Annotated in this window: 46 protein-coding genes and 1 pseudogene (1 of these 47 running past the window's edge); 22 read left to right on the top strand and 25 right to left on the bottom strand. The window is 73.7% G+C overall.

The window, feature by feature from the left end:
* Positions 1 to 290 precede the first annotated feature (290 nt).
* Positions 291 to 1,277 carry a tripartite tricarboxylate transporter substrate binding protein gene (locus tag LPC08_RS24055; protein ID WP_230450741.1) on the bottom strand — a complete coding sequence of 329 codons (987 nt, stop codon included), beginning with the start codon at positions 1,275 to 1,277 and terminating at the stop codon, positions 291 to 293.
* Between the two features lie 121 nt (positions 1,278 to 1,398).
* Complete coding sequence (locus LPC08_RS24050) at positions 1,399 to 2,289, bottom strand: LysR substrate-binding domain-containing protein (protein WP_230450740.1); 891 nt, start codon at positions 2,287 to 2,289, stop codon at positions 1,399 to 1,401.
* A gap of 120 nt (positions 2,290 to 2,409) precedes the next feature.
* On the opposite strand from LPC08_RS24050, the gene LPC08_RS24045 reads away from it, so the two are divergent.
* From LPC08_RS24045 to LPC08_RS24020, 6 genes are all read left to right on the top strand, one after another.
* Positions 2,410 to 2,652 carry a DUF1127 domain-containing protein gene (locus LPC08_RS24045; RefSeq protein ID WP_230450739.1) on the top strand — a complete coding sequence of 81 codons (243 nt, stop codon included), beginning with the start codon at positions 2,410 to 2,412 and terminating at the stop codon, positions 2,650 to 2,652.
* Positions 2,653 to 3,063: 411 nt separating this feature from the next.
* Complete coding sequence (locus tag LPC08_RS24040) at positions 3,064 to 3,993, top strand: ring-cleaving dioxygenase (RefSeq protein ID WP_230450738.1); 930 nt, start codon at positions 3,064 to 3,066, stop codon at positions 3,991 to 3,993.
* Between the two features lie 75 nt (positions 3,994 to 4,068).
* Positions 4,069 to 4,743, top strand: a complete 675-nt coding sequence (locus LPC08_RS24035; RefSeq protein ID WP_230450737.1) for an alpha/beta hydrolase — start codon at positions 4,069 to 4,071, stop codon at positions 4,741 to 4,743.
* Between the two features lie 162 nt (positions 4,744 to 4,905).
* The gene (locus LPC08_RS24030; RefSeq protein ID WP_230450736.1) at positions 4,906 to 5,466 is read left to right on the top strand and encodes a nucleoside 2-deoxyribosyltransferase; all 561 of its coding nucleotides are present in this window, start codon (positions 4,906 to 4,908) and stop codon (positions 5,464 to 5,466) included.
* Between the two features lie 61 nt (positions 5,467 to 5,527).
* Positions 5,528 to 6,571, top strand: coding sequence for a Bug family tripartite tricarboxylate transporter substrate binding protein (locus LPC08_RS24025; RefSeq protein ID WP_230450735.1), 1,044 nt, complete (start codon positions 5,528 to 5,530; stop codon positions 6,569 to 6,571).
* Positions 6,572 to 6,652: 81 nt separating this feature from the next.
* Positions 6,653 to 7,636 (top strand): SAM-dependent methyltransferase, encoded by a 984-nt coding sequence (locus LPC08_RS24020; RefSeq protein WP_230450734.1) that lies wholly within the window; start codon positions 6,653 to 6,655, stop codon positions 7,634 to 7,636.
* Positions 7,637 to 7,729: 93 nt separating this feature from the next.
* On the opposite strand, the gene LPC08_RS24015 is transcribed toward LPC08_RS24020, so the two are convergent.
* Entirely contained in the window at positions 7,730 to 10,033 is a 2,304-nt protein-coding gene (locus LPC08_RS24015) for an NADP-dependent malic enzyme (protein WP_230450733.1), read from the bottom strand.
* A gap of 100 nt (positions 10,034 to 10,133) precedes the next feature.
* On the opposite strand from LPC08_RS24015, the gene mutS reads away from it, so the two are divergent.
* From mutS to LPC08_RS24000, 3 genes are all read left to right on the top strand, one after another.
* Positions 10,134 to 12,899 (top strand): DNA mismatch repair protein MutS, encoded by a 2,766-nt coding sequence (gene mutS, locus LPC08_RS24010; RefSeq protein WP_230450732.1) that lies wholly within the window; start codon positions 10,134 to 10,136, stop codon positions 12,897 to 12,899.
* Entirely contained in the window at positions 12,896 to 15,670 is a 2,775-nt protein-coding gene (locus LPC08_RS24005; RefSeq protein WP_370643271.1) for a [protein-PII] uridylyltransferase, read from the top strand. The genes mutS and LPC08_RS24005 overlap by 4 nt, the downstream gene beginning before the upstream one ends.
* Positions 15,671 to 15,740: 70 nt before the next feature.
* Entirely contained in the window at positions 15,741 to 16,031 is a 291-nt protein-coding gene (locus tag LPC08_RS24000; protein ID WP_230450731.1) for a hypothetical protein, read from the top strand.
* A 503-nt stretch (positions 16,032 to 16,534) separates the two neighbouring features.
* Here LPC08_RS24000 and LPC08_RS23995 read toward each other — a convergent pair.
* Genes LPC08_RS23995 through queG form a run of 3 tightly spaced genes read right to left on the bottom strand, consistent with a single transcriptional unit; the run spans position 16,535 to position 18,992 of the window.
* Positions 16,535 to 17,113, bottom strand: a complete 579-nt coding sequence (locus tag LPC08_RS23995; RefSeq protein WP_230450730.1) for a VUT family protein — start codon at positions 17,111 to 17,113, stop codon at positions 16,535 to 16,537.
* On the bottom strand, positions 17,110 to 17,871 hold the full coding sequence (gene queC, locus LPC08_RS23990; RefSeq protein ID WP_230450729.1) for a 7-cyano-7-deazaguanine synthase QueC: 762 nt from the start codon (positions 17,869 to 17,871) through the stop codon (positions 17,110 to 17,112). Before queC ends, LPC08_RS23995 begins: the two co-directional genes overlap by 4 nt.
* On the bottom strand, positions 17,868 to 18,992 hold the full coding sequence (gene queG / locus LPC08_RS23985; RefSeq protein ID WP_230450728.1) for a tRNA epoxyqueuosine(34) reductase QueG: 1,125 nt from the start codon (positions 18,990 to 18,992) through the stop codon (positions 17,868 to 17,870). Before queG ends, queC begins: the two co-directional genes overlap by 4 nt.
* A 255-nt stretch (positions 18,993 to 19,247) precedes the next feature.
* On the opposite strand from queG, the gene LPC08_RS23980 reads away from it, so the two are divergent.
* From LPC08_RS23980 to LPC08_RS23970, 3 genes are all read left to right on the top strand, one after another.
* Positions 19,248 to 19,757, top strand: coding sequence for a hypothetical protein (locus LPC08_RS23980; protein WP_230450727.1), 510 nt, complete (start codon positions 19,248 to 19,250; stop codon positions 19,755 to 19,757).
* A gap of 96 nt (positions 19,758 to 19,853) precedes the next feature.
* Positions 19,854 to 20,618: an SDR family NAD(P)-dependent oxidoreductase gene (locus LPC08_RS23975; RefSeq protein ID WP_230450726.1), complete on the top strand. Its 765-nt coding sequence runs from the start codon at positions 19,854 to 19,856 to the stop codon at positions 20,616 to 20,618.
* 127 nt (positions 20,619 to 20,745) lie between these two features.
* On the top strand, positions 20,746 to 20,964 hold the full coding sequence (locus LPC08_RS23970; RefSeq protein WP_230450725.1) for a DUF3126 family protein: 219 nt from the start codon (positions 20,746 to 20,748) through the stop codon (positions 20,962 to 20,964).
* A 13-nt stretch (positions 20,965 to 20,977) separates the two neighbouring features.
* Here LPC08_RS23970 and LPC08_RS23965 read toward each other — a convergent pair whose 3' ends face one another.
* Positions 20,978 to 21,349 (bottom strand): hypothetical protein, encoded by a 372-nt coding sequence (locus LPC08_RS23965; protein WP_230450724.1) that lies wholly within the window; start codon positions 21,347 to 21,349, stop codon positions 20,978 to 20,980.
* Positions 21,350 to 21,475: 126 nt separating this feature from the next.
* On the opposite strand from LPC08_RS23965, the gene LPC08_RS23960 reads away from it, so the two are divergent.
* On the top strand, positions 21,476 to 22,111 hold the full coding sequence (locus tag LPC08_RS23960) for a TetR/AcrR family transcriptional regulator (RefSeq protein ID WP_230450723.1): 636 nt from the start codon (positions 21,476 to 21,478) through the stop codon (positions 22,109 to 22,111).
* Here LPC08_RS23960 and LPC08_RS23955 read toward each other — a convergent pair.
* Positions 22,105 to 22,530, bottom strand: coding sequence for a VOC family protein (locus LPC08_RS23955; protein ID WP_230450722.1), 426 nt, complete (start codon positions 22,528 to 22,530; stop codon positions 22,105 to 22,107). The genes LPC08_RS23960 and LPC08_RS23955 overlap by 7 nt on opposite strands.
* A gap of 109 nt (positions 22,531 to 22,639) precedes the next feature.
* Between LPC08_RS23955 and LPC08_RS23950 the strand changes: the two genes are divergently transcribed.
* The gene (locus tag LPC08_RS23950) at positions 22,640 to 23,428 is read left to right on the top strand and encodes an aldolase (protein WP_230450721.1); all 789 of its coding nucleotides are present in this window, start codon (positions 22,640 to 22,642) and stop codon (positions 23,426 to 23,428) included.
* Between the two features lie 109 nt (positions 23,429 to 23,537).
* On the opposite strand, the gene LPC08_RS23945 is transcribed toward LPC08_RS23950, so the two are convergent.
* The 7 genes from LPC08_RS23945 to LPC08_RS23915 form a co-directional block, all read right to left on the bottom strand.
* Positions 23,538 to 27,011: a P-loop NTPase fold protein gene (locus LPC08_RS23945; protein ID WP_230453146.1), complete on the bottom strand. Its 3,474-nt coding sequence runs from the start codon at positions 27,009 to 27,011 to the stop codon at positions 23,538 to 23,540.
* A gap of 474 nt (positions 27,012 to 27,485) precedes the next feature.
* Positions 27,486 to 29,339: a phosphoenolpyruvate--protein phosphotransferase gene (gene ptsP / locus LPC08_RS23940; RefSeq protein ID WP_230450720.1), complete on the bottom strand. Its 1,854-nt coding sequence runs from the start codon at positions 29,337 to 29,339 to the stop codon at positions 27,486 to 27,488.
* On the bottom strand, positions 29,329 to 29,616 hold the full coding sequence (locus tag LPC08_RS23935) for an HPr family phosphocarrier protein (protein ID WP_230450719.1): 288 nt from the start codon (positions 29,614 to 29,616) through the stop codon (positions 29,329 to 29,331). The genes ptsP and LPC08_RS23935 overlap by 11 nt, the downstream gene beginning before the upstream one ends.
* A gap of 97 nt (positions 29,617 to 29,713) precedes the next feature.
* Positions 29,714 to 30,160 carry a PTS sugar transporter subunit IIA gene (locus LPC08_RS23930; protein WP_230450718.1) on the bottom strand — a complete coding sequence of 149 codons (447 nt, stop codon included), beginning with the start codon at positions 30,158 to 30,160 and terminating at the stop codon, positions 29,714 to 29,716.
* Positions 30,157 to 31,197: an RNase adapter RapZ gene (rapZ, locus tag LPC08_RS23925; RefSeq protein ID WP_230450717.1), complete on the bottom strand. Its 1,041-nt coding sequence runs from the start codon at positions 31,195 to 31,197 to the stop codon at positions 30,157 to 30,159. The genes LPC08_RS23930 and rapZ overlap by 4 nt, the downstream gene beginning before the upstream one ends.
* Positions 31,194 to 31,667 carry an HPr kinase/phosphorylase gene (locus tag LPC08_RS23920; RefSeq protein WP_230450716.1) on the bottom strand — a complete coding sequence of 158 codons (474 nt, stop codon included), beginning with the start codon at positions 31,665 to 31,667 and terminating at the stop codon, positions 31,194 to 31,196. Before LPC08_RS23920 ends, rapZ begins: the two co-directional genes overlap by 4 nt.
* 88 nt (positions 31,668 to 31,755) lie before the next feature.
* On the bottom strand, positions 31,756 to 32,082 hold the full coding sequence (locus tag LPC08_RS23915; protein WP_230450715.1) for a YnfA family protein: 327 nt from the start codon (positions 32,080 to 32,082) through the stop codon (positions 31,756 to 31,758).
* Between the two features lie 105 nt (positions 32,083 to 32,187).
* Between LPC08_RS23915 and LPC08_RS23910 the strand changes: the two genes are divergently transcribed.
* Both LPC08_RS23910 and LPC08_RS23900 read left to right on the top strand, forming a co-directional pair.
* The gene (locus LPC08_RS23910; RefSeq protein ID WP_230450714.1) at positions 32,188 to 32,832 is read left to right on the top strand and encodes a DedA family protein; all 645 of its coding nucleotides are present in this window, start codon (positions 32,188 to 32,190) and stop codon (positions 32,830 to 32,832) included.
* A 56-nt stretch (positions 32,833 to 32,888) separates the two neighbouring features.
* A pseudogene (locus LPC08_RS23900) lies at positions 32,889 to 33,820 on the top strand (threonine/serine dehydratase).
* Between the two features lie 169 nt (positions 33,821 to 33,989).
* On the opposite strand, the gene LPC08_RS23895 reads toward LPC08_RS23900, so the two are convergent.
* A complete protein-coding gene (locus LPC08_RS23895; RefSeq protein WP_230450712.1) occupies positions 33,990 to 34,913 on the bottom strand; it encodes a hydrogen peroxide-inducible genes activator in 924 nt (307 codons plus the stop codon).
* A gap of 180 nt (positions 34,914 to 35,093) precedes the next feature.
* Here LPC08_RS23895 and LPC08_RS23890 point away from each other — a divergent pair, with 180 nt between their 5' ends.
* From LPC08_RS23890 to LPC08_RS23870, 4 genes are all read left to right on the top strand, one after another.
* Positions 35,094 to 35,648: a peroxiredoxin gene (locus LPC08_RS23890; RefSeq protein WP_230450711.1), complete on the top strand. Its 555-nt coding sequence runs from the start codon at positions 35,094 to 35,096 to the stop codon at positions 35,646 to 35,648.
* A gap of 168 nt (positions 35,649 to 35,816) precedes the next feature.
* Positions 35,817 to 36,371, top strand: coding sequence for an alkylhydroperoxidase, AhpD family (gene ahpD / locus LPC08_RS23885; protein WP_230450710.1), 555 nt, complete (start codon positions 35,817 to 35,819; stop codon positions 36,369 to 36,371).
* A gap of 399 nt (positions 36,372 to 36,770) precedes the next feature.
* Entirely contained in the window at positions 36,771 to 38,273 is a 1,503-nt protein-coding gene (locus LPC08_RS26125; RefSeq protein ID WP_255702291.1) for a hypothetical protein, read from the top strand.
* Positions 38,274 to 38,323: 50 nt separating this feature from the next.
* A complete protein-coding gene (locus LPC08_RS23870; RefSeq protein WP_230450708.1) occupies positions 38,324 to 39,379 on the top strand; it encodes a TAXI family TRAP transporter solute-binding subunit in 1,056 nt (351 codons plus the stop codon).
* 77 nt (positions 39,380 to 39,456) lie between these two features.
* On the opposite strand, the gene LPC08_RS23865 is transcribed toward LPC08_RS23870, so the two are convergent.
* The 6 genes from LPC08_RS23865 to LPC08_RS23840 form a co-directional block, all read right to left on the bottom strand.
* Positions 39,457 to 39,930: a MarR family winged helix-turn-helix transcriptional regulator gene (locus LPC08_RS23865; RefSeq protein ID WP_230450707.1), complete on the bottom strand. Its 474-nt coding sequence runs from the start codon at positions 39,928 to 39,930 to the stop codon at positions 39,457 to 39,459.
* A 65-nt stretch (positions 39,931 to 39,995) separates the two neighbouring features.
* Positions 39,996 to 40,838 carry a carbohydrate ABC transporter permease gene (locus tag LPC08_RS23860; RefSeq protein ID WP_230450706.1) on the bottom strand — a complete coding sequence of 281 codons (843 nt, stop codon included), beginning with the start codon at positions 40,836 to 40,838 and terminating at the stop codon, positions 39,996 to 39,998.
* Position 40,839: 1 nt separating this feature from the next.
* Positions 40,840 to 41,739, bottom strand: coding sequence for a carbohydrate ABC transporter permease (locus tag LPC08_RS23855; RefSeq protein ID WP_230450705.1), 900 nt, complete (start codon positions 41,737 to 41,739; stop codon positions 40,840 to 40,842).
* Positions 41,736 to 43,082: an ABC transporter substrate-binding protein gene (locus LPC08_RS23850; RefSeq protein ID WP_230450704.1), complete on the bottom strand. Its 1,347-nt coding sequence runs from the start codon at positions 43,080 to 43,082 to the stop codon at positions 41,736 to 41,738. The genes LPC08_RS23855 and LPC08_RS23850 overlap by 4 nt, the downstream gene beginning before the upstream one ends.
* Before the next feature lie 12 nt (positions 43,083 to 43,094).
* Positions 43,095 to 44,051 (bottom strand): nucleoside hydrolase, encoded by a 957-nt coding sequence (locus LPC08_RS23845; RefSeq protein WP_230450703.1) that lies wholly within the window; start codon positions 44,049 to 44,051, stop codon positions 43,095 to 43,097.
* Between the two features lie 35 nt (positions 44,052 to 44,086).
* Entirely contained in the window at positions 44,087 to 45,037 is a 951-nt protein-coding gene (locus tag LPC08_RS23840) for a nucleoside hydrolase (protein WP_230450702.1), read from the bottom strand.
* Between the two features lie 267 nt (positions 45,038 to 45,304).
* Between LPC08_RS23840 and truB the strand changes: the two genes are divergently transcribed.
* The gene (gene truB / locus LPC08_RS23835) at positions 45,305 to 46,306 is read left to right on the top strand and encodes a tRNA pseudouridine(55) synthase TruB (protein ID WP_230450701.1); all 1,002 of its coding nucleotides are present in this window, start codon (positions 45,305 to 45,307) and stop codon (positions 46,304 to 46,306) included.
* Between the two features lie 5 nt (positions 46,307 to 46,311).
* Positions 46,312 to 46,581, top strand: a complete 270-nt coding sequence (rpsO, locus tag LPC08_RS23830) for a 30S ribosomal protein S15 (protein WP_230450700.1) — start codon at positions 46,312 to 46,314, stop codon at positions 46,579 to 46,581.
* Between the two features lie 165 nt (positions 46,582 to 46,746).
* Here the strand turns inward: rpsO and LPC08_RS23825 are convergent, their stop codons facing one another.
* The 3 genes in view from LPC08_RS23825 to LPC08_RS23815 are tightly spaced (at most 34 nt apart) and all read right to left on the bottom strand, a layout consistent with a single transcriptional unit that may run on beyond the window.
* Positions 46,747 to 47,712 (bottom strand): LysR family transcriptional regulator, encoded by a 966-nt coding sequence (locus LPC08_RS23825; RefSeq protein WP_230450699.1) that lies wholly within the window; start codon positions 47,710 to 47,712, stop codon positions 46,747 to 46,749.
* Positions 47,709 to 49,427 (bottom strand): glucans biosynthesis glucosyltransferase MdoH, encoded by a 1,719-nt coding sequence (gene mdoH, locus LPC08_RS23820; protein WP_230450698.1) that lies wholly within the window; start codon positions 49,425 to 49,427, stop codon positions 47,709 to 47,711. The genes LPC08_RS23825 and mdoH overlap by 4 nt, the downstream gene beginning before the upstream one ends.
* A gap of 34 nt (positions 49,428 to 49,461) precedes the next feature.
* On the bottom strand, positions 49,462 to 50,472 hold the 3' portion of the coding sequence (locus tag LPC08_RS23815; protein ID WP_230450697.1) for a tripartite tricarboxylate transporter permease. It continues 495 nt past the right edge of the window; 1,011 of the gene's 1,506 nt are visible here — the last part of the coding sequence; its start codon lies off the right edge, out of view; its stop codon occupies positions 49,462 to 49,464.

Genomic DNA, 50,472 nt, shown 5'->3' with positions numbered 1-50,472 from the left:
CTCAATCCCCCAAACAACGCAGGTGCCTCAGCCCGGCCTCGCAACCCTTAAGGCCGCGAACCGATCACCAAGAACAATCCCGCCTTCCCAGGAGATGCCTCCGCCTCCCCAGGCCAGCACCTCAGTGCCAGCCCTCCGCTTCGGTGAGGCCGATATAGGGGCGTTCAGCCCCGCACGTCCAGAGGGAAATCACGGAACTTCATGCATTCGACGCATGGCTGAAACAGGGACTCTCCCTCTTGCCGAGACGGCGGCCCCGGATGCCGGAACCGCCGCCCCGACTCGCCACGTCATCCGTCGGCGCGGATCTCGTTCTCCCGGATCACCTGGCCCCAGCGATCGATCTCCCGGGCCAGGAACGCGCTGCATTCCTCGGGGGAGGAGGCGACCACATCTGCCCCCTGCTCCTCGATCTTCCGCTTCACCTCCTCCTCCGCCAGCACCTTGGCCAGCGCGGCGTGCATCTTCTGGACGATCGGGGCGGGCGTCCCCGCCCGGCCCAGGAAGGCCCACCAGGTCGGCGCCTCGAAATCCTGGAACCCCTGCTCCGCGAAGCTCCGGGTGTTGGGAACGTGGCGGGAGGCGGTCTTGGTGGTGACGCCCAGCGGCCGCAGCGTCCCGTTGTGCATGTACTGATTGATGGCCAGGACATTGCCCATGTAGAGCGGCACATGCCCCGCCACCGCATCCTGGGCGGCCGGCGCCCCACCCTTGTAGGGCACGTGCACCAGCCGGATGCCCGCCCGGCTCGACAGCAGCGTGGTCGAGACATGCGCCAGCCCGCCGACGCCGGAGGTGGCGTAGTTCAGCGTATCCGGCGCCTTCTTCGCCGCCTCGACGAGCTGGGCGAAGGTCTGGAACGGCGTGCTCTTGTGCGCGGTCAGCACCAGCGGCCCCGTGCCGACCAGGCTGACCGGGACCATGGCTTCCAGCGTCTTGTACGGCAGACGCATCACGCTCTGGTTCGTCGCCTCCGTGTCGTAGACCAGCGTCCAGGTGTAGCCGTCGGGCGCGGCGCGCGCCGCCTCGATGGCGCCGATCGAGCCCGAGGCACCGCCGCGGTTCTCGATCACCACCGGCTTGCCCAGCACCTCCTGCAGCCGGGGCTGGAAGATCCGCGCCACCGTGTCGGTGCTGCCGCCGGGGGGCCAGCCGATGATGAGGCGGAGCGGCCGGTCAGGCCAGGTCGCGGCCCCGTCCCCCTGGGCCCGCACGATGGCAGGCGCGGCCAGGCCCAGGGCCGTGGTCACAAGCAGCTTGCGGCGCAACAGGATCATGTGCGCGTTCCTTTCCCGGATGTCTCCCGGGCAGGAGCCTCCCACGCCAGGGAGGCGGACCTCAAGCGCCCGTCGCCGCATCGGGCCGGGCTGCGCCGGCTCGTGATCGGCCCCGCCGGCGTCAGGCCACCGCGGCGGTGGTCTCCATCTCCGCCCGGAAGCCCTCGGTGATGTGCCGCCCCAGGCGCGCGGCCAGCGGCACGTTGGGCCGCACCCGCAGCGCGATCTGGAAGTCCGGCAGGCGCGGCAGCCCGTCCTCCTCCCCCAGCACGCGCAGCCCGGGCGGCAGGCTGCCGGACAGGCCCATCGTCACCGCCAGCCCCGCCAGCGCGATGGCATGTGTCCCCGTCTGCGAGGCGGAGCTGTAGGCGACCCGCCAGGGCAGGCCGGAGCGGACCAGCGCCTCCTCCGCCGCCCGGCTCCAGGGGCAGGGGCCGCTGCACAGCGCCACCGGCAGCGGCCGGCGCAGGTGGACCGGGTGCTCGACCGCCCCGATCCAGCGCAGCGGCCCGCGCCACAACCGCTCCGCCTGCGTCCCCGGCCGCTCGTTGCCCAGGGAGAAGATGGTGATGTCCAGCTCGCCCTCGTCATAGGCGTGCAACAGGGCGGTGCTGGGCAGGCAGACGACCTCGATCTCCACCGCCGGATGTGCCTGGGCGAAGCGCGCCAGGATCTCCGGCAGCCAGATCAACGCGTAATCGTCCGGCGAACCCAGCCGCACCCGCCCCACCAGCTCCGGCGTGCGGAAGCCCGAGATGATCTCGTCGTTCATCTCCAGCATCCGCCGGGCCCGGTCGAGCAGCCACTCGCCATGCGTCGTCGGGCTCAGCCCGCGCGCCCCGCGGACAAGCAGCGGCTGGCCCAGCACCTCCTCCAGCCGGCGCATCTGCATGGAGACGGCCGATTGCGTCCGGCCCACCGACTGCGCCGCGCGGGTGACGCTGCCGCCCTCGGCCACCAGCACGAAGGAGCGCAGCAGGTCGGGGTCGAGACCCGGGGGAAGGGCTTGCATGGTCATCAATTTGGCTGATGCCCAAGCTCAAAACAACTCGTTTCCCTCATGAAGCCGGCTCCGCCATATGCAGGACCCGACGGCGGAACGACCCGCCGGCGAAGCGCAAGGAACGAACCGATGTCCGCCCACACCTCCCCTGTCGCCCTCGTCTACGGTGCCGGCGCGCCGGCGAGCCGCGGCCAGCGGGCGATGGGCTGGATGCACGCCGTCTTCCGTGTCTTCCAGGCCATCGAAAGCCGCCGCCTCCTCGCCGAGATGGACGACCGCATGCTGTCCGATATCGGCATCAGCCGGAGCGAGGCCGATCACGAGGCCAACCGCGCCCCCTGGGACCTCGCCGCGCCCAGCCGGCGCGGCTGAACGGCACCGGCCAGGGCTGCCCCCTTCCGGCGGGCCGCCCCTCGCCCGGCTCGCGGTGACCGACGCCGGCCTATGGGGCTCCGTGCTGGCGGCATGTCCTGGCCGCCTGTTCCGCCAGACCGGTTCCCCCGGGCGGCCGGGGATATCCTGGCCGCCTGGAGCACGAATGGCGCCCGGCCACGCTCCCCTGGCCTGGGCGGGCGGGATGCGACCAGGATGACGGACCCGGCGATGCGGCACGCCACCCGGCCGACCCCGCAGGCGTCACCGCAAAGTCAATTCCATTCCTGCACGATAGTGATTGCGTGCATGCAATCCACTTCCGCTGCCATCCGGGCATCGGGAGGCCTATCTGGGGTGCCACCGCAGGGCAGGCGCTCTGACCCAACCGATAGGCAGGAGGCTCCCTCCATGGCCCGCAACGGCATCCACCACGTCACCGCCATCGCCGGAAACGCGAAGCGCAACCTGGATTTCTACACTCGCGCCCTCGGGCTGCGGCTGGTGAAGAAGACGGTGAACTTCGATGATCCCGGCGCCTACCACCTCTACTACGGCGACGCGGCCGGCAGCCCCGGGACGATCCTCACCTTCTTCCCCTGGGAGCACGCCGCCCCCGGCCGCCTCGGCATCGGCGAGACGCAGGAGACGGCGTTCCGCATCCCGCAGGCCGCCACCGGCTACTGGCTGCACCGCCTGATGGAGAAGGGCGTGGAGGTCGAGCGCGCCACCCGCTTCGGCGAGACCGTGCTGGCCTTCCGCGACCCGGACGGCCTGCGCCTCGCCCTCGTCGCCCTGCCGGGCCTCGAGGCGGAGGCCGGGTGGGACAACAGGGACATCCCGGCGGAGCACGCGATCCGGGGCTTCCACGGCGTCACGCTGATGCTGGAGGACGGCGCGCGGACCGGCGCCATCCTGACGGACGTCTTCGGCTTCGCCGAGCTGGCGCGGGAGGGCGACACGGCGCGCTACGCGGCCGAGGGCACGGCCATCGGCGGGATCGTGGACCTGCGCTCGGTGGGCGGCTTCCTGCCCGGCCGGATGGGCCGCGGCAGCGTGCACCACGTCGCCTTCCGCGCCGCCGACGACGCGGCGGAGATGGAGATGGCACGCCGGCTGGGCGCGAACCATGGCCTGCGGCCCACGGAGCAGAGGGACCGGCACTACTTCCGCTCCGTCTACTTCCGCGAGCCGGGCGGCGTGCTGTTCGAGATCGCCACCGACATCCCCGGCTTCGCCGTGGACGAGGCGGAGGCGTCGCTCGGCACGGCGCTGAAGCTGCCGGACTTCCTCGAGCCGCACCGCCGCACCATCGAGGCGGCACTGCCCGAGCTGGCCTGAACCCGCGATGCCGCGCGCCCCGGAACGGGCGCGCGGCCCCCCCTGCCGGCCCACCCCTCCGGGGAGAACCATCCCATGCGCGCCGCCACCGAACTGAGCTTCCTGCACCGCTTCGAGCCCGCCACCGCGCCGGACCTGCCGCCGCTCCTCCTCCTGCATGGCACGGGCGGCAACGAGGACGACCTGCTGCCGCTGGGCCGCCTGGTCGCGCCCGGGGCGGCGCTGCTCTCGCCGCGCGGCAAGGTGTCGGAGAACGGCATGCCCCGCTTCTTCCGCCGCCTGGCCGAGGGCGTGTTCGACGAGGCCGACCTGCGCCGCCGCACGGACGAGCTGGCCGAGTTCGTCCGCGACGCCCGCGCCGCCTACGGCATCGGCGCCCCGGTCGCGCTGGGCTTCTCCAACGGCGCCAACATCGCGGCCGCGATGCTGCTGCAGCGCCCCGGCCTGCTGCGCGGCGCCGCGCTCCTGCGCGCCATGCCGCCCTTCCGCCAGCCGCCCGAGGCCGATCTGGGCGGCACGCCCGTGCTGCTGCTCTCAGGCACGGCTGATCCGATCGTGCCCGCCGCCAGCAGCGCCGCCCTCGCCGCGCTGCTGGACCGCGACGGCGCGGCGGTGACGCATCATGCCCTGCCGGTGGGCCATGGCCTGTCGCAGATGGACGTGTCGCTGACCAGGGACTGGCTGCGGAGCTTGGCCGGACAGGAACGCCTCGGCGCACCCGGAGGCCCCGCCGGGCGGCGCGCCCCCTGACCTCGCGGCGCGGCCGGCGGCGATCCCGCCGGCCGGGTCCGGCAAGCCCGCCCGTCATCCTCCGGTGCGGCGGTCCTGGCACGCCGGGCGCGTTAACCTTTTGCTTTCCTTCTCCACCGCAGATTGGTGGCCTGGAAGGGCTTGGCGCGCTAAGAGAACAGAATGAGAATCTACCTCGCTGGACCGGAAGTCTTCCTCCCGGATGCCGAGGCGCTGGCCACGGCGAAGAAGGCCATCTGCGCCCGGCACGGGGCGGAAGGGGTGTTCCCGCTGGACCCGGTGGACTGCCCACGGGCCGACGCGGCCGGCGAGCGCTACCTGGAGATCTACCTCCGCAACGAGGCGCATATCCGCGGCTGCGACGCGCTGATTGCCAACCTCACCCCCTTCCGCGGCCCCTCCGCCGATGCCGGCACCATCTATGAGCTGGGCTTCATGCGCGCCCTGGGCCGGCCGGTGGCGGGCTATGCCAATGCCGACGGCGTCTTCCGCGACCGCACCCTGGCCTTCCTGGATGGCCGCGCCCGCCGCCGCGCGGATGGCTCCTGGGAGGATGAGGAAGGGCTGCACCTCGAGGATTTCGGGCTGCACGACAACCTGATGATCGATGGCGGCATCCGTGCCGCAGAGGGCCCGCTGGTGATCCGCGCCATCCCGCCCGAGGCGCGCTGGCACGACCTCTCCGGCTTCGAGGCGGCGCTGCAGGCCCTGGTGGGGCGCTGACCGGAGGCCCGTCCCCGCCCCGCTGTCCGCTCTGGCCCGGTCCGTGCAGGATGGGCGCGGGATGCAGCCGACGAACGGAGAGACGGACATGCTGGGACGACGCGAGCTCGGGCGGATGGCCGCCGGCACGCTGGGTCTGGCCGCCACCCTGCAGGCCGCCCGGCCTGCCGCCCTCAGGGCCCAGGGAGCGGGGGCCGGGACGGGCGCCTTCCCCACCCATCCGCTGCGCTGGGTGGTGGGCTACCCGCCCGGTGGCGCCTCGGACGTCTTCGCCCGGCTGATCGGGGCGCAGATGTCGGGCGTGCTGGGCCAGAACGTGGTGGTGGAGAACCGCCCCGGCGGCGGCGCCGTGCTGGCCAGCGAGACGGTCGCCCGCGCGGCGCCCGACGGCTACACCCTGCTGCACGTCGACAACGGTATCCTGGTCTACAACCCGGCCCTCTACAGCCGGCTGCCGCTCGATCCCGACAAGGACCTCGCGGGCGTCGGCTTCATCGGGCGCTTCCCGCTGTTCCTGGTGGTGCGCCCGGACGACCCGGCCAGGACCTTCGCCGACTACGTCGCCGCGACGCGGCAGCGGGTGCCCACCTATGGCAGCCCGGCCGTCGCCTCTCCCCACCATCTGGCGATGGAACTGCTGAAGCGCCGCGCCGGCGGCTTCGAGGCCACCCACGTGCCCTATCGCGGCGCCCCGGCGGCGATGCAGGACCTGCTGGCCGGCGCGGTGGACAGCGTGATGGTGGACTGCGCCACGGGCATCCCCTTCCTGCGCGACGGCAAGGCGCGCGCCCTGCTGGTGATGAGCGAGGCGCGCAGCGCCTCCGCCCGCGACGTGCCGACCGCGCTGGAGCTGGGCCATGCCGGCGCCGTGGCCTATGGCTGGCAGGGCATGTCCGTCCCGGCCGGGGTGCCGGCACCGGTGGTGCAGCAGTTGAACACGGCGCTCAACCGGGCCACCGCCTCCGGCGAGCTGCAGGCGCGGATGCAGACCCTGGGCATCGAGCCCGCGCCATGGACGCCCGCCGAGTTCTCCGCCTTCGTGGAGAAGGAGATCGCGCTGTGGCGCCCGCTGATCCGGGAGCTGGGCATCCGGCTCGACAGTTGAGCCCGCCCGCGCCCCCCGGGGGCTTCCCGCCGCGGCCGGGGGCGGGCAGACAGGGCCGGGCATGGCAAGGGGCATGGCAGCTTGTGGCGTTGGCTGACGGCGGGACGGGCGAAGGCACGCCAGGCGGAGTTCGCGGCCTGGAACACCAAGGTGCTGGGCTCGGTCCTGGCGCGCCAGGCCTATGAGCAGGGCTTCGCCGCGCAGGGCTCCCGCGGCCCCGCCGCCCCCGTCCCGCTCGGCCTGACGGGCCGGCTCTGCCGCCAGGCCGACCTGGAAGCCCCCTGGCTGCACCACTGGTGCGACCGCCAGGCCATCCTGCCCCTCTACCACCGCAAGGTGTGGGAGGACTGCTTCGTCCTGCAAGCCTTGTGGGAGGCGGGGATGCTCGCCCCCGGCCGCCGCGGCCTGGGCTTCGCGGTCGGGGCGGAGCCCCTGCCCGCGGTGATGGCGGCCGCGGGGGTGGAGGTGCTGGCCACCGACCTCTCCCCCCGCGACCCGCGCGCCCGCGCCTGGATCCGGGCGGAGCAGCACGGCAGCAGCCTGGACACGCTCTACCGCCCGCACCTCGTGGACCGGGCGACCTTCGATGCCCGGGTCCGGCATCGCGACCTGGACATGCGCCACGTCCCGGCCGAGCTGGACGGGCAGTTCGACTTCGTCTGGTCCGTCTGCTCCTTCGAGCACCTGGGCAGCATCGAGGCCGGGCTGGAGTTCGTGCGCCGTGCCATGCGCTGCCTGCGCCCCGGTGGCGTCGCCGTGCACACCACCGAATTCAACCTGGACGATTCCGGCCCGGGGCTGGAACGCGGCCCCACCGTGCTGTTCCGCCGCCGCCACCTGGAGAGCCTGTTCGACCGCCTCGCCCGGGACGGCCACGACCCCCTGCCGATGGACTGGGAGGCCGGCGACGGGGTGCTGGACCGCTTCGTCGACCTGCCGCCCTACCCGCTCCAGAAGGGCTGGCCCCTGGCCATCGCCCCCGACGCGCCGCACCTGAAGCTGGCCGTCCACGGCTGCGTGGCCACCTCGGCCGGGCTGATCCTGCGCGCCGGGACGGAGAGGTAGCGGCGCGCCCACCCCGCCGCATCCCGGCAGGCCCGGCGGCAGCGCCGGGCCCGGACGGGCGGGAGGTGCCGGGGGGCCGAGCCCTCCCGCCCGTCAGCGCGTGATCGCGGCGTGGGCGGCGAGGCAGGCCATGTCGAGGATCTGGTTCACCCCCGCCGCCGTCGGCACCACCTGGGCCGGCTTCGCCAGCCCCTGCAGCACCGGGCCGACGGTGGCGGCGCTGGTCAGGCGGGGCACCGCCTTAGCCAGGATGTGCGCGGCGTGCAGGCCGGGCATCACCAGCACGTTGGCGGGGCCGGTCAGGCGGCAGAAGGGGTAGAGGGTGCGCATCGCCGGGTCGAGCGCGACATCGGCCGTCATCTCGCCGTCGTACTCGAAGTCGACCTCCGTCTCGTCCAGCAGCTTCACCGCCTCGCGGATCGAGCCGGGGATGGTGCCGCGCGGATCGCCGAAATTGGAGAAGGAGAGGAAGGCCACCCGCGGCTCCAGCCCCAGGCGCCGCGCCTGGGCGGCGGACTGGCGCGCGATGGCGGCCAGCGTCGGGGCGTCCGGCCGCTCGTGAATCGCGGTGTCGGCCAGCAGCACGCTGCCCGCGCGCCGGGTGAGCAGCAGCGTCAGGCCGAACATCACGTGCTCCTCGCCCGTGCTGTCCTGGCCCTTGTCGATGCCGAGCAGGATGCCCTTCAGCGAGGCGGAGTAGCTGCGCGTCGTGCCCGTCACCATCGCGTCCGCGTCGCCCAGCGCCACCATGCAGGCGGCGAAGGCGTTGCGGTCCTGGTTCACCGCGCGCTGGCAGTCGCGGAACAGGAAGCCCTCGCGCTGCTTGCGGGAGTAGATGTACTCCGCGTAGCGCAGGTTGCTGTCCGACAGGGCGGCGTTGTGGATCTCGATGCCGTCCGGCAGCGGGATGCCCAGCGCCGCGACGGTCGCGGTGATGCGCTCCTCGCGCCCCACCAGCACGGGCGTGCCATAGCCGGCATTGGCGAAGGCGATGGCCGCACGGATCACCTTCTCCTCCTCGCCCTCGGCGAAGACGACCCGCTTGGGATTGGCCTTCACCCGCTCGGTGATCATCTCCAGCGCGCCGGCGGCGGCGTCCAGCCGCCCGGCCAGCTCGCGGGTGTAGCGGGCGAGGTCCATCAGCGGCTTGCGCGCCACGCCCGAATCCATCGCCGCCTTGGCGACGGCGGGCGAGACGCGCGAGATCAGCCGCGGGTCGAAGGCGTTGGGGATGATGTATTCGGGGCCGTAGCGCAGCGGGTTGCCGCCGGCCACCTCCTCCGGCACGTCCTCGCGCGCGAGCGCGGCCAGCGCCTCGGCCGCCGCGACCTTCATGCTGTCGTTGATCGTGCTGGCGCGCACGTCCAGCGCGCCGCGGAAGATGAAGGGGAAGCCCAGGACGTTGTTCACCTGGTTCGGGTAGTCGGAACGGCCGGTGGCGATGATGACGTCCGGCCGCGCCGCCTTGGCCTCGTCCGGGGTGATCTCCGGATCGGGGTTGGCCATGGCGAAGATGATCGGCTTGTCCGCCATGGCGCGGACCATGTCCTGCGTCACCGCGCCCTTCACGGACAGGCCGAAGAAGGCGTCCGCCCCCTCCATCGCCTGGGACAGGGTGCGGCGGTCGGTCGTCACCGCATAGGCCGACTTCCACTGGTTCATGCCCTCGGTGCGGCCGCGGTAGAGCACGCCCTTGGTGTCGCACATCAGGATGTTCTCGGGCCGCATGCCCATCGCCTTGACCAGCTCGGCGCAGGCGATGGCGGCGGAGCCCGCGCCGTTGATCACGAGCTTCGTGGTCTTCAGCTCGCGCCCCGTCAGGTGGCAGGCGTTGATCAGCCCGGCGGCGGCGACGATGGCGGTGCCGTGCTGGTCGTCGTGGAAGACGGGGATGTCCATCAGCTCGCGCAGGCGCTGTTCGATGACGAAGCACTCCGGCGCCTTGATGTCCTCGAGGTTGATGCCGCCGAAGGACGGGCCGAGGTAGCGGACGCAGTTGACGAACTCGTCCACGTCCTCCGTGTTGAGGCACAGGTCGATGGAGTCGACGTCGGCGAAGCGCTTGAACAGCGCCGCCTTGCCCTCCATCACCGGCTTGCCGGCCAGCGCGCCGAGGTTGCCCAGCCCCAGCACGGCGGTGCCGTTGGAGATGACCGCGACCATGTTGCCCTTGGCCGTGTAGTCGTAGGCGAGCGACGGGTCGCGGTGGATGTGCAGGCAGGGCTCGGCCACGCCGGGCGAATAGGCCAGCGACAGGTCGCGCGCGGTGATCAGCGGCTTGGTGATGCGGATCTCGATCTTGCCCGGCCGCCCCTCGGCATGGAGCGCCAGCGCCTCCTCCGCGGTCACCCGCGCCGTGCGCGTGTCCTGGCTCTTGCTGCGCGAAACGTCGTCCATGGCCGTGTCTCCACCCTGGCCACGGGTATATGGCTCGGGGCGCGATCGGGAAAGTCGCCTCCTTCGCGGTTGCGGCAGAGACCGCTAGGCTGGGCCCCAGATGCCCGACCTGCCGACCGATCCGCTCTCCCCGCCCGCCGCCCCCCGCCTCGACCCGCGCGGCGCCACCCCGGCCATGGCCCAGTGGTTCGCCGCCAAGGCCGCGCATCCGGACGCGCTGGTCTTCTTCCGGCTGGGCGACTTCTTCGAGATGTTCTTCGACGACGCCCTGCTGGTGGGGGAGGTGCTGGACCTCGCCACCTCCCACCGCGGCGAGCACAACGGCCAGCCGGTCCCGATGGCCGGGGTGCCGGCGTATGCGCATGAGTCCTACCTCGCCCGGCTGCTGCGGCGCGGCTACCGGGTGGCCGTCTGCGACCAGATGGAGACGCCGGAGGAAGCCAAGGCCCGCAAGGCGCCCACCATCCGGCGGGAGGTGGTGCGCGTCGTCTCGCCCGGCACGGTTACCGAGGAATCCCTGCTGGAAGGGGGGCGCCCCTCCTGGCTGCTGGCCCTGGCCGAAGCGGGCGAGGCCCTGGGCGCCGCCTGGCTGGACATCTCCACCGGCGCCGTCTGCACGGAGGTCCTGGCCCCGGCCGAGGCGGCCGCGCTGCTCGCGCGCCTCGACCCGGCCGAGGTGCTGGCCCCGCCCGGCCTGGTCGCCAGTGGCGCGCTCGCCCCTCTCGGTGCCCGGCTGCGCGAGGCCGTTCCGCCGCGCGACCCGGGCCGCCGCGCCGCCGAGGCCTGGGGGGTGGCGAGCCTGGAGGGGTTCGGCAGCTTCTCGCCCGCCGAGGTCGCGGCGCTGGCCATGGCGCTGGACTATGTCCGCGACGCCCAGGGCGGCACCCTGCCGCGCCTCTCGCCCCCCGAATGCTGCGGCGATTCCCGCACGCTGCGGATGGACGGCGCCACCCGCCGCAGCCTGGAGATCCTGCGCGCCGAGCGCGGGGGGGCGGAGGACTGCCTCTTCGCCGCGGTGGACCGCACCCTGACCGGGGCGGGCGGGCGGGAGCTGGCCGCGCGGCTCGGCGCGCCGCTGGCCGATCCCGGCCCGATCGGCGAACGCCACGCGGCGGTGGCCGCCCTGCTCGACGCGCCGCGGTTGCGCGCGGCCCTGCGCCAAGCGCTGCGCGGGGCGCCGGACATGGCGCGCGCCCTGGCCCGGCTCTCCGTCGGGCGCTTCAACCCGCGCGACCTCGCCGCGCTGCGCGACGGGCTGGGGCGGGCGGCGGCGATGCAGGCGGCGTTGCGCGCGGAGGAGCTGCCCCTCCTCCTGCTCCGCGCCGCCCGCGCCCTGGTCCCGGACGCCTCGCCCCAGGCGGAGCTGGCCCGCGCCCTGGCCGAGACCCTGCCCGCCCGGCTGGAGGATGGGGGGGTGATCGGCGCCGGCTATGACGGGCAGCTCGACGCGCTGCGCCGGCTGCGCGACGGGGCGCGCGAGGCGATCCTGGAGATGCAGCGCGAGCTGGCCCGCGCCTGGGGCGTCGCCAGCCTGAAGATCCGCCACCACCAGCAGTTCGGCCACCTGGCGGAGGTGCCGTCCTCGGCCGGCGAGACCCTGTTGCGGGCCCAGAAATCGGGAAAGGGGGCACAGGAGGGGCCGCTCGCGCCGATCCACCGCCAGACCATGGCGAACACCCACCGCTTCACCTGCGCGGCGCTCGCCGAGCTGGACCGCAAGCTGGCCTCGGCGCGTGACGAGGCGGGGCGGCGGGAGGCACGGGTGGTGGCGCACCTGCGCCAGCTCTGCCTCGACGCGGCGACCGGCATCGACGCCGCCGCCCGCGCGGTGGCCGAGATCGACGTCCAGGCGGCGGCGGCCGAGCTGGCGGCGGGCGGCGGCTGGTGCCGACCGGAGATCACGGACGGGACGGAATTCCGCATCCGCCAGGGCCGCCACCCGGTGGTGGACGCAGCACTCCGCCGGGCGAAGGGCCCCGCCTTCGTGCCGAACGACGCCGACCTCTCGGCCGGGCGGCGGCTCTGCCTGCTGACGGGGCCGAACATGGCGGGCAAGTCCACCTTCCTGCGGCAGAACGCGCTGCTGGTGGTGCTCGCCCAGGCGGGGCTCTTCGTGCCGGCGGAGGGCGCGCGGCTGGGGCTGGTGGACCGGCTCTTCTCCCGCGTCGGCGCCGCGGACGACCTCGCCGGCGGTCGCTCCACCTTCATGGTGGAGATGAGCGAGACGGCGGTGATCCTGAACCAGGCGGGGCCGCGCTCGCTGGTCATCCTGGACGAGGTCGGGCGCGGCACCGCCACCTGGGACGGGCTCGCCATCGCCTGGGCGGTGCTGGAGGCGCTGCACGACCGCCTCCGCTGCCGCGCGATCTTCGCGACCCATTTCCACGAGCTGACGGCGCTCGCCGGCAAGCTCCCGGAGCTGGCCCCGGCCACCCTGCAGGTGCGCGAGCACCGGGGGCGCGTGGTCTTCCTGCACAGCGTCGCGCCCGGCGTCTCCGAACGCTCCTGGGGGCTGCACGTGGCGCGGCTGGCCGGCGTGCCGCGCGGGGTGGTCGCGCGGGCGGAGCAGGTGCTGGCGGCGCTGGAGGCGCGGGCGAAGGGCCTCGACCCGCTCTCCGAGGAGCTGCCGCTCTTCGGGGCCGCCGCGCCCGTGGCGCCGGACCCTTCCGAAGCCGACCGGAACGTTCTGTCCGACGAACCCGCGGCGCCGGCCTCCGGCCTCGTGCTGGAGGCACTGGCCGCCATCGACCCGGACGCCCTCACGCCGCGCGAGGCGCTGGAGGCGCTGTACCGGCTGAAATCCCTGGCCCCGACCCTGCACGACGCTGTTACCGCGCCCCGCGCCGGCTTATCCTCCATCGCATGAAGCTCTTTGGGGCCGGTGCCGACACCGCCATCCACGTTCCCGACGACGACGCCCGCGCCCTGACGGAGGCGTTGCTCCCCCCTGCCGGCCCCCTATCGCGCGACATGGCGATCGCCCTGCTGCGCCGGCGCCTAGCCAAGGTGCAGTCCAGCGTCCAGCAGGAGTTCGAGACGGGCGAGATGCCCGGCCTGATCGCCGGGCGCCGGCTGGGCGCGCTGATGGACGGGGTGATCACCGCCATCCACGCCTACAGCCTCGCCGTCGTCGGGCGGGAGGAGGCGTCGCGCCCGCCCTTCGCCCTGGCCGCGACCGGCGGCTACGGCCGCGGCGTGGTCGCGCCCTTCAGCGACACGGACCTGCTCTTCGTCTCGGAGCAGCCGCTGGGCCAGGCCGGGCGGCGCATGGTGGAGTTCATGCTCTACGTGCTGTGGGACCTGGGGCTGAAGGTCGGCCACGCCACCCGCACCATCGCGGAGTGCCTGGAGGACGCCAAGGGCGATCCCACGGTGCAGACGGCGCTGCTGGACGCCCGCTTCCTCACCGGCCACCGCCCCGTCTTCGACGCCTTCGCCGCCGCCTTTGCCGCCGCGCGCAAGGACTGGGGGATCGGCCAGTTCCTCGCCGCCAAGCGGCAGGAGCGCCAGGCCCGCCACGCCCGCTACGGCGAGAGCCCCTACCTGGTCGAGCCGCACCTGAAGGAGGGGCGCGGCGGGTTGCGCGACCTCCAGACCATGTACTGGATCGCCCGCTACGCCTTCGGCACGCAGAAGATGGGCGAGCTGGTCGGCCCCGAGAGCCCGGGCGGCGGGCTGCTGACGGCGCAGGAGGCCCGCGCCTTCCGCCGCGCCTGGAACTTCATCTGGACCGTGCGCTTCCACCTGCACTACGTCACCGGCCGCGCCGAGGAACGGCTGACCTTCGACCTGCAGCCCGTGGTGGGCGCCCGCATGGGCTACACCCGCCATGGCAAGCAGGACGGGGTGGAGCGCTTCATGAAGCATCTCTTCCTCACCGCCCGCGACGTGGTCCGCCTCTCCCGCCTGCTGGAGCCGGCGATCGAGCGCAGCGTGCTGGGGATGCCCGCGCTGCAGCCCGCCCCCAGCCCCGCCCTGGCCGCGGCGGGGATCGCGCTGGCGGACGGCAAGGCCCTGATCTCGCCCAGCCTCGACGTGACGGCCGACCCGGCGGCGATGCTGCGGCTGATGCTGGCGGTGCGCGACCTGGGGCTGGAGCTGCACCCCCTCGCCAACCGCAGCCTGATCCGCAACGCGCGCTACGCCTCCCGCCTGCGCAGCGACAAGGCGGCGGGGGCGATGTTCCTCGACCTGCTGACCGGCCCGCATTCGGCGCGCTGCATGCGGGTGCTGAACGAGGTCGGCTTCCTGTCGCGCTACATCCCCGACTGGGCGCGCATCGTCGGGCTGATGCAGTTCGACACCTACCACGTCTACACCGTCGAGGAGCACACGATCGAGGCGATCCGGGTGCTCAACGGGCTCGACGAGGGCGACCTGGAGAACATCGCCCCCGTCGCCTCCGAGCTGATCGGGCAGTTGCAGTCGCGACGCGCCCTCTACGTCGCGATGCTGCTGCACGACATCGCCAAGGGCCGCGGCGGCGACCATTCGGAGCTGGGCGCGCGCATCGCCCAGGAGGTCTGTCCGCGCATCGGCCTGACGCCGGAGGAGACGGAGACCGTCTCCTGGCTGGTGCTGAACCACCTGCTGATCAGCCAGACCGCCTTCAAGCGCGACATCGACGACCCCAAGACCATCCTCGACCTGGCGGAGATCGTGCAGTCGCCGGAGCGGCTGCGCCTGCTGCTGGTCCTCACCGTCGCCGACATGCGCGCGGTCGGGCCCAAGGTCTGGAACGGCTGGAAGGCCACGCTGCTGCGCGAGCTGTACTGGCGCGTGGCGGAGGTCCTGGCCGGCGGCCTGTCCGTGCCCGAGCGCGACGTGCGCGTGGCCCGCGCCAAGCAGGCGGTCACCCCCCTGCTGCAGGGCTGGCCGCAGGAGGATGTGGAACGCTTCCTGTCCGTGGGCTACCCCGGCTACTGGCTCTCCTTCGACGCGCAGACCCATGCTCGCCACGCCGCCATGATGCGCGAGGCGGAGTCGACCGGCGCGCCGCTGACCGTCCGCACCCGCGTGCTGGAGGCGCGGGCGGTCACCGAGGTCACCGTCTACGCCGCCGACCATCCCGGGCTGTTCAGCCGCATCGCGGGCGCGCTGGCCGTCGGCGGGGCCAGCATCGTGGATGCGCGCATCCACACCATGACCAACGGCATGGCGCTGGACACGTTCTGGGTGCAGGACGCGGTGGGCGGCATGCTGGACGCGCCGCACCGCCTCGCCCGCCTGTCCGTGCTGATCGAGCAGGCGCTGTCGGGCCGCATCCGCCTGCCCACGGAGATCCGCAAGGTGCGGCGCGAACCCTCCCGCCTGCGGGCGGTGACCGTGCCGCCGCGGGTGGTGATCGACAACCACGCCAGCTCCTCGCACACGGTGGTGGAGGTGAACGCGCGCGACCGGCCCGGCCTGCTGCACGACGTGACGGCGGCGATCAGCGAGCAGGGGCTGCAGATCGCCTCCGCCCATGTCACCACCTATGGCGTGCGGGCGGTGGACGTCTTCTACGTGAAGGACGTGTTCGGCCTGAAGGTGGAGAACGAGCGCAAGCTCGCCAGCCTGCGCCAGGCCCTGCTCAAGGCCCTGATGCCGGCCGGCGAGGGCGGCGCGGCCGAGGTCCCGCTCGCCAGCGCCGTCTGATACGGCCGGACGAGGACAAACCGCCCCCCGCTCCATGCGTTCTCCCGGGAGGAACCAGGAGGACCCGGCCATGGCCGAGGAGACGCTGCGCGAGGAGTTCAGCAACTGGGGCGGTGGCACGAAGTCGGCCCGCCCGACCAGCGTGGGACCGCACGACGTGAAGGCGGACCAGGAAGACCCGTCCAACCCCGGCCTCGATCCGGGCAAAGACTACAAGCCATCGCCGCAGGACAGCGCCGCCACGGCCGCTCCGGACCAGCCGGAGAAGGAATTTGCCAACATCCCCGTGAAACCCGGCGAAACGCAGAAGCAGGGAGCGCCGCGCGATGCGCCGCCGCTCACAAGCCTGGCCGAGGAATGATCCACGTGGCGTGATGCCTTGACGTCTGCCGGCGTGGTACCCGTTCCCCGGGGGCAAGGCTCTGCCTCGCCCCCGTACCCCCACTCCGCCAGGACCCTGCGGGCCCTGGACCCGATCGGCGCTGCCGCGCGGATGAGTGCGACGGGGTCGAGGCGCCGAGGAGCCATGCTCCTCGGCGGGTACGGCCGCAGCATTCGCTGACGCCTTCAAACCTATTCTGGAGTCCCGCCTGTCCGCGTTCCGTCAGGGTTCAGTCCGGAGACTGACGGCAGTCGCACAGCACCAGACTCCCAGCGGGGACCGGGGCCCGCTTGTGGCCCCGGCAGGGGAGGGTCTGGGAGGGGACGGCGTCCCCTCCCAGTCCGACATTGGAACACCAGAGCACGACGGATGAAGTTATCCCGCCGTGCGTATGAGGCGGCCTGGTCCCCATGTGTTTCGACAATCAGAACCAGGGGGAGACAGCGCCTGTCTCCCTGACGGCAGGCCCACGGTCACCCCGGTCAGGGCGGGGTGATCAGGTCGGCCGGAACCAGCCCGCGCCGTGCATCGGCCCGGCGCAGCCATGCGACCAGCGGCAGGGCGGCCAGCACCATCCAGGCCTTGCCCAGGATCTGCCCGGCCAGGAAGTCCAGGCTGCCGAAGGCGACCCAGAGGAAGACGAGGCTGTCCACGACCAGCCCGGCCGCGCCCGAGGCCGCTACTGCCAGCACCAGCCCGCGCCGCTGCAACGGGGTATAGACGACGAGGTCGGCCAGTTCGCTGAGCAGGAAGGCCAGGGCCGAGGCGAAGACCAGCGCGGCCGGGGCCAACAGGGCGGAGAGCACCGCCCCCGCTATGATGGCGGCCAACGCCCAGGCGAAGCCCAGCCGGCGCTGTACCAGGTCGCGCAGCACCAGCCCCAGCCCCACCATCAGCACGCCGGACGGGGCCAGCAGCCCGAAGCCCACGGGGATGACGCAGGGGCCATCGGGGATGCAGGCGGTGCCGGCATGGCCGATCAGCCAGTTGGCGGCGGGGATGGTCAGCGCGAAGGCGGCGAGGAACAGCAGCCCCTCCCGCAGGCGGATGTGGCCGTTCATGCTACCGTCTCCGCCACGAAACGTTCCCAGCCCTTGCGGCGCAGGTCGCAGGCGGGGCAATGGCCGCAGCCATAGCCCCAGGGATGGCGCTGCTGCCGGTCACCCAGGTAGCAGGTGTGGGTGTCCTCCAGCAGCAGCTCCACCAGCGGCTCGCCGCCCAGCCGCCGCGCCAGCCGCCAGGTCTCGGCCTTGTCGCGCCACATCAGCGGCGTGTGCAGCACGAAGCGCCGGTCCATGCCGAGGTTGATCGCCACCTGCAGCGCCTTGAGCGTGTCGTCGCGGCAGTCCGGATAGCCGGAATAGTCCGTCTCGCACATGCCGCCGATCAGGTGGCGCAGCCCGCGGCGATAGGCGAGCGCGGCGGCGAGGGTGACAAAGAGCAGGTTGCGCCCGGGCACGAAGGTGTTGGGCAGCCCGTCGGCGCGCATCGCGATCTCGCTGCGCGCGGTCAGCGCCGTGTCCGACACCTCCGCCAGCGCGGCGAGCGGCAGGGTATGGTCCGGCCCCAGCCGCCCCGCCCAGCGCGGGAAGGCGGCGAGGCCGAAGCGGAAGGCGCGGCGGCAGTCCAGCTCCACCCGGTGCCGCTGGCCGTAGTCGAAGCCCAGCGTCTCCACATGCGCGAAGTTCTCCAGCGCCCAGGCCAGGCAGGTGGCGCTGTCCTGCCCGCCGCTGAACAGCACCAGCGCGCCGTCGTCCCGCAGCGTTCCGGTCTCCGCCGTGCCGGCTTCCGGCACGGCGGCCGCCCCCTTCTGCGTCATGCCGCCCCCCCGAGCCGCGCGGCCGCCCAGGTGGCGGCCTCCGCGACCACCGGGTCGGGATCCCGGCACAGCGCCACGGCTGCCGGCAGCAGGCCGGGATCGCCGGAATTGCCGATCGCGTTCAGCACGTTGCGCACGAAGCGGTCGCGGCCGATGCGCTTGATCGGCGAGCCGGAGAAGCGGGCGCGGAAGGCAGCGTCGTCGAGCATGGCCAGCTCGGCCAGCGAGGGCGCCATCAGGTCGGTGCGCGGGATCAGGGCGGGCTCCTCGGTGGGATGGGCGAACTTGTTCCAGGGGCAGGCGGCGAGGCAGTCGTCGCAGCCGTAGATGCGGTTGCCCATCCGGGAACGGAGTTCGTGCGGAATGGGACCGCGGTGCTCGATGGTCAGGTAGGAGATGCAGCGCCGCGCGTCGAGCCGGTAGGGGCCGAGGAAGGCATCGGTCGGGCAGGCGGCCAGGCAGCGGGTGCAGGCGCCGCAATGGTCCGTCTCCGCCGCGTCGGGCGCGAGGTCGAGCGTGGTGTAGACCTCGCCCAGGAACAGCCAGGAGCCGTGCGCGCGGGAGACGAGGTTGCTGTGCTTGCCCTGCCAGCCCAGCCCCGCCTGCTGCGCCAGCGGCTTCTCGGCCACCGGGGCGGTATCGACGAAGACCTTCAGCTCCGTTCCCGCGAAGCGGTCCACCATCCAGCGGGCCAGTGCCTTGAGGCGCTTCTTCACCACGTCATGGTAGTCGCGGTGGCGGGCATAGACGCTGACCGTGCCGCAGTCGGGCAGGGCGAGACTCGCCAGAGGATCGTCCTCAGGGCCGTAGTTCATGCCCAGCGCGACCACCGAGACGGCCTCGGGCCAGAGCGCGCGCGGGTGGCTGCGCTGCTCGCTGCGCTCGGCCAGCCAGCCCATCTCGCCATGCATCCCGGCGGCGAGGAACGCCGCCAGCCGCTCGCGCACCTCGGGGCCCAGATGGGCGCGGGCGAAGCCGACCGCGTCGAAGCCCAGGCGCAGCGCCTCGGCCCGGATCGCCTCGCGCGCCGGGCCGGCCGCCGGCGCGGGTGGGGCCGCGGGGCGGGGCAGGGCGCCTGGCGACGGGACGGTCGCGGGCAAGGCCGGGGCGTTGGCGGGCATGGGCCAGTCAGCTTGGCGTGTAGGGCGTGGAGGAGGACCGTTCTCCCGCGCCATGGCCGGGGCCGCAAGCGCCGGTTGCGGGGCCCGCCCATGCCGCAGGCCGGGCCAAGGAGCAGGATATTCGTTTTCTGAAACGATTCGTCCGACCGCCCCCCGTTTGGAGGGAGTGGACCGCCGGGCCTCCGCGTAGGGAAGCCGCCCGGGCCGGAGCCCGGACCCGCGCCCCTCCCGTTCCAGGACCTGCCAGGCCAGACCATGACCCGCTTCGCCCCTGCCCTCCTCGCCCTCACTCTCGCCCTGGGCGGCGGTGTCCCGCCCGCCGCAGCGCAGCAGTACTGGATCCGTCCCGGCCTGGATGGCGGCAACAACCCCTACAATCCGAACCGCACCCTGACCGATACGATGAACGAGCACATGCTGCAGAACCACGCGACCATGCAGCGCCTGCAACGGCAGCGGGGCGGCGGTGCCGCCTCCGCCCCCCAGAGCGCCGCGGCGCCGGGCCGGGCGACGCAGGACCCGTCCTTCCGCATCGCCAACGGGCGCGGCGTCGCGATCCAGGAGATCTACGTCTCCAGCGCGCAGGACCAGAGCTGGGGCCCGGACCGGCTGGGGCAGAACGTCCTGCCGGGCGGCCAGCGCCTCGTCATCCGGCTGCCCTCCGGCCAGTGCGTGAACGACATCCGGGTGGTCTTCGCCGACGGGCAGGCCAGCGAGCGCCGGGCGGTGGATACCTGCGCCCTGACGGACATGAGCTTCCCCTGATCCGGCACCGCGCCCAGGCCGCTTCCGGCGCCACCCCCGCTTGCCGCCCCGCCGCGCCGCGCGGAAGCTGGGCCGGCACAGCCGAGGGCGGAGAGCATGGAATTCGCGGGACGACGGGTGGTGGTGATGGGCGGCAGCCGCGGCATCGGCCGCTCCATCGCGCTGGGCTTCGCCCGGGCCGGGGCGGCCGTGGCCCTCTGCGCCCGCGGTGCCGAGGGGGTGAAGCGGGCCCGGGCGGAGCTGGCCGAGGCCGGCAACCCCGTCTTCGCCGGCACGGCCGACCTGTCGCAGGCCGAGGATATCGCCCGCTTCATCCCCGAGGCCGCCGCGGCGCTCGGCGGGATCGACATCCTGGTGAACAACGCCTCCGGCTTCGGCGCCACGGATGACGAGGCCGGCTGGGCCGCCTCCTTCGCCGTGGACATGATGGCCATCGTCCGCGCCAGCCAGGCGGCGCTGCCCTGGCTGGCCCAGGCGGCACCGGCCCTGCCCGGCGGCGCGTCGATCGTGAACCTCTCCTCGATCTCCGCCCTGCGCGCCTCCGCGCGCTCCGCGCCCTACGGGGCGATCAAGGCGGCGGTGATGCACTACACCGCCAGCCAGGCGAAGATGTACGCCCGCCAGGGCATCCGGGTGAACGCGGTCGCCCCCGGTTCCATCGAATTCCCCGGCGGCATGTGGGAGCAGCGCCGTCTGGCCGGGCAGCCGCTCTACGCCGATACCCTGGCCAGCATCCCCTTCGGCCGGCTCGGTCGCCCGGAGGAGGTGGCCGAGGTCGCCCTGTTCCTCGCCTCGCCGCGCGCAAGCTGGGTGACGGGGCAATCCATCGTCGTGGATGGCGGACAGCTGATCGGCCCCTGATCCCGGCCTCGGCCGGGCCCGCCGCGTCCCGGCCGGCACGAAGACGTTGACAAGCGGGGCGCGCTCCCGTCCATGCGCCCCCTCTGCGGCGACGTGCCGCCCGGAAGCGTTGAAAGTCGATGACCCGATGACCCCAGCCGAGATAACCGCGGTGCAGGCCCACCTACGCAAGCAGTTCAGCAACAACCGCATCGTCGTGGCCGCACCCAAGCAGCGCGGCGGCAGCATCGAGGTCCGCGTCGGCGACGAGTTCATCGGCACCGTCCACCGCGATGCCGAGGATGGCGAGGTGTCCTACGCGATCCAGCTCGTCATCCTGGCCGAGGACCTGAACCAGCTCGACTGAGCGCGGCTGGCCTTCAGGACCCTGCTGCTCCGCGACGGGGCAGCAGGGCCTGGGCCATGGCCGCGCCGGCGGCGAGCTGGCCCAGCAGGACGGCCGGCCAGATCAGGCCGATGCCGGGGTCCAGCCATTTCTGCGGCCCGAAAGATACCAGCGCGAGCCCTGCCGCCAGGACGGTGAGAACCGCCCCCGCGCGCGTCGTCGCCGCGCCAAGGGTGAGGGCCGCCACGGCCACGGCAAGCGCCGCGCCCAGGAAGGGACCCAGGGCGAAGAGCGGGACGCTTTCCGGGGGATAGGGCGGCGTGCGGCTGTAGAGCGCCGCCAGCATCACGGCCTGCAGCACGATCAGCGCCGCCAGGGCTGCATGGGACAGGGAGCGGGTCGGCATGTGGGTGTCCTTCGCCGGGGGCCCGCCAGTGCGGGCCCCTCTCGAGAAACCGTACACAAATGTACGGTTGAAAATTCTGTACATATCTGTACGCTTTCCTGTCAAGCAGGATCGCGGGGGCGGGGGATGCGGGCGGAGCGGCAGGAGGAGCGCCGCCGGGAGATCGAGGCGGCCGCCTATGCGGTGCTGTCCGAGCGGGGCTATGCCGGCACCTCCATGCTGGCCATAGCGCGCCGGGCCGGTGCCTCGAACGGCACGCTCTACGCATGGTACGGCAGCAAGCAGGGCCTGTTCGCTGCACTCGTCGCGGCGAATGCCGGGACGGTGGCGGAACTCCTCCGCGCCGGCCTCGACCCCGGCCATGACCCGCTGGAGGCACTGGGCCTGGCCGGCCCCGCCCTGCTCCGCCTGCTGCTGGGCGAGCGGGCCATGGCGCTGAACCGCGCCGCAGCGGCTGATGCGGATGCGGCCGGGAGCGGCGTGCTCGGCCGCACCCTCGCCGAAGCCGGGCGGGGCACGGTCATGCCGCTGATCGCCGGCGTCATCGGCCGGGCCCAGGCGGCGGGACAGATGGGGGGCGAGGATGCCGCGGCGGCGGCGGAACTCTACCTGTCCCTGCTGCTCGGCGACTGGCAGCTTCGCCGCGTCATCGGCGCCCTCCCGCTGCCAGGGGAGGCGGAGCTGACCGGCCGGGCGGCCCTCGCCCTGCGCCGCACCTGCCTTCTGCTCGCATGGGAAGCAGAGGCCCCTCCCCCTCAGTAGATCGCCCAGAGTCCGGGCGTGACCAGCTCCACCAGATGCGCGTCCGGGTCGCGGAAGTAGATGCTGCGCGCACCCTGCGGCCAGTCCACGCGACCCTCCAGCGCCACCCCCTGCCCGGCCAGGTGCGCCTCCCAGCGCGGCAGGTCGGGCAGGTCGACGGCCAGGGCGAAGTGCACCGGGCCGGAACCCGCATGCGGCGGGATGGTGCCGCCCGGCGGGTGCTCGGCACGGTTCATCTGGTCGCGCCGGAACAGCAGCAGCGCGCTGCGGCCCCCCACGGGATAGGCGGTCAGCCGCTCGTCCTCGTACATGGCGGCCAGCCCCATCACCCCTTCGTAGAAGGCGCGGGCGCGGGGCATGTCCTCCACGTAGAGGGCGGTCTCCAGCACGCCCTGCAACGGCGGCACCTGGTCCGGCATCTCGGCTCCTCTCCTGCGGGGCGGGGCGGAAGGGTCCCGGCATCTTGCCGCCCGCCGACCCTGCTGCAAGGTTGCAGGCTGCGCCACCCCGACACGGAGACCGGACGCCATGGCCCATCCCCTGACCGAGCGCGGCGCGCCCTCCATCCTGCGCAACAGCGGCCTCGACGCCGCGGCGGTGCGGCAGGCGCGGATCGACCTGGCCGCCTGCTTCCGCATGGCCGCCCGGCTGGGGCTCAGCGAAGGCATCTGCAACCACTTCTCCGCCCTGGTGCCCGGGCGCGACGACCTGATGCTGGTGAACCCCTACGGCCTCGCCTTCGCCGAGGTCACCGCCTCCTCCCTCCTCGTCTGCGACTTCCACGGCAATGTCGTCGAGGGCGAGGGCGAGCCGGAGGCGACCGCCTTCTACATCCACGCGCGCCTGCACATGCGCCACCCGCGCGCCGCCGCCGCCTTCCACACCCACATGCCCAACGCCACGGCGCTCGCCATGACCGAGGGGCCGCCGCTGGACTTCGCCGGGCAGACGGCGCTGAAGTTCCTCGGCCGCGTCGCGCTGGACGAGGCCTATAACGGCCTGGCCCTGGACGCCGCCGAGGGCGACCGCATCGCCGCCTCGATGGGCGAGGCGGACGTGCTGTTCATGCGCAACCACGGCGTGATGGTGGTGGGTCCGTCCATCGCCGAGGCCTGGGACGACCTCTATTACCTGGAGCGCGCCGCGGAGGCGCAGCGCCTCGCCCTCTCCACCGGCCGGCGCCTGGCCGCCGTGCCGGAGGCGGTGGCGCGCGCCACCGCGGCCCAGATGCGCGCCGGCGATGCGGAAAGCGCCCGGCTGCACCTGGACAGCATCAAGCGCATCCTGGCCCGGCACGAGCCCGACTTCGCCGACTGACCGGATCGGCCGGGCGCCCCGGAGAAAAGGCTCCACCATCGCCGCTCTGCGGCCGGCGTCGCGCCTCCCCCGGGGGCCGGCGTGACGCCGGACGCGGAGCGGCGATCGCCTACCCGGCCTCCTGCCCGGCGGCGAAGCCGAAGCGCTGCACCTCCGCCAGCCAGGGGCGGCAGGCGGCGGGGGTGGGCGGGTCGGTCTCCCGCCCGAAGAAGGCATGCCAGGCGGGGCCCAGCTCCTCCCACTCGCCGGGCCAGGACGCGCCGTCGGCGGCACTGGCGACGAAGGCGGCCAGGCGCGGCCAGAGCTCCGGCCCGGCGCAGTTGAAGGCCAGCAGCCGGGCGACATCCTCGTAGGCGGCCCCGTCCAGGAAGGCCTCGCGCTCGGCCGGCGGCAGGCTGGCGCGCAGGATCAGATAGGAGCGGGCGAAGCGCTTCAGCCGGCGCGGCGTCCCCCCCGCCAGGGCGCCCCAGCGCAGCAGCGCCGCCTGCTCGGCGGGGCGCAGCCGCACGGGGTCGAGGGTCGGCAACGGCGCCATCGCCTCCGCGACCGCCGTGGCGGCCACCGGCTCGGCCGGACCGGCGGGTGGGGCAGCCGCGCTCCCTGGCCCGGGGGATGGCGCGGCGCCGGGGCCATCGGACAGGCCGGTGCCGGTGCGCTGCATCTCCGGCAGCGCCGCCTCCAGCACGGCGCGCCGCCCCGCCCCGGACATGGCCGGCACCCAGAAGGGAACCTGGAAGATCTTCTCCAGGAACTCGCCGGGATCGAGCGGCCCGCCGGCGCCGAACTGCCCGGCATGGTGCGTCTCCAGCGCCTTGCGCAGCCAGCGCACGTCGACGCCCACCACCACGACGAAGAGGTTGGAGGCGAGCAGGACGTGCACCGCCTCCAGCACCTTCACCACCACACCCGGGGGGCAGCGGTCCAGGTCGTCGATGAACAGCACCACCCGGTCGGCGCGGCGGGTGGCGGCGCCATCCCGGGCGAGGTCGGCCAGGTAGCCGCGCAGGTCGTCCAGGTCGCGCCGGATGCGGGTGGGCAGGCCCAGGTGGCGGCCGTACTCCTCGCTCGCCGCCCGGTCGGCGAGAAAGCGGCTGAGCAGCCGCTCGGGCGCCAGCGCCGCCATGCGCTCCTCCGCCGCCGCCACCGCCTGCCGCGCCGCCTCCGCCCGGGCGCGCGCCGCCGCGACGTTGCGGGCGGCCTCGGCGGCACGGGCGGCGCCGGCCTCGGCCTGGGTCAGCGCGGCCGCCGTCTCCGCCTTCTCGCGCTCGGCCCGGGCCGTCTCCGCGGCGTGGCGGGCCCGCGTCTCGGCCTCCGCCCGGGCCTTGGCCCGGCTCTTCACCTGCTCCGCGGCCTCGGCCAGCCGCCCCATCAGCGCCGGCGCCCGTGCCAGCAGGGCGTGGCTGCGCCTCCACAGCGGGGCCAGGGCCGCCAGCCCGCCCAGGATGGAGAGGATCGCGCCCGCCGCCGCCTGCAGCACGCCGTAGCGGTCCAGCAGCCACAGGCAGGCCGCCGCGAGGGCCGCTGCGGCGCCGGCCAGAAGCAGGGCCAGCAGGAACGGCCGGTTCCACCCGAGGATGGCGCGCAGCCGGCCGAACGGCCCCGCCAGCCCCTCCAGCGCCTGCACCGCGCCGGCGAGTTCCTGCTCCTGCTCCCGCAGCAGCGCCTCCAGCCGCTCGCCCTCTGCCCCGGCGAGCCGGACCAGCGAGGGATGGCCGAAGGCGTCCAGCAGCGCCCCCGCATCCCGGGCCAGGTCCAGCGCGTCGATCCGGCTGGCCGCCGCCGCCTGCGCCTCCTCCCGCGCGCGGGTGCGGGCGGCCTCGGCCTCCGCCTCGGCACGCCGGGCGGCGGAGAGCGCGGCCTCCGCCCGCGCCTCTTCCTCGCGGGCGCGCGCGGCGTCCAGCTCGGCGGCCGCCACCGCCGCCTCCGCCTGCCGCTGGGCCTCGCGCGCCGCGTCGAGCGCGCGCAGGCTGCGGTCGCGCGCGTCCTGGGCGTCCGGTGGCGCCTCCTGCCGCAGGTGGCGCGACATCTCCTCCAGGATGCGGACGAAGAGCGAGGCCCAGAGGTTGGTCTCGGCATAGTGCCAAGCGTTGAAGGTGACGCGGATGATGCCGCGGCAGAAGCGCGGCTCCTCGTCCAGCGCCGCGCGGGCGTCGATCTCGCCCAGCGCGGCGTCGATCATGTCGATCATCGCCGACTTGCCGCTGCCCCAGGGGCCGAAGAGCCCGATGGCCAGCGGCGGCTGCACGTCGTCGTCGGCGATGACGCTGGCGAAGGCGTTGGCGTAGCGGCGGAAGCCGAGCAGGTCCTCCTGCGGCCGCAGGTCGGTGGCGATGCGCGTGGTGACCAGCCGCTCGCCGAGGATCAGGTCCGTCCAGGCGCTGCGCCGCTCGGGGCGGCCGGGGCCGGCGTGGTGCTGCTGCACCAGCCCGAGGAAGCGGCGGCGGATCGACTGGCAGCCGGCCTGGGACAGCCCGCGGCGGAAGGCGGGGAAGGGCATGACGGCGGGGGGAAGGTCGGCCTCCTCGGGGGCGAAGGCCGCGCCGACCAGATGGTGCAGGCCGAGTGTCAGCGGCGGCTCCCCGGCCCGGTGCACGCGGGCGGCCAGGGCCATGGCGCGGGCCAGGAGCGTGTGGCCCTGGCCGGCCAGCAGCCCGCCCCCGGCCGGCAACTCCCCCGCCTGCACCCCACCGGACGCCTCCTCGAGCAGGTCGAGCCAGGGCTCCCATTCGGGTTGGGCAGCCCGGTCGCTGCGCGCCACGCGGCCCAGCAGCAGCCGGCCGAGCGGGCCGGCCGCCCGCCAGGTCCCGAGGTCCGGATGCCGTTCCGGCGAGGTGGCATAGGCGATGCGCGCGAGCCAGGAGCGGAACTTATCCCCCTCCACGGCCTCCAGGGCCGCGGCCAGCGCCGGGGGCAGGTCCGGCGCCGCAAGATCGGCATCGGACAGGGCGGAGCGGATTGCGTCGTCCCACACCCGGTCCAGGGCGAAGGCTGCATCGGCCAGCCAGCCGGCGACATGCGCGCGCAGCGCGGCCTGGCGTGCCCGGTTCCCTCGTCCGATCGCCGGATCGTCGCCATGCCGTTGCACCGGCGTCAGGATGGCGGCACCGATCAGGTGCATCGGCTGGAGGACCGCATTCGGGGCGGGGCCGGGCCCGGCTTCGGCCCAGGCGGCCACGGCCGGGGCGGCCATGAGGCCGGCATCCCGGATCTGGGCCTCCGCGGACCAGCTGAACCAGCGCGCCTCGCTTCCGATGCCCGCAGGCTCCGCCGCCCCCTCCCCCGCCAGGCGCAGAGCCCGCGCCCGGGCCGCCGGGGCGGGCCACAGCTCCTCCAGGTCGAAGGCATGGCGCATCTGCTGCAGCCAGCGGCTCGCCGGGTCGGGCGCCAGCAGGGCAGCCGCCAGCAGGCTGCGCCAGTGGGCCGGCGCCTCGGGGGCAATGCCACGCCCGGCCGCCGTGGCGGCGCCCAGATGCGTGGCCAGCCGCAGCAGGAACACCGCCTCGGCCGAGGGCTCCCGGCCGGCGATGGCGGCGACGGTGTGCACGAAGCCGGCCGGCGGGCCGGCGCTCTCGGCGGCTTCCATCCGCAAGACGTAACGAAATGCAGCCCCCACCGGAAGCCCACGCCCAGGTGCCGGTCGTCACCCGGACGGCGGGATGTCGTGAACTGTCGTGCTGTGGTGTTCGGGCGTCGGACCGGGAGGGGACGCCGTCCCCTCCCAGACCCTCCCCTGCCGGGGCCACAAGCGGGCCCCGGTCCCCGCTGGGAGTCTGGCTCTACGCGGTGGCCGTCAGCCTCCGGGCTGAACCCTGACGGAGCGCAGACAGGCGGGACTCCGAAAAAGCTCAGAAGGCGTCAGCGAGGGCGGCGGCCGGTCCCGCCGAGGAGCATGGCTCCTCGGCGTCTCGACCCCGTCGCAGGCTGTCCCGCGGCAGCGCTGATCGGGTCCAGGGCCCGCAGGGTCCTGGCGGAGTGGGGGTATCGGGGGCGAGGCAGCGCCTTGCCCCCGGGCCAAGGGCGCCAATCCGGCAGACGTCAGAGCACCACGCCGCGCGTATCAGCCTCTGGCGCCGCTTTCGAAGCCCATCACCAGCTCCTGGATACGCTTCGGGTCGGATTGCTCCATCACCCGGCGGGCGAAGCGGGCGCAGTCGTCGATGGTCAGGCTGCGCACCGCCTGCTTGGCGCGGGGCACGGCGGAGGCGTTCATCGACAGGCTGCGCAGTCCCAGGCCCAGCAGCAGGGGGACGAGGCGCGGGTTGCCTGCCATCTCGCCGCAGACGGAGACGGGCATGCGCAGGCGCAGCGCGGCCTCGGTCGCGAACTGGATCAGGCGCAGCACGGCGGGGTGCAGCGGGTCGTAGAGATGCGCCACCTCCGCCTCGCCGCGATCCACCGCCAGGGTGTACATGGCCAGGTCGTTGGTGCCGATGGCGAAGAAATCCGCTTCCAGCGCGATGGCGTCGGCGGCCAGCGCCGCGCCCGGGGTCTCGATCATCGCGCCCAGCGGCGGCAGCTTCTCCGGCAGGGCCACGCCGCGCCGGCGCAGGCGCTTGCCGACGCGCTCGTAGATCTCGCGCGCCTGGCTCACCTCGGCGGGGATGGTGACCATGGGCAGCAGGACGCGCACCGGACCCAGCGCTGCGGCGCGCAGGATGGCGGAGAACTGCACCTCCAGCAGCTCCGGCCGCTTGAGCAGCATGCGGATGCCGCGCAGGCCCAGCGCCGGGTTGGGGCCGGCATGGGTGGGCTCCATGCCCTCGGCCAGCGCCTCCATGTCCTTCTCGCCGCCCCAGTCGAGCACGCGGATGGTCACGCCGTCGCCCGCCACCGCCTCGACGATCTGGCGATAGGCGGTGAAGTGCGCCTCCTCGTCCGGCAGGGTGTCGCGGTTGAGGAACAGGAACTCCGTGCGCAGCAGGCCGATGCCGTGCGCGCCGGACTGGGCGATCAGCGGCAGCTCGGCCGGGATCTCCAGGTTGGCCTGGAGGTCCACCTCCTCCCCGTCGCTGGTGACGGCGGGCAGGCGGCGCAGCTTGGCAAGCTTGCTGCGCTCCTTGGCATGGGCGGCCAGCGCCTCGCGCGCCGCCTCCAGGGCCTTCTCGCCGGGGCGCAGCACCACCATCCCGGCGGTGCCGTCCAGCACGCAGGCCTCGCCGCGCTTCGCGGCCTCGGTGATGCCGGGCGCACCGAGCACGGAGGGGATGCCCAGGGCGCGCAGCATGATGGCGGTGTGCCCGTCCGAGCCGCCCTCCTCGGTGGCCACCCCGGCGATCCGAGTGGGATCGAGCAGCGCGGCATCGGCCGGCGTCAGCTCCTCCGCGATCAGGATCGAGCCCTCCGGCACGTCCTTGAAGGAGCGGAAGCCGGCCTGGGTCAGGTTGCGCGTCAGGCGGCGGGCGATCTCGTGCACCTCGCCGGCGCGGCGGCGCAGCCCCGCCTTGTCGTCGTCCCGGGCCGCCAGGATGGCCTGGGCGATGGCCTCCGCCTCGTCCGTCACGGCCGTCTCGGCGGCCAGCAGCTCCGTCTCGATGCGCTTGCGGGCGCCGCGCAGCAGGCGGGATTCGCCCAGCATCATGGCATAGGCGTCGAGCAGCGGCGCCAGCTCCTCCTGCGCCTCCTCCGGCAGCACGCCCAGCCGCGCCTTCAGCTTGGCGACCTGCTTGCGCGAGGCCGCGGCGGCGGTCGCCAGGCGCTGCTTCTCGCCCTCGACATCGGCCACCCTGACGTTGCGGCGCGGCGCCTCGGCCGGCGGCTCGGTGGTGTCGTAGACCGGGCCTATCGCCACGCCGGGGGCGATCGGCAGGCCACGCACCGTCAGCTCGCGCGACCGGCGCGCGGCGCGCCTCGGCTCGGCCGGCTTCTCCGGCTTCGGGTCCTCGGTCCTGTCCGCCTTCGTGTCAGTCTTCATGGAAGCCGGCCTCGATCAGGCCGGCCACCGCGTCCAGCGCCTCGCGCGCGTCCCATCCGTCCGCCTCGACCTCGATCCGGCTGCCCTTCCCCGCGCCGAGCATCATCAGCCCCATGATGGAGCAGGCCGGCACGCTCTGCCCGTCATGCGACACGTTGACGCAGCAGGAGAAGCGTTCGGCCAGCGTCACCAGCTTGGCGGCGGCGCGGGCGTGCAGCCCGCGGCTGTTCGGCACCACCACGCTGCGCCGCAGGGCCGTCGCCGAGGCCTCGGTCATGGCGTTCCTCCCTCCTGCGTCGCGCGGTGCCGCGCGGCCCCGTCCCGGAAGCCGGCCCGGCGGCGGGGCACCATGGTCGGACGGGATCGTGGCAGGCTCAAGACGCCACCTTCTGGATCGCGGGCGCGGGCAGCGGCGGTGTCGGCCCGTAGCCCCGCAGGCTGGCCACGGTGCCCAGGTACTTCCGCCCGGCGGCGACGGCGTGCTCCACCGCGCTCGCCATCGGCTCGGTCCCGCGCAGCCGGGCGAGCTTGACCAGCAGCGGCAGGTTCACCCCCGCCACCACCTCCACATCCGGCGAATCCATCATCGAGACGGCGAGGTTGGACGGGGTGCCGCCGAACATGTCGGTCAGCACCACCACGCCGTCGCCCTGCCGCACGCGGGAGACGCAGGCGCGGATCTCCGCGCGCCGCCCCTCAAGGTCGTCGTCGGGACCGATGCAGATGGTCGCCACGCCGGGCTGGGGACCGACCACGTGTTCCATGGCGAGCCGCAGCTCCTCGGCCAGGCGGCCGTGGGTGACCAGGACGATTCCGATCATGGCGAGACGGTACGGGCCTCCGGCCCCTCAAGGACGCCGCCGGCTTCCCCGCCGGCCGGCATGGCACGGGCCCCCGGGCCCGGCGCGGTGGAAGGGCCGCCCTCCCCGACCCGGGCGGCGGGCAGGCGCAGCTCGCGGTGCGACAGGTCGACGCGCCAGCCCTGCCCGGCCAGCCGGGCCGCCAGGCGCTCGGCGGCCAGGACGGACCGGTGCTTGCCTCCGGTGCAGCCCAGGGCGACGGTCAGGTACTTCTTGCCCTCCGCGACGTAGCGCGGCAGCAGCAGATCCAGCAGGGCGGTCATGCGGTCCCAGAACGGCGCGAAATCCGGGTCGGCTTCGATGAAGGCGGCGACCGCCGCATCCCGCCCGGTCAGGGGACGCAATCTGGGATCGTAGTGCGGGTTTTGCAGGAACCGCATATCGAAGACCAGATCCGCGTCCCGCGGCAGGCCGGCGGGATAGGCGAAGGAGCGGAGGCTGACCAGCATCCCCCGGCGCAGCCCCCCGGCGCCGGCCGCCTCCTCCGGTCCCAGCCGGCGCTCGACCATGCGGCGCAGCTCGGGCAGCGGCAGGCCAGTGGTGTCCAGCACCCAGTCCGCCGCCTCGCGCAGCGGGTCGGTCAGCTCCACCTCCCGGGCGATCCCCTCCGCCACCCCGGCGCTGTCGGGGGCCAGGGGGTGGCGGCGCCGCGTCTCGGAATAGCGGCGCAGCAACGCGTCCTCGTCGGCCGTGGCGAAGACCACCTCCAGCCGCAGGTCGCCGCGGCGGCGCAGCGCCTCCAGCCCCGAGGCCAGGGCGGGGGCGTCGAAGCCGCGGGTACGGGCGTCCACCCCCACCGCCAGCGGGGCCTCGCCCGGCTCGGCCACCAGCCCGCCCAGGACGGAGAGCGGCGGGTTGTCCACCGTCTCGTAGCCCAGATCCTCGAGCACCCGCAGGATCGAGGACTTCCCGGCGCCCGAGAGCCCGGTGACCACGACCACGCGGCGCGGGGCCGGGGCCAGGGCCCCGGACGCGGCATCGGGAGCGGCATCGGTCATGGCGGCGCGAAGGCCCCGGCACGGGCGGTCAGCCGGCCCTCCGCCAGCGCCAGCGCCAGCTCCAGCCGGCGGGGCGCGGAGGCCCCGAAGGGGTGCAGCGCCAGCAACGGCAGGCCGGTCGCCACGCCGCCGGCCGCCTCGCCGGGCGGGGTCCAGGCGCGCGGCTGCGGCAGGCGCGGCACCGCCTCGCGCCCCACGCACTCGACCGCCAGGCCGAGCGGCACCGGCGCCTCCCATTCCAGCCCTTCCAGGATGCCCAGACCACGCACCTCCAGCATGCCCCGCAACGCCTGCGGCGGCTCCGCCCACATCGCAGCCCCCCGCCGGGAGAGCAGCACCTGGTCGTCGGCGACCAGCCGCCAGCCGCGGTCCAGCAGGCGCAGCAGCAGATCGGACTTCCCGGCCCCCGGCAGGCCGAGCAGCAACACGCCCCGCCCGTCCCGCGCGGCGCAGCTGCCGTGCTGAAGCATGGTCCGTCTTGCCGTCTCCCCGTCCGGGTCCGGGGCGATCATGGCGAAACGGTGACGGGAGGGAAAGCGGCGCGTTCGGCGGGGTGTCTCACGCGGCGCGCCGCCCGAACAGGATGATGGCCGTGCCGAGCAGCGTGACCGCCCCGCCCAGCAGGTCCCAGCGGTCGGGCCGCACGCCCTCCGCCAGCCAGAGCCAGGCCAGCGCCATCGCGACGTAGACGCCGCCATAGGCGGCATAGGCCCGCCCCGCCGCCTCGGTCTCGGCCAGGGTCAGCAGCGCCGCGAAGCCGAGCAGGGCGGCGAGGCCGGGCAGCAGCACCCAGGCGGACCAGCCCCGGCGCAGCCAGCCCCAGACGGCGAAGCAGCCGGCGATCTCTGCCAGGGCGGCGGCCACGAAGGCCAGGGAGGAGGTCATGGGCGCCAGACTGCTCCCGCCGGCGATCTCCCGCCAGCCGGGGCGCTGCGCCGCAGCAGAGTCCGCTTGCCGGCAAGATGAACGATCTGTAATGCATGCCGCATCATGGACGTCCTGCCCGACACCCTCCAGCACTGGCTGCGGGAGCACCGCGCCTGGGCCCCGGCCATGGTCTTCGCGATCACCTTCCTGGAATCCTTCCCCGGCATCAGCCTCCTGGTCCCGGCCACCGCCCTCCTGCTGGCGCTCGGCGCGATGGTGGGCGGCGGCCTCCTGGAGCCGGTCCCGGTGCTGGTCGCCGCCGCCCTGGGCGCCATCCTCGGCGATGCCTGCGGCTACTGGGCCTTCCGCTGGGGCGGCAAGCGCGCCGTGCGCCGCTGGCTGCCGCGCCGCAGCCGGCGCGGCTATGCCCGGGCGATGGTGATGTTCCGGCGCTGGGGCTGGGCGGCGGTGTTCTTCGGCCGCTTCCTCGGCCCGGTGCGCGCCGTGGCGCCGGCCGCGGCGGGCGTGGCCCGGATGCCGGAACGGCATTTCCAGGCGGCCAACATCGCCTCCGCCATCCTTTGGGCACCGCTGATGCTGCTGCCCGGCTATGCCGCCGCCCAGGGTGGCGAGGCGCTGATGCGGGGGCCGGAAGGGACGGTCCTGCTCGGGCTGGCCCTGGTGGCGGGGCTGGTGCTGGTCCTGGCCCTGCGCCAGCGGACATCACAGCCCGCCGGGTCCGCCGCACGGGCCGCCGCGCCGCGCTGATCCGCGACGCCGCCCCGCCTTGCCCCTCCGCGCCCCGGCTGCCAGCCTGGGCGCCCATGACCAGCCATGCCGAGATCGAGGCGGCGGCCGCGCGAATCGCCGGCCGGATCCGCCGCACGCCCCTCCTCGCCCTGCCCGCCGGGGCGCTGGGCACCCCTCTCCCCGTCATGCTGAAGCTGGAGCTGCTGCAGGCCGCCGGCTCCTTCAAGACGCGCGGGGCGTTCAACCGGCTGCTGTCGAACCCGCTGCCGGCGGCCGGGGTGATCGCCGCCTCGGGCGGGAACCACGGCGTGGCGGTCGCCCATGCCGCGCGGGTCCGGGGGTGGCAGCGGAGATCTTCGTCCCCACCATCTCCGCCCCCGCCAAGGTCGCCCGCATCCGCGACGAGGGCGCGACGCTGGTGCAGGTGGGCGCGAGCTACACCGAGGCGCTCGCCGCCAGCCAGGCGCGTGCGGCCGAGACGGGTGCGCTGGTCGTCCATGCCTATGACCAGCCGGAGACCCTGGCCGGCCAGGGCACGGTGGCGCTGGAATGGTGGCAGGACGCGCCGGAGCTGACCCATGTGCTGGTCGCCGCCGGCGGCGGCGGGCTGATCGGCGGCATGGCCGCCTGGTACGCCGGGCGCGGCGTCGAGGTGGTCAGCGTCGAGCCGGAATCCTGTCCCTCCCTGCACGACGCGCTGGCGGCGGGGGAGCCGGTGGACAGCCCGGTCGGCGGGCTGGCGGCGGACAGCCTCGGCGCCCGGCGGGTGGGGTCGCTGATGTTCGCCATCGCCCGCGAGCAGATCCGCACCGCCGTGCTGGTGTCCGACGCGGCCATCCGCGACGCGCAGCGCCGGCTGTGGTCCGCCTGCCGCCTGGTGGCCGAGCCGGGGGGCGCCACCGCCCTGGCGGCCCTGACCTCCGGCCGCTGGGTGCCGCCGGCGGGGGCGCGCATCGGCGTCCTGGTCTGCGGCGGGAACACCGATCCCGGCTCGGTCCCGCTCTAGCGCCGTTCCGCCAGGGCGCCGGAAGCGCAACCCAAGGCCGCATGCGCTGCGACCCGCAGCCGTCGGGGAGCGAGGCTCCCCGGCGCGCACGGCGTCCGTGAACGGGGGGCCAGGGGCTCTGCTCCCGGCGGATAAGGGGGTCCGGGGCGGCAAGCATCCCCCACCGGCATCAGCCGGCGTCGTCATCCGTGGCGGTGGCCAGGGCCTTGCGGATCACCTCCGCCAGCCCCGCGAATTCCGCGGCGCGGGGCGAGCGGCGGCGCCAGGCGAGGCCCAGCACCCGGCCGGGCGTGTCCTCCAGCGGGCGCAGCACCACGGCGGCGCCGGCCAGCACGCCGCCCGCCACGGCGAGGCGCGGCAGCAGCGTCACCCCGAGCCCGCCGGCCACCATCTGCGCCAGCGTGTGCAGGCTGGTGGCGGCGAAGCCCTCGCCATGCGAGGGGCCAGGCAGGCGGCAGGCGGAGAGGGCGTGCTCGCGCAGGCAATGGCCGTCCTCCAGCAGCAGCATCCGCTCCGCGGCCAGGGCGGCGGCGGGCACGGCCGGCTGGGCGGCGAGCCGGTGGTTGGCCGGCAAGGCGACGAGGAAGGGGTCCTCGGCCAGGGGCAGGATCTCGACCCCCGGCAGCGAGACCGGCAGGGCAAGCAGAAGCAGGTCCAGCCGCCCGGCCTCCAGCTCGCTGGCCAGGGTGCGGGTCAGATCCTCGCGCAGCCAGAGCTGCAGCCGGGGAAAGCTCTGCCGCAGCGCCGGCATCAGCCTCGGCAGCAGGAAGGGGCCGATCGTGGGGATCACCCCCAGGCGCAGCGGGCCACTCAGCGGGTCGCGCGTCGCGGCGGCGGTCTCGGCCACGGCCTCCAGCGCCGCCAGCGCCTCCCGGGCGCGGGCCAGGATCTCGAGTCCCGCCCGGGTGAAGACGGGGCGCTTGGCGGCGCCGCGCTCCAGCAGCGGGGTGGCCAGATGCCGCTCCAGCGCGATGATCCCGGCCGAGAGGGTGGACTGGGTGACCGCGCAGGCCGCCGCGGCGCGGCCGAAATGCCCGTGATCGGCCAGGGCGGCGAGGTAGCGGAGCTGCTGCGGGCTGGGCAGGATGTTCATCGAAGGGATCGATCATCCTAACAAAATCTATTCATTTGAGCGCTATACCGCACTGCGTCATAACCCCGCCAGACGCCGCGGCCCAGGCTGCTGCCCACCGCCCCCAGGGGCCGGGGCCGCGCCGGGCACCCGAACGGGGCGGTGTCCCGCAAGACCGGCTGCTAAAGGAACAAGAGCCACATGCTGACCGTTGGCGACAAGTTTCCCTCCTTCAAGCTGACCGCCGTGAAGGGTGGCCCCGAGGGGCTGAACCTCAACACCGCCTTCACCGACCTGTCCGACGCGGACAACCAGGGCAAGTGGAAGGTCGTGTTCTTCTGGCCGAAGGACTTCACCTTCGTCTGCCCGACCGAGATCGTCGCCTTCGGCAAGCTGAACACCGAGTTCGCCGACCGTGACGCGGTGGTCTACGGCGTGTCGATCGACAGCGAGTTCGTGCACCTGAACTGGCGCACGCACCATGCCGACCTGAAGGACCTGCCCTTCGCGATGCTGGCCGACATCAAGCGCGAGCTGGCGGCGGAGTGCGGCGTGCTCGACAAGGGCGCCGGCGTCGCGCTGCGCGCCACCTTCATCGTCGACCCCGAGGGCATCATCCGCTTCGTGTCGGTCAACGACCTGAACGTCGGCCGCAACCCGCAGGAGGTCCTGCGCGTGCTCGACGCGCTGCAGACGGACGAGCTGTGCCCCTGCAACTGGAAGCAGGGCGAAGAGGTCCTCAAGCCGGCCGCCTGATCGCGGCCTGCCGGCCCGGGGCGGCACCCGCCGTCCCGGGCCACCTCGCCTCCCCCCCCGACGGCCGGGGGGACGGCGCGCCGAGCGGGCTCCCCCCCCACCCCGCTCCGCCCGCCGGTCCGGCCGGACCATCCCCCAGACACGGATATGACGAGGGAGACCACCAGCATGTCGCTCGAGAGCCTGCGCAACAGCCTTCCCGACTACGCCCGCGACCTGAAGCTGAATCTCGGCAGCCTGGCCAGCGAGACCGTTCTCACCGACCAGCAGCGCGACGGCTGCTTCGTGGTCAGCGCCCTCGCCTCGCGCAGCCCGGTGGTGACCTCCGCCCTGGTGGCCGAGTTCGGCCCGAAGCTGTCGCCCGAGGCGCTGACCGCCGCCAAGGCGGCGGCCGCGATCATGGGCATGAACAACATCTACTACCGCTTCACCCATCTGGTCGGCGGCGACTACGCCAACATGCCGGCGCGGCTGCGGATGAACGTCATGGCCAAGCCGGGCGTGGACAAGGTGGATTTCGAGCTGTGGTCGATCTCCGTCTCCGCCATCAACGGCTGCGGCATGTGCCTGGAGAGCCACGAGAAGGTGGTCCGCCAGCACGGCGTCACCCAGGAGCAGGTGCAGGCGGCGGTGCGCATCGCGGCCGTGGTGCATGCGGTGGCGGCGGTCCTGGACGGCGAGGCGGCAGCGGTCGGCGCGCCGGCGGTGGCCGCCGCCGCCTGACCGGGCCGGTGCCGCCGGCCGGGCGTGCCGGCGGCGCCTCCCCCCCGAAGGCTGGCCGGATGAGGCAGGCCGGGGCGCTGTCCCCGCAAAGGCCGGGTGGATGGCAGCCCGCCTGCCCACGGAACGTCGCGGCCGCAGGAGCCTGGGCTCGCGACAGGCACAAGCGGATCAGAATCCGCTCCAAAGGTTAATAAATTATGGCGGCGCGATGACGCCCGCCCGTCAGCTGCCAAGCCCCAACGCTTGCACAGCACAGCATCAGATGATTGATTTTGCTGCATATATCCGGGAACTGGCGCCGATCCGGGCAGCAAAGGCAGAATTCGGCAGACCTTTTACATTTTTTGATCGAAATGCTTTTCTGGGATCAGGATGGACGTCCTCCCTGGATTGGCACCCGTGTCAGCCGCTTCCGAGGAAGCCGATGAGCTGATGGCCGTGGCCCTGGCCGGCATGCAGCCGGGCTGGCTTCTTCTGCGCCATCGCGAGACGGCGGGCGACGGCCCGCGGCGCTGGGTTCCCTACACGCTGCTGCACCGGGAGATCGGCATCGCGCTGGTCGATGTCGCCCCCTCGGTGACGCTGGACGCGACGGGCATGCTGCTCCGCCGCCTGGAGAAGGCGGATTTCCGCGCCAGCTTCGGCGGCCTGCCGCCGATCGTGCACCGGGTGGTCCCCCTGCGCGACCTGCCCTGGCTGCGGGCGACGCTCGACGGCGCCTTCGTGACCGAGCCGGCCCTGGTGCTGCGCGGCGGTGGGGCCTGGGTTCCCCGGGTGCGCGAGGTGCTCTCCGCCGAGTTCATGCTGCGTACCGTGGCCAGCGGCCAGCCCCCCGAGGCCGCTTTCCCTCCGGGGCGGCAGGCCGCGCCGGAGGCGACGGCACGCCGCGGACGCGGCGGCGCCGCGCTGCGCTGGTTCTGGATCGCGCTGCTGCTGGGGCTGGGGGGCGGTGCCGCGCTGCTGCAGTATCTCGGCCCCCCCGCCGCCCCGTCGCCCCAGGTCGTCGCCAGGGCCGATCCGCCGCAGCCCGCCGCATCCCCCGCCGCACCGGATCGCACGGCGCCCCCGCCCATGCCGGCCCTGTCGGCCGCGGAGCCGCCCCGCGGCGAGGCCGCGGCCGTGCCGTCCCTGCCCGCTGCGGCACCGAGCGAGGACACCGCCGGTGCGGAGATGGCCGAGCGGGCGGAGCCGGACCCGTTGCCCGCCGCCTGGCCACCTCCGCCGGTCGCCCGGCCGAGCGAGCCGGATGCGCTGCCGCCCCCTGTGCCGGCTGCCTCCGCGCCCGCCGCCCCCGTACCCGTCGCCCCCGTACCCGTCGCCCCCGTACCCGTCGCCCCCGCGCCCGTCGCCCCCGCGCCCGTTGCTGTTGCAGAGGCCGCCGCCCCGGAGGCCCTGCCGCTTCCCGACACCGCCGAGACCGCAGCAGACAGCCTCCAGGCCACGACCCCGCCCCCCCCGTCCGAGCCATCGGGCCAGGAGCCGCCCCCCACCCGCACCGCCATGCTCCTGGCACCCCCGCTTGCCATGCCGCCCGCGCTGCCTTCTCCCGGCGACGGGGCGGGTGCGTCCCCCGTCCTGACCGCTCCGCGCGCGCCCATCGTCGCGCCCGCCCCGTCGCCAGCCCTGGCGGCCGCGCTGGTGCGGCGTGGGGAGGAGATGCTGAACCTCGGCGACATCTCCGCCGCACGCCTGCTCTTCAGCCGGGCCGCCCAGGCCGGGCTGCGCGCGGCGATGACCGGGATGGGCAAGACCTACGACCCGTTGTTCCTCGGCTCGATCGGGGCCCGCACCGACCTGGCCGACCGCGCGGAGGCGGCCGCCTGGTACCGGCGCGCCATCGCCCAGGGCGATGCGGAGGCCCCCTGGCTGTTGCGCTGGATCGAATCGGCGCCCCCGCGCTGACCGGCCCGCCCGCCGCCAGGGGGGAACGGAACCAAGGGAGGGAAAGGCCCATGACCACATCCGGCGCCACGCGCCGCGGCCTGCTGCTGGCCCCGGCCCTGCTGCCCGCCGGGCAGGCCCTGGCGCAGCCGCAACCGGCGGCCCCGCCCCCGGCCGCCGCGCGCCCCGCGCCGCCGCGCTCGATGGCCGAGGCGGTGAACCGTGCCAATGCGGGCACGGTGGGCGTGGTCTCCGGCGGGGTGGACGGGACCTATATCCGCATCGCCGCCGACCTGGCCGCCGTGCTCGACGAGGGCGACCGGCTCCGGGTGCTGCCGATCCTGGGCAAGGGCTCGGTGCAGAACCTGGGCGACATCGCCTATCTGCGCGGGATCGACATCGGCATCGTGCAGTCGGACAGCCTCGCCTTCGTGCGGCGGGAGCGCCTGCTCCCCGGGGCCGACGGCCTGATCCGCTACATCGCCAAGCTCTATGACGAGGAGGTCCACCTCCTCGCCGGCCCTGGGGTCGAGCGCATCGAGGACCTGGCCGGAAAGCCGGTGAACGTGGACGTGCGTGGCAGCGGCACCGCCATGACCGCCTCGCTGATCTTCGAGAGCCTGGGCATCCCCGTCCGGGTGACGAACGACACCCAGGACCTGGCGGTGCAGAAGCTGCGCAGCGGCGAGATCGCGGCGCTGGTCTATGTCGCGGGCAAGCCGGCGCGGCTGTTCTCGGCCCTGCCGGCCGGGACGGGGCTGCGCTTCCTGTCCGTGCCGATGACGCCCGCGCTGCTGGAAACCTACCTGCCCTCGCGCCTCGGGGCGGGCGACTATCCCAACCTCGTCGCCGAGGACGCGCCGGTGGAGACGGTGGCGGTGGGGGCCATCATGGCGGTCTATGCCTGGCAGCCGGGCTCGGAGCGCCACGCCAAGGTGATGCGCTTCGTCGACAGCTTCACCAAGCGCTTCCCGGCCCTGCTGCGCCCGCCGCGCCACCCGAAGTGGCGGGAGGTCAACCTGGGCGCCCAGGCGCCGGGCTGGGTGCGCTTCCAGACGGCCGCTGCGCCGGCCGCCGTGCCCCGGTCCCCGTCCCGCCGGCGCCGCGAGGGGGAGACGGCGGGGTAGCGGCGGGGGGCGCCCCCGGCCGCCGCAGGCCGACGGCCGGCGCCAGGCGCCAGGCGCCAGGCGCCAGGCGCCGCCTGCTACCCGGTGGCGCGGAGCGGGGCCGGCAGCACGTCGTTGTGCACGTCGGCGATGCGGGCCAGCAGGCGGACCAGGGCCTCCCCCTCCTCCGGCGCGAGCGGGGCGAGCAGGCGCTCCTGCACCCGGCGCATCCCCGGCTCCACCTCCCGGACCACGCGCATGCCCTCCGGCGTGAGGGTGAGCCGCTTCACGCGGCGGTCCTGGCGGCTGGGGGCGCGCGCCACCCAGCCCTTCGTCTCCAGCCGCTCCAGCACGTCGCCCAGGGTCGAGCGGTCGAAGGCGATCAGGGCGGAGAGGCGGGTGGCATCGACCTCCGGCACCGCCTGGATCGCCACCAGCGCGGCGTACTGGACGGAGGTGAGGTCGAAGCTCCCGCACTCCTCCGCGAAGAGGGCGGTGCTGATCTGCTGCACCCGCCGGATCAGATGGCCCGGCAGGGCGTAGAGCTCGTCGAGGGGCTGCGGCCTGGACACGCCGCGCAGCCTATCGCCGCCGCCGGGGCATGGCGAGGGGCGGCCCCGCCGGGCCGCGCGGCCCGCTATCCCTTCACCCCGCTCATCGCCACGCCGCGGACGAAGAAGCGTTGCAGGAACAGGAAGAGGAGGATCAGCGGCACGGTGGCGATGGTCGCGCCGGCGAAGGTCTCGCCCCAGTTCGGCAACTGGCCCGGCGCGACGGACTGGGCGATGGCGAGCTGCACCACGATGTTGCGCGGCGAGGAGAGGATCACCAGCGGCCAGAGGAAGGCGTTCCAGGAGAAGAGGAAGGTGACCAGCGCCAGCGTCACCAGCGCCACCCGGACATTGGGCAGCACGATGCTCCAGAAGATGCGGAAATGCCCCGCGCCGTCGATGCGGGCGGCCTCGTCCAGCTCGCGCGGCAGCTCCTCGAAGTGCTGGCGCAGCAGGAACAGGCCGAAGGGGCTGGCGATCCAGGGGATGAAGGCGCCGGGCAGCGTGTCCTGCAGCCGCAGCCCGCTGACCGTCATGTAGAGCGGCACCATCAGGCTCTCGATCGGCAGGAGGAAAGTCATCAGCACCAGGGTGAAGACCAGGTTGGCGCCGCGGAAGCGGATGCGCGTGAGGCCGTAGGCGGCGAGCGAGCACAGGATCAGCGTGAAGGCCACCTGGCAGGCGGAGATGATGGCGGAGTTCAGCAGGGCGCGGCCCATGCCGCGGTTGGTGAAGAGGTGGATGAAGTTGTCGAGGGTGGGGGATTGCGGCCAGAAGGTCGCCCAGGAGAGCGGCCGCAGGTCGCGGAAGATCGCGTCCTGCGGCTTGAAGGAGGAGGCGACGATCCAGGCGTAGGGGCCGAGGAAGAAGACGACGACCGCCGCCAGCACCAGCAGGCCGAGCAGCAGCCTCACGGGATGGCGCAGCATCTCAGTAGTTCCAGCGGGCGCGCAGCAGGTGCATCTGCACCAGGCTGATGGCGAGCACGATCAGCATGAACACCACCGACACGGCGGAGGCGACGCCGGGAAGCTGGAGCTGGAAGGCGAGCTGGTAGATGTCGTAGGCGACGAAGTTGGTCATCCCCTCCGGGCCGCCCCCGGTCATGATCAGCGGCGGGGCGAAGGCCTGCAGCGAGAAGATGGTCATGATGACCACCACGAAGACGGTGGTGCGCGCCAGCAGCGGCAGGGTGACGTGCCACAGCTTCTGCAGCGGGCCGGCCCCGTCCACGGCGGCCGCATGCTCCAGCTCCTGCGGGATGCCCTGGAGGCCCGAGAGGTAGAGCACCGTGGCGAAGCCCGTCTGCTGCCACAGCGTCATCAGCACGATGGAGGGCAGCGCCTGGTGCTTGTCCGTCAGGAACAGGCCGCGCGGCAGGCCCAGGCTGGAGAGCGCGCTGTTCACCAGCCCGTTGTTGGCGTCGAGCAGGAAGGTCCACATGGTGGCGATGACCACCACGGAGGTCACCACCGGCAGGAAGATGATGGTGCGGATGATCCCGCGCGCCGGCAGCGCCCCGTTCAGGTAGACGGCCAGCAGGAAGGACAGCGGCACGACGGTGCAGACCGTGCCGATGGCCAGGGCGAAGGTGACCAGGAAGGCCTGGATCCGGTCCGGGTCGGTCAGGACATAGGCGAAGTTGTCCAGGCCGACGAAGCTGCGGACGGTCGGGTTCAGCAGCGAGAAGTCATAGAAGCTGTCCCGCACCATCTGGAGCACCGGCCAGTACTGGAAGACCAGCAGCAGCACCAGGAAGGGGCCGATGAAGGCGAGGACGGTCGCCCAGTAGGAGATGGAGGAGGCAACCGTCCGGGCAGCCCTGCTCATCGCGCCAGGAGGGGCTGCAGCGAGCGCACCGCGGCATCCAGCCGGGTCTTCGGGTCGGCGCCGAAGGCGATGTCGCGCAGCGCGTCGCTGACGAGCTTGTCGTACTGGGCGAAGCGCGGGCTGGGCGGGCGCGGCTGTCCCCACTCCCGCAGCTCCTGCATGAAGATGTCGAGCGGGTATTCCGACAGCGCCGGCACCTGCGGCACGATGGACTGCATCACCGGCAGGATGCCGCTGCTGCGCGCATAGTCCAGGGCGAACTGGCCGGTGCTGAAGGCCATCACGGCACGCACCGCCGCCTCCTTGTGGGCCGACCGGGCGGTGACGCCCAGCGTCAGGCTGCCGGTGTGCACGATCGGGCTGCGCGCGTAGGGCATCGGCGTGACGCCCCATTCGAAGCCGAGATCGGGCCGGCGCAGCCCGGCGACGAAGTAGGAGGTGTCGATGGTGAAGCAGGCCTTGCCGTCCTGGAAGGCGGTCGGGATGCCCGTGCGCGGCGTGACCTTCGCCACGTTGAACAGATCCTGGAAGAACTTCGCGCCCTGCACCGCTTCCGGCGTGTTCAGCCAGCCCTGCGCCGTCTTGCCGTCGGGCGAGATGCCCCAGTAGGTGCGGTAGGCGGAGCTTTCCTTCGGCGCGTTCGGGTCGCCGAAGGTGCGCAGGAACAGCATGTCGCGGTAGACGAAGCCGGGCTGGCCGGTGCCGAAGCGGCTGGGCGCCAGGCCCCAGACGGAGACGTTGTCGCCCTCGCCCTGCTGGCACTTCTTGAAGGCCTCCAGCGCCTGGTCCCAGCTCCAGGCGCGCGACAGCTCGCGCGGCGGGTCTTCCGTGATCCCGGCGGCGCGAAGGGCGTTGCGATTGTAGAACAATGCCAGCGTCGTCTGCTGCAACCCGGGCGAATAGATGCGGCCGTTGAAGCTGTGCTCGGTCAGCGAAGCCGGCAGGATGTCCGCCTTGATCTCCGGCGTGATGTAGGCGTCCAGCGGCTCCAGGATGCCGGCCAGCGCGTAGCTCTGCGTGTTCGGCCCGTCATAGACCAGGATGTCGGGCGGCGAGCCGGAGGCGGCGAGGACGCTGATCTTGTCGGCGAGCTGGCCGAAGGGGACCTCCGACACTTCGAACTCCACGCAGGGGTTGGCCGCCTCGTAGGCGGCGATCTGGTTCGGGAAAAGGGGGTTGTTCTGCGGCTTCAGGACGGTCAGCGTCACGGGGCCGCCGGGACATTGCGCGCTGCCCTGCGCCCGCGCGTCCGGCGCGGCGGTCAGGCCGGCCCCCAGCCCGGCGAGCAGGGCGAGGGCGGGAAGACCCGGGGACAGGCGTCGGGGAAGGTGTCGGAGGGACATCGTCCGGTCCTTTCAGGCCGTGCGGGCCAGGGTCTCGAGGAGGAAGTCGCAGAACTTCTGCCGGTCCGCATGGAAGGCGAAATGGCAGTTGGGCTCGCCCGTGCCGCGGCGGTTGGTGTCCACCACGGTCCGCCCGACGGTCAGCGCCCCCTGCATCTCGACGGCGACGTGCAGGAACTCCGTCTCGATCACGGAGGGATCGACGAGGTAGTTCACGCAGAGCGCGTCGTGGACGGGGGCCGCGCCCTGCTCCTTCATCGGCTGGTTGGCGTCGTAGGCGCCGATGCGGCGGCCGATGAAGCGCTCCGCCGCGATGCCGGCGGGGGTGCCCAGCGCCTTGAGCCGGTCGCAGACCTGGCGCGACACCAGCGCCTCGTGCGTGGCGTCCAGCGGCACGCAGACCAGCTTGCGGAAGCCCGCGGAGAAGACGGCCGCCGAGGCCTCCGGATCGGCCCAGATGTTCATCTCGGCCGAGGGGGTGACGTTGCCGTGGTGGTGCGCGCCGCCCATCAGCACCACCTCGGGCACGCGCTCCACGAATTTCGGGTCGGCGGCGATGGCGGCGGCGATGTTGCTCAGCGGCCCGGTGGGCACCAGGGTGATCGGGTCGGTCGCGGCGCGGTAGGTCTCGATCAGGTACTCGACCGCCCCCTGCTCCTGCTTGCGGCTGGTGGCGGGCGGCACGTCCAGCTCCTTGCCGTGCACGCCCGTGTCCTTCTTGATCGCGCGCGGGATCGGGAAGTCGAGGCGGATGACCGGGCGCGACAGGCCCTGGTGCACGGGGATGTCGCCGCGGCCGATGAAGTCCAGCACACGCAGCGAGTTGTCGGTGCAGTGGTCGACGGTGGTGTTGCCGTTGACGGTGGTGATGCCCACCAGCTCCAGGTCGGGGTGCAGCGCCGCGCACATGATGGCCACCGCGTCGTCGGTGCCGGTGTCCACGTCGAGGATCAGCTTGCGCCGTGCCATGGGTCTTGCTCCAGGTTCGGGGAAGGAGGATCGCGTCAGCGCAGCCGCGCGTCCACCCGTCGGATCGCGTCCAGGATATGCGGCACCAGCCCGGGCGCCGGATCGCGCGCCAGCCACACGTTCGGCGGCTGCTGAAGACGGAAGTGCCCGCCCACGCCCTGGCCCAGGTGGCGCAGGTCGCAGACCGTCATGCCACGCGTGAGCGGCGAGGCCAGATCCACCGCCACATGCGTGTGGCGGTAGGTCATCAGCGACGGGTCGATGAAGGGCACCAGCGCGCAGGGATCGTGCAGCGACGCCGTGCTCAGCCCGTGCACCCGCTTCAGCGAGGCCAGGAAGAAGTCCAGCAGGTCGGCCATGGTCTTGGCCAGGCGGCCGCCCTGGCGCAGCGAGGCGATGCCGGCGGCATCCACGCCGACCCGCCGCGTCACGTCCAGCCCGACCATCCAGAGCGGGACGCCGCTGCGGAAGACGATGTCGGCCGCCTCCGGGTCGCAGTAGATGTTGAACTCGGCGACGGCGGTCACGTTCCCGATGCCGGTGGTGCCCCCCATGATGCTGATGCCCTTCAGCCACTCGCGCAGCCGCGGCTCCATCAGCAGGGCCAGGGCGAGGTTGGTCATGCTGCCCGTCGCGGCCACCACCAGCTCGCCGCGATGCTCGCGGGCCAGGCGGATGATCAGCTCCGCCGCCGTCTCCTCGACCACGTCGCGGTCCGGCTCCGGCAGCTCGGCGCCGTCCAGCCCCGTCTTGCCATGCACCGTGCCGCCATCCATGGCCGGCGCCAGCAGCGGCTTCGCGGCCCCGCGCGCCACGGGGATGTCGAGTTGCGCCAAGCGGCACAGGCCGAGCGCGTTGCGCGTGACGTGGTCCAGCGTCTGGTTGCCGTAGACGGTCGTCATCGCCACGAGGTCGAGATGGCAGGCCGCGTAGAGCAGGGCGACGGCATCATCGTGGCCCGGATCGCAGTCGAGGAGAATCTTCAAGCGCATCGCCCCGCAAGGTCGGCCGATCCTTGGCCCGGGCCGGGGAGGATGCAAGCGCGGGGCCGGAAGCTTCCCCGTGAAAGCGGCGGCCGGGACGCTCCCGGCGGCGGCATCCTGCCGCTTCGCCCGCCCGGATGGCGTGCGGGGAGGCAGACCGGGCCGGGCACGCCCTCCCCCCTCTCGACCCTCCCCTGCGTCGCACCCCCTCTCCCCGCACCCGCCGTCCGTGATAGGGCGCGCCGGCACGCGAGGAGCAACGCAGAGAACATGGCAGGAGAACCCCGGGGCGGCCCCCCGCGCGGCCGCTTCCAGCATCGCCGGCCCAAGGGCCGGCCGCTGGACGGCTGGCTGATCGTCGACAAGCCCTCGGGCATCGGCAGCACGGAGGTGGTGAACCGCGTCAAGCGCGCCTTCCAGGCGCAGAAGGCGGGGCATGGCGGCACGCTGGACCCGCTGGCGACCGGGCTGCTGCCGATCGCCTTCGGGGCGGCGACCAAGACCGTCCCGTATGTGATGGACGGCACCAAGGCCTACCGCTTCACCCTGCGCTTCGGCGAGGCGCGGGACACGGACGACGCGGACGGGCAGGTGACCGCGACCGATGCCGCCCGCCCGACCGACGACGCGATCCGCGAGGCCCTGCCCGCCTTCCGCGGCGAGATCATGCAGGTGCCCCCCGCCTATTCCGCCCTGAAGGTGGACGGCCAGCGCGCCTATGACCTGGCGCGGGAGGGCCATGCCCCCGTGCTGATGCCCCGCCCGGCCCGGGTGGACCGGTTCGAGCTGATCGAGCGGCCGGACGCGGATACGGCCATCTTCGCGGTGGAGAGCGGCAAGGGCGTCTACATGCGCTCCCTCGCCCGGGACCTGGCGCGCGCGGTCGGCACGGTGGGCCATATCGCCGCCCTGCGCCGGCTGCGGGTCGGACCCTTCCACGAGTCGCATGCGGTTTCGCTTGACAGCCTGGCCGCGACGGGCGATGCCCCGCCCCCTTCCCCGGACCTCCTGCTGCCCGTCATGACCGCGCTGGCCGACATCCCGGCTCTGGCCGTGACCGAGGCGGAGGCTGCCCGACTCTCCTTCGGCCAGGAGCTTTCCCTGGTCGAGTTCATGGGTCGGGTTCCATCCGACGCCAACCCCGATGGCGGGCTGGTGCGCGTGGTGGCGGGGGGACGCCTGGTCGGGCTCGGCCTGCTGGGGGACGGCATGCTCCGCCCCGAGCGCTGGCTCGCCCAGTCGGTTCCCGTTCACGACACACCAGAGGGGTAAACCCGATGTCGATCACTGCCGAGCGCCGCACCGCGCTCATCCACGAGTATGCCACCAAGGCCGGCGACACGGGCTCGCCCGAGGTCCAGGTCGCGATCCTGTCGGAGCGCATCGCCAACCTCACCGAGCACCTGAAGAGCCACGCCAAGGACTTCCACTCCCGGCGCGGCCTGCTGGTCCTCGTCGGCCAGCGCCGCGGCCTGCTCGACTACGTCAAGCGCAAGGACCAGGCCCGCTACGAGAGCCTGATCGGCCGCCTCGGCCTGCGCCGCTGACGCTGCGCCGCTGCCGGACGCCACCGCCCGGCAGCAACGCTTCCTCCCCCGGGCGGAACGAAGAAGGGCCCGGACCATGATGGTCCGGGCCCTTCTTCGTTCCGCCGACCGGGGCGGGGCAGTCGTGTTCGGGCGTCGGACCGGGGGGAGGCCCCGCCGCCCGTATCAGTCCAGCCGGTCCGCCCGGCCGCATTCCTGCCCGGTCCGGACCGGCTCCTCGCGGCCGATGCTGCGGGCGACCTGCATCAGGGTGCGGCGCAGCCAGGCGTGGCCCTGATCGGCCTCGAAGCGGCGGTGGAACACCAGGGAGAGGCGCACGTGCCGCATCGGCAGCGGCAGCGGGCGCAGCTCCAGCCCGTGGACCTCCGCCAGGTTACGGGCCAGCCGGGCGGAGAGGGACATCACCATCTCCGTTCGTTGCAGGATCGCCGGGACCGCCGCCAGGTGCGCCACCACCGCCCCCAGGCGGCGCGGATGTCCCGCCTCCCGCAGCGGCCCGTCCAGCGCCCCGTCGCGGGAGCCGTTGGGCGAATGCAGCAGGTGCGGATAGGCGACGAGGCGCTCCAGCGTCAGCTCGCCCTCGCCGAGCGGATGGCCACGGCGGAAGATCACCAGGAACTCCTCCGGCAGCAGGCGCAGCCGGGTATAGAGGCTGGTCGGCTCCGGCAGCATGCCCACCGCCAGCAGCGCCTCGCCGGATTCCAGCAGCGCCGCGGCGTTGGTGCGGTCGCCGTGGCGGATGGCCAGCAGGCAGCCGGGTGCCTCCTGGCCCAGCCGCTCCAGCATCGGCGGGGCCAGCACGGCCTCGGCATACTCGCTGAAGGCCACCGGGAAGACGCGGTCGGCGGTGGCCGGGTCGAAGGGCAGTTGCGCCACCAGGGTCCCGCGCAGCCGGTCCAGCATCTCCGCGACCGGCTGCATCAGCGACAGGGCCAGGGCGGTCGGCTCCACCCCGCCGGGGGCGCGCAGGAACAGCTCGTCCCCCAGGGCGGCGCGCAGGCGGTTCAGCGCGTTGGACACCGCCGGCTGCGACAGGTGCAGCCGGGCAGCGGCGCGGGTGACGTGCCGCTCCTGCGCCACGGCATCGAAGACCCGCAGCAGGTTGAGGTCGAAGCTGGTGAGGTCGGTCATGGCTGCCGCGGATGGTGGGCCGGGGCGCCGGGGCAGGAAAGCCCGGCGGCCAGCTCCTCCGGCGTGGCGGCGATGCCGCGCCTCTCCAGCGCGCGGGACAGCCCGGGCTCCGCGGTCAGCACGCAGAAGGGGACGGCCAGGACCGGCCCTGCCAGGAACGGCAGCGCCCAGAGCAGCGGGGCCGCCGAATGCGCGGCCAGCAGCCCGGCGCCGCCCAGGCCGAGCAGGGTCTGGGGCCACAGCAGGCGCCAGGCATCCCCCCAGGACACGCCGCGATCCGCCCGCTGCTGCGGCCGCCAGCCGCCCCGCCAGCCGAAGGGCAGCAGGACCAGCAGCCTCGCCTTGTTCAGCAGGCTGATCGGCTCCAGGAACAGGGTGAAGGCGATCTCCGCCAGCGCGCCGCCGGCGAAGCGGGCCCGCCCGCCATACGCCGCCGCGAGGCGCGGCTTCAGCAGCACCTCCAGGTACCCGGCCAGCTTCGGCGCGTGGTAGGCGACCCAGCCGAGGCCGAGCAGCAGCGCCAGCGCCCCGCGCGGCGTCGCCTCGGCCCCGCCGGTGAGGACGTTCAGGACCGCGGCCAGCAGGATCAGCACCCAGAGCGGCGCGCCGAGGAACAGCAGGATCGCCTGCAACAGCTGCCAGCGCCCCATCGGCCGCAGCCCGGGCAGGCGCAGAAGCTGCCCGTACTGCATGTTGCCCTCGCCCCAGCGCAGGTCGCGGGCGAGGAAGTCCGGCAAGGCAGGCGGGTTGGCCTCCAGGCTGCCTTCCTCGACCGGCAGGGCGCGCACCTTCCAGCCCGCCGCCTGTAGCCGCACCGATTCCAGCTGGTCGTGGGACAGGATCGCGCGGCCGTCCGGCAGGGTCTCCAGCCGCGCGTGCTCCCGGAAAGGGACGATGCGGACCATCGCGTTGTGGCCCCAGTACGGGCCCTCGTCGCCCTGCCACCAGGCCTGGCCGGTGGCCCAGGCGCGCATCCCCGCCCGCATGCCGAACTGGAACAGCCGGGGGAAGGCGGCGCGCGCGGGCCGGCCGACGATCAGCGGCTGCACGATCGCCAGGCGCGGGTCGGCCTCCATGCAGCGCCGCAGCCGCAGCACGGCGGCCGGACTCATCTCGGAATCGGCGTCCAGGCAGAGGAACAGGTCCAGGCCCGCCGCGTGGCGGTCGAGGAACTCCATCACGTTGCCGGCCTTGTAGCCGGCATTCCCCGCCCGCCGCCGGTAGCGCACGGGACAGGCCCGCCCCGCGCGCGCCGCGGCCAGGGCGGCGACGGCCGCCTCCTCCCGCGCCGCATGGGCAGGGTCCTGGGTGTCGGAGAGCACCCAGAGGATGAAGCGGCCGCCCTCGCCCGCCGCCTCCAGCCCGTCGAGCAGGCGGACGAGCGGGGGCAGGACGGCGTCCATCGCCTCGTTCCGGACGCAGGCGACGAGGGCGGTCCGCAGCGGCGGCGTGACCGGCGGCGCGCGCAGCTGCGGCATCACCGCCCCCGGCGGGTCGCGGTGCCAGAGCAGCAGCGCCAGGCCGATCGCCGCGTTGGCCACGCCGATCGCCGACCAGGGCAGCGTGCCGGCGAAGGCGAGCAGGATCGCCGCCTCCCAGACGGTCCAGCCGCCGGGGGCCAGTGCCCGCCAGCACAGCCAGAGCAGCCCCAGGGCGGCGCAGCCGGCCAGCGCGGCGAAGACCGTGCGCCGGACGGCGACGGGCTCGTCCCGCATGGGGCCGGCGCAGCGGGCCGCGCCCGGCTGCCGCCTAGAGCCGCATCCCGCGCCGCGCCGCCCAGGCGCCGTAGACGCGCGGGCCGACCAGGGCCAGGAGCGCCAGCAGCAGGATGGCGAGCGAGACCGGCCGCGTGACGAAGACGGACCAGTCGCCCTGGCTGATGGTCAGCGCCTGGCGCATCGCCTGCTCCGCCATCGGCCCCAGGATCATGCCGATCACCACGGGCGCGGTGGGGAAGTCGAAGCGGCGCATGAACATGCCGATCGTCCCGATCACGTAGAGCAGGATCAGGTCGGTGACGCTGTTGCTGATGCCGTAGGTGCCGATGGTCGCGAAGACCAGGATGCCGGCGTAGAGCTGCGGCTGCGGGATCTTCAGCATCCGCGCCCAGAGCCCCACCAGCGGCAGGTTCAGCACCACCAGCATGACGTTGGCGATGTAGAGCGAGGCGATCAGCGTCCAGACCAGGTCGGCCTGCGAGGTGAACAGCAGCGGCCCCGGCTGGATGCCGTAGGACTGGAAGGCGTTCAGCATGATCGCGGCCGTCGCCGAGGTGGGCAGCCCCAGCGTCAGCATCGGCACCAGGATGCCCGCGGCCGCCGCGTTGTTCGCCGCCTCCGGTCCCGCCACGCCCTCGATGGCGCCGGTGGTGCCGAACTCCTTGGCGTATTTCGGCTTCACCAGGCGCCGCTCGGCATAGTAGCTCAGCATGGTCGGCATCTCCGTGCCGCCCGCCGGCATCACGCCGAAGGGAAAGCCCAGCGCCGCGCCGCGGAACCAGGGCCCGACCGAGCGCTTCCAGTCCTCCTTCGACATCATGATGCTGCCCACCGGCAGCACCTTCTGCGCGCCCTCGACATGCCGCCAGGCGAGGTAGAGCGTCTCGCCCACGGCGAAGAGCGCGACCGCCACCAGCACCACGTCGATGCCGTCGAGCAGGTCGATCATGCCGAAGGTCATGCGCGGCTGGCCGGTCTGCAGATCCACGCCGATCAGCCCCAGCGTCAGCCCGAAGGCGAGCGAGGTGAGGCCGCGCAGCGG

The sequence above is a fragment of the Roseomonas sp. OT10 genome, from assembly GCF_020991085.1.
In the GTDB taxonomy this organism is placed as follows: domain Bacteria; phylum Pseudomonadota; class Alphaproteobacteria; order Acetobacterales; family Acetobacteraceae; genus Roseomonas; species Roseomonas cutis.
Note: the sequence above shows the minus strand (reverse complement) of the source record. Positions and strands in the feature narration are given on the sequence as shown.

What these genes read in the sequence shown, in the direction of transcription:
- LPC08_RS24055 (WP_230450741.1), bottom strand. Translation starts at nt 1,277, where the DNA reads ATGATCCTGTTGCGCCGCAAGCTGCTTGTGACCACGGCCCTGGGCCTG.
- LPC08_RS24050 (WP_230450740.1), bottom strand. Translation starts at nt 2,289, where the DNA reads ATGCAAGCCCTTCCCCCGGGTCTCGACCCCGACCTGCTGCGCTCCTTC.
- LPC08_RS24045 (WP_230450739.1), top strand. Translation starts at nt 2,410, where the DNA reads ATGTCCGCCCACACCTCCCCTGTCGCCCTCGTCTACGGTGCCGGCGCG.
- LPC08_RS24040 (WP_230450738.1), top strand. Translation starts at nt 3,064, where the DNA reads ATGGCCCGCAACGGCATCCACCACGTCACCGCCATCGCCGGAAACGCG.
- LPC08_RS24035 (WP_230450737.1), top strand. Translation starts at nt 4,069, where the DNA reads ATGCGCGCCGCCACCGAACTGAGCTTCCTGCACCGCTTCGAGCCCGCC.
- LPC08_RS24030 (WP_230450736.1), top strand. Translation starts at nt 4,906, where the DNA reads ATGAGAATCTACCTCGCTGGACCGGAAGTCTTCCTCCCGGATGCCGAG.
- LPC08_RS24025 (WP_230450735.1), top strand. Translation starts at nt 5,528, where the DNA reads ATGCAGCCGACGAACGGAGAGACGGACATGCTGGGACGACGCGAGCTC.
- LPC08_RS24015 (WP_230450733.1), bottom strand. Translation starts at nt 10,033, where the DNA reads ATGGACGACGTTTCGCGCAGCAAGAGCCAGGACACGCGCACGGCGCGG.
- mutS (WP_230450732.1), top strand. Translation starts at nt 10,134, where the DNA reads ATGCCCGACCTGCCGACCGATCCGCTCTCCCCGCCCGCCGCCCCCCGC.
- LPC08_RS24005 (WP_370643271.1), top strand. Translation starts at nt 12,896, where the DNA reads ATGAAGCTCTTTGGGGCCGGTGCCGACACCGCCATCCACGTTCCCGAC.
- LPC08_RS24000 (WP_230450731.1), top strand. Translation starts at nt 15,741, where the DNA reads ATGGCCGAGGAGACGCTGCGCGAGGAGTTCAGCAACTGGGGCGGTGGC.
- LPC08_RS23995 (WP_230450730.1), bottom strand. Translation starts at nt 17,113, where the DNA reads ATGAACGGCCACATCCGCCTGCGGGAGGGGCTGCTGTTCCTCGCCGCC.
- queC (WP_230450729.1), bottom strand. Translation starts at nt 17,871, where the DNA reads ATGACGCAGAAGGGGGCGGCCGCCGTGCCGGAAGCCGGCACGGCGGAG.
- queG (WP_230450728.1), bottom strand. Translation starts at nt 18,992, where the DNA reads ATGCCCGCCAACGCCCCGGCCTTGCCCGCGACCGTCCCGTCGCCAGGC.
- LPC08_RS23980 (WP_230450727.1), top strand. Translation starts at nt 19,248, where the DNA reads ATGACCCGCTTCGCCCCTGCCCTCCTCGCCCTCACTCTCGCCCTGGGC.
- LPC08_RS23975 (WP_230450726.1), top strand. Translation starts at nt 19,854, where the DNA reads ATGGAATTCGCGGGACGACGGGTGGTGGTGATGGGCGGCAGCCGCGGC.
- LPC08_RS23970 (WP_230450725.1), top strand. Translation starts at nt 20,746, where the DNA reads ATGACCCCAGCCGAGATAACCGCGGTGCAGGCCCACCTACGCAAGCAG.
- LPC08_RS23965 (WP_230450724.1), bottom strand. Translation starts at nt 21,349, where the DNA reads ATGCCGACCCGCTCCCTGTCCCATGCAGCCCTGGCGGCGCTGATCGTG.
- LPC08_RS23960 (WP_230450723.1), top strand. Translation starts at nt 21,476, where the DNA reads ATGCGGGCGGAGCGGCAGGAGGAGCGCCGCCGGGAGATCGAGGCGGCC.
- LPC08_RS23955 (WP_230450722.1), bottom strand. Translation starts at nt 22,530, where the DNA reads ATGCCGGACCAGGTGCCGCCGTTGCAGGGCGTGCTGGAGACCGCCCTC.
- LPC08_RS23950 (WP_230450721.1), top strand. Translation starts at nt 22,640, where the DNA reads ATGGCCCATCCCCTGACCGAGCGCGGCGCGCCCTCCATCCTGCGCAAC.
- LPC08_RS23945 (WP_230453146.1), bottom strand. Translation starts at nt 27,011, where the DNA reads ATGGAAGCCGCCGAGAGCGCCGGCCCGCCGGCCGGCTTCGTGCACACC.
- ptsP (WP_230450720.1), bottom strand. Translation starts at nt 29,339, where the DNA reads ATGAAGACTGACACGAAGGCGGACAGGACCGAGGACCCGAAGCCGGAG.
- LPC08_RS23935 (WP_230450719.1), bottom strand. Translation starts at nt 29,616, where the DNA reads ATGACCGAGGCCTCGGCGACGGCCCTGCGGCGCAGCGTGGTGGTGCCG.
- LPC08_RS23930 (WP_230450718.1), bottom strand. Translation starts at nt 30,160, where the DNA reads ATGATCGGAATCGTCCTGGTCACCCACGGCCGCCTGGCCGAGGAGCTG.
- rapZ (WP_230450717.1), bottom strand. Translation starts at nt 31,197, where the DNA reads ATGACCGATGCCGCTCCCGATGCCGCGTCCGGGGCCCTGGCCCCGGCC.
- LPC08_RS23920 (WP_230450716.1), bottom strand. Translation starts at nt 31,667, where the DNA reads ATGCTTCAGCACGGCAGCTGCGCCGCGCGGGACGGGCGGGGCGTGTTG.
- LPC08_RS23915 (WP_230450715.1), bottom strand. Translation starts at nt 32,082, where the DNA reads ATGACCTCCTCCCTGGCCTTCGTGGCCGCCGCCCTGGCAGAGATCGCC.
- LPC08_RS23910 (WP_230450714.1), top strand. Translation starts at nt 32,188, where the DNA reads ATGGACGTCCTGCCCGACACCCTCCAGCACTGGCTGCGGGAGCACCGC.
- LPC08_RS23895 (WP_230450712.1), bottom strand. Translation starts at nt 34,913, where the DNA reads ATGAACATCCTGCCCAGCCCGCAGCAGCTCCGCTACCTCGCCGCCCTG.
- LPC08_RS23890 (WP_230450711.1), top strand. Translation starts at nt 35,094, where the DNA reads ATGCTGACCGTTGGCGACAAGTTTCCCTCCTTCAAGCTGACCGCCGTG.
- ahpD (WP_230450710.1), top strand. Translation starts at nt 35,817, where the DNA reads ATGTCGCTCGAGAGCCTGCGCAACAGCCTTCCCGACTACGCCCGCGAC.
- LPC08_RS23870 (WP_230450708.1), top strand. Translation starts at nt 38,324, where the DNA reads ATGACCACATCCGGCGCCACGCGCCGCGGCCTGCTGCTGGCCCCGGCC.
- LPC08_RS23860 (WP_230450706.1), bottom strand. Translation starts at nt 40,838, where the DNA reads ATGCTGCGCCATCCCGTGAGGCTGCTGCTCGGCCTGCTGGTGCTGGCG.
- LPC08_RS23855 (WP_230450705.1), bottom strand. Translation starts at nt 41,739, where the DNA reads ATGAGCAGGGCTGCCCGGACGGTTGCCTCCTCCATCTCCTACTGGGCG.
- LPC08_RS23850 (WP_230450704.1), bottom strand. Translation starts at nt 43,082, where the DNA reads ATGTCCCTCCGACACCTTCCCCGACGCCTGTCCCCGGGTCTTCCCGCC.
- LPC08_RS23845 (WP_230450703.1), bottom strand. Translation starts at nt 44,051, where the DNA reads ATGGCACGGCGCAAGCTGATCCTCGACGTGGACACCGGCACCGACGAC.
- truB (WP_230450701.1), top strand. Translation starts at nt 45,305, where the DNA reads ATGGCAGGAGAACCCCGGGGCGGCCCCCCGCGCGGCCGCTTCCAGCAT.
- rpsO (WP_230450700.1), top strand. Translation starts at nt 46,312, where the DNA reads ATGTCGATCACTGCCGAGCGCCGCACCGCGCTCATCCACGAGTATGCC.
- LPC08_RS23825 (WP_230450699.1), bottom strand. Translation starts at nt 47,712, where the DNA reads ATGACCGACCTCACCAGCTTCGACCTCAACCTGCTGCGGGTCTTCGAT.
- mdoH (WP_230450698.1), bottom strand. Translation starts at nt 49,427, where the DNA reads ATGCGGGACGAGCCCGTCGCCGTCCGGCGCACGGTCTTCGCCGCGCTG.